Consider the following 54634-nt stretch of genomic DNA (forward strand, 5'->3'; position numbering starts at 1 on the left):
ACACCCTCGTGCTGCCCGCCACCAAGGCCGCCGAGCAGCTCGTCCGGCCGCCGTTCGGCCAGTCCGTCTTCGCCGTCGCCCGGGTGCCCGGCTGACCGTGCCGCCCGCCCGCCGGCCCCGCCCACGCGGGACCGGCGGGGCACCGCTCACTCCTTGATCTGGTACGTCGGCCGGATGACCGCCCGCGCCAGGGTGTGGAACGCCAGGTTGAAGCCGACGTACGCGGGGCTGGCGCCCGGCCCCACGCCGAGCGTGTCGACGTCGACCGCGTGCACGGCGAAGACGTACCGGTGCGGGCGGTCGCCCGGCGGCGGGGCCGCACCCCCGTATCCGGTGTCGCCGTAGTCGTTGCGGACGCTGAACGCCCCACCCAGGTCGGCCTCCTGCACGCCGGTCGGCAGGCTGGTCGTCGAGGCGGGCACGTCGACCAGCACCCAGTGCCAGAAACCGCTGCCGGTCGGGGCGTCCGGGTCGAAGCAGGTCACCACGAAGCTCTTCGTACCGGCGGGGAAGCCCGACCAGGTCAGCTGCGGGGAGACGTTCTCGCCACCGGTGCTGCCGTGCGCGTACCGGGCGTCCATCGGCTCGCCGTTGTGCACGTCGTCACTGGTCAGGTCGAACGACGACACGGTCGGCAGCAGCTCGTACGGGTCCGGGGCGATCGGTCGTTCCAGGGTCATCGGGAAGGTCCTTCCGGTGTGCGCGTTTTCCTCTGCCCCTTCTTACCCCGCCGGGCGGGGACGACGAACCGGAAGCACCGCGCACCGTCGGGCCGCCAGAATGAGGGGACGCGGCCGACGGGCCGGTCGACGACCGGGAGGGCACATGCGGGACACCGAACGTGAGGCGGAACTGTTGGAGGCGGAGCGCCGCCTCCAGGCCGCCCAGCTGACCGGCGACGTGGCCGCGCTCGACGCCCTGCTCGACGACCGCCTGATCGCCGTCGGGCCGGACGGTCGCACCTTCGGCAAGTCCGACGACCTGGCCGCGCACCGCAGTGGCAGTTCGGTGCTCGACGAGCTGGTGGAGGAGGAGTTGGAGCTGCTCGTCGCCGGGACGACCGGGGTGACGTTCTTCCGGGGGCGGGTCAGCGGCACCTTCGCGGGTGAGCCGTTCGCGGCGCGGTTGCGCTACACCCGCACCTGGGCGTACGACGACGGGTACGGCTGGCGCATCCTCGCCGCCCACCTCAGCCCCGTCTCCTGACTGCTGACGTGCGGGCACCCGTCCAGCGCCGTCAGCCGCCACGCGGGACGGACGTGACCCGTCGTGCTGGCGGCCATCGGGGAAGGTCTCCCGGAATGGGAGGTACTGACGTGCGTCAACCAGCGTCGTTGCCTGATTCACCGGCCCGCCGGAGTGCAGGTGCGCACGCCACGCCCGCCTGTGTGTGTCCTGCCACCCCGAGCCCTCATCTGCGGGCTCCTGGTGCTGCACAATCCGGCCAGACAACAAGCTGCACACATCCGGCCGTAGAACAAGCTGTACACATCCGGCCAGCGAAAAAGCGCAGTCGCGCCGGAGCAAGAATGACTCTTCCGCCGCCACACATCGCTGATGCTCGACCGAGCTGGCGCAGTTCGTCATACGAGTCCCCGTTCGACTCGACGGCGTAGCGGCTCGATACGTGCGCTGATCGACTCGGACGCACCGTGCGCAGAACGCGAAAAGGTCCTGCCCGACAGACTCGTCGGGCAGGAATGGCTGGAAGCGGGAAGCGATCCGCAATCCACTCGACCCTGTCGGGACCGATCGCCCCCATCTTGTCGACCACTGGCCGCCAATAGCCGGGCCGACCGTACCCAGGTTGGCGCGAAGGCCGTCGATGGTGGCGGTACGGCGGTGTCAGCGCAGAGCACCGCATCACACCACTGCGGGCATTTTGTCTGATTCACTACTTAAAAGCGATAGAACCGCTAGGTTGCACCTTGATAGCAAGAAGGAGGGTAACTGGCACCCCGCAGCCCCAAGTGTCGGACTTCCGACACTACTACCGGTGCACTTTCGGTAACTTCATGCAACCCCTGCTCGATGAAGTTACCAAAGGCGGACCCTGAGTGCCCCGTGGAAAAGGCAGCGCAGCCGAGGTCCAGTACCTGCGAGACGGCGTCGAACTCACTCAGTACGGAGAGGAAGGAGAGGATTTCCGCAACTTCCTGCGGGTAGACATCGGTGAGACCGAGATGTCATTGATCATCGGCAGGCAGTCCAAGATGGCGGTGGCGCTCCTCGTCACAAAAGCTGCACCACCTTGGGCCAAGGCTCGGTACACCACCGTCGGCGCGCTGCGTCAAGCTGGCTTCGAAGTCGTCCACTCACCCACCCGGGGGAATCCCCTCCATGTCTCGGTCTTCCCACCGTCTGGGCCATATGGGCCTACCGAGTGGGATGACGGTATGGCGATGAGCTTCGACAAGTGCTTCACTGAGTCCACGGGAGGTGATACTCGTGAGTAAGTCGGTTCTCCCAAAGTTGGGCAATCTAGCGTGGGCACCGGTCACCTCGGTGGAGGAGGTCGAGATATTCGATCGCTACAACGGCGTACCCACCCTCGGCATATTCAGAACGGGCGGCCAGGCTCATCTGTTCTGGCGCACACTTGGCTACACCGGGGACATCTCCCTCTGGCTTTATGTTCCGCTGTCAGACGGAGATCAGGAGGCCCTCGGTGACGACGAGGGTCCCGGCCTGCTGGACGGAATTGTCTACCAATCGGCAAGGCAGCGCTGGGTGACTGTCGGCGTCGCCGACTACTACCGGCTCATCTTCGAGCGCGAGTGGAGCATTCCGCCCAACGCGAAGCACGGCCAGATTCTTCGATCGCTGATCGAGGATGTAACGGCGGCCCTTCAGCTTGCGATCGATGGAGGACTTCCGCCCGGCAGGAAAGAGAACTTCAAGAAGGCGCAGGAAGCTGTCCGCCATCTTGTGGCCTGCTGACCCCCCTCATTGCCGCTTCCTGCCGACCGGCAGGAAGCGGCACGCGCTCCGAGAAGCACTCCGGTGACGCTACGCGACCTCTGGTGACACGAAAGGTCAGCCGAGGACGTACCCGCACCGTTCGAGCAGGCTCCATGAGCGGCTGAAGGACGGGCACGCATGGACGGCGCACACTGCGAGACGCCACCTGGCAGGGTCAACACTGGTGAGGGTGCGTTGCTGCCGCTCTGGACGCGGAGGGTGTGGGATTCGAACCCACGAAGACATCGCTGCCTTACCGGTTTTCAAGACCAACCGCTGCAAGCTGGTGAGCTGCGCAAACGTCGAACCACAGCCAGTCCTTGCCGGGCATTTACCGCTGCTCGCGATCAGAACGCGCTGCGGAGCTTGTCACGGACTGCTCGCGCCACTGATCGCCGCCCGCCCGGACAAGCCGCTGAACCATCGTGCGCGCCTCGGCCTCGGTCGCAAACTCCCACCGGAGTACTCTGCCCGTCTCAACATCGCCGGCCCTCGCCACAACGTGCCATCGCACCTCACGAGACAGCCAGACATCGCGGCGCGTTAACCGCCCCCACGATCCGTTCCACCACCGCGATACCTGCTCCCGCACGCCACGGATCGTACAGGCGTACGAACGGACGCGCAGGTCACACCGATTTCGATCTAGCGGATAGCCTCAGCCCATGGTCGCCTCGACCCCCCTCCTGCGCTCCTGGCGTGTCCGGGCGTTCATCGCCGCCGCCATCGCCCTGACAGGCTGCCTAGCTGTGCCGGCAGGGTGGGCCGTAGTGATGACGGCCGAAGCTGGGCAAGGTGAACCCACACCCGTTGCCGCTGCCAACGCCTACCTACTCGCGACGTTCGCGTCGGGCGATGGGCTAGGGATCGATCGATGCGTGTGCAGCGAGAGGCCACGCCGCGCCTTGAAAACGGCGCAGGAATTGCGGCGCGAATTCGAGGCGCATGCCGGTGACGGAGTGAAGGTTGAGTCGTTCGATTGGCGAGAGTCGTCCTCAACTGGCCTGGTCTCGGCAATGGTGGGCTTTCGGTTCACGAGAGTCGACCCAGAAACAGGAAGTGTCACCTTCATTAGCGGCACTAAGCATGAATGGCGCTTTCACACGATGAAGGAGCATGGAATTAGCGGCGGCTGGAAGGTCTGCCGTGTCGAGGCTCCAGCCCTCTGCGGCACTCATATCCGCTGCTGACTGTTCATGCCAGCGCTTCGGACAGCACCGAGAATAGACCGGGCCACTACCGCCGGCTCATTCTCAGCAGTGTTGACGTCTACGTCGGCGCACTCAAGCGATTCCGTCTCGTCCCACGCCGTCAACCGCTCTTCAACATCCCCGGTTTTTCGCGCAACGATTCGCGCCTCTGCAATATCTCGCGGGCACCAAAGGTGGACAACAACCCACCGAATAGAAGGGGTTGCGGCCTTGACTGCATCAATTGCTGCTACTTGCCCCAAGTGCAACACCGGTACCGAGTGATCGGCGAGGCTCAACAAAACCGATCGGTCTATCCCGTATACCGATCCGTAACGCCGGTTCTCCCAAATAAGCTCACCTTGCTTACGCAGCTCGTTGAAGCGCTCATGTGAAACCATCCGGTAGCCGGTGGTTCGCCCAGCTCCGGCCTTCAACCGCTGGAAGAGAGCAACACACCCTCCAAGGTTTACCAACTCGCGGGTAACCGTGTCCTTACCTGCGGCGGGCGGGCCGTAGAGGATGACGCCGACCCTCACGACCGGCCACCCTCACGACCTAGTATCCGGCCCAGCAACTCTCGTGCCTGCGTTTGCAATGGCGCACTGGACGTGCAGTTGGTCACCAACGCATGAGGCACCTCGGGACGGAAGTCCACATCAATGCGGCCCAAGTAGCCCGACCAATCAGCGAGCTTTGCAGCATCACGGGCAGCCCCCCGGTGGCGAATGTAGGCATGCATTGTCATTGGATCGCAGTAGACCCACACGAAGGTCGTTGCCGCCTTTTTCTCCGCGAAAGATGCCTGCACGCGTTCCAGCCACGCCCGATCTTTGAACTCAGCGATAAAAGGGGCAGCAACGATTGCACTATTGCCGCATAAAACATTCTCATTTGTCGCCGCCATAAGCGATTCGTACTCGCGCGGCCTCATGAGTCTTAGGTAGTCTTCGGACTCGCGATCATTGGGAGATAGGCCCATTACCTCAAGAGCGGCTTCAACGACGGGACGCGTCAGTGTGTCTTTGTCGAGAATCGGCCACCCCGTCTCACGAGCAAGAATTCGACCCAACTCGGTTTTTCCGCTGCCCGCATAGCCACCGATCATCAACACCTGAGGGCTCATTGGCCGGATCTCGATCCGCTTGCTTTGATCCGGCGCGTGCACAACTCGCTTTGACCGGGATTTGCTAACCACTCGCCCCTCAGAGATCAAGAGACGCATTGCTTCCGAGATCGTGAAGCCGCTGACACCCCACCGGTCGGCTAGTTCCCGCGTGGTGGGCAGCACCTCACCGTCACGAAGCACCCCGGAATCGATGTCGTTGCGGATGTTCCGGGCGACCTGCTGATGGAGCGCCTCAGACCGAGCTAGCCGGGGCTCAGGGGTTGGCATGGCAGTCCTCTCAGGAGCCGATAGCAGTCCCCGCAGCCTACCAGCGGCCTAACAGATGGTTGGTCCGCGTTTCACGTTTGCCCAGCTCAGACACGACTTGTGCCATAACAGTTGACCTGGAGACATACCAGTTGTTAGGTTGCCTCCATCACACCGAGCCCGGAGCAGACGGGGAAGGTGGCGGCTCGCCGCCACTCGCCTACGTGCTGCCGGTGTCTGGCTGTTCATTGAGAACTTCACAGCAGAAGCGCCGCGTAGATCCGTCTTGCGGCATCCCCGCCTTGAGCCACACGGTGGCCGACCTCGGTAGATCCCGAGCGAGCGGGGCGAGCGGGCCGGGTCTGGCGCGCGGTTGCTTCTGCCTCTGATTCCCGCTGTGGGTGGGGTCGCGCTGTCACGGCGCGGCCCCGGCCCCGGCGCTCTGCTGCTGGTCCGGGTGGCACCCGGACCGCGCTGCCTACCCAACCTGACTTGACCTGTGGGGAGAGGTGATCCCGCTATGTCCGCGATCGCTGCGTGTGTGCGTGTCACGACCAAGAGCCGCGCCATCTGGCGCACCTGCACGGCGTGCGGGGCGCTTGCCCCGCTGGCCCCTAACGAGAGCCGTTGCCGGGCCTGCCCGCTGACGTCTCGCCGTACTGAGAGGAACCGATCGAAGTGATCCCCGCTGAGTTGGAGCCGACCCCGTTTGACCTGGCTGCGATCGACGCCGAGTGGCCGTTGATTGCCGCTGAGCTGGACGTGCTCGACGCTGAGATCAGCCTGTTCTACGCCGACGACCGGGGTGGCCCCTCGCCGCTGGACTGGCGCAGGCTGCGCCGGGCCGAAGCTCGCGTTACTCGCGCCGCCACGACGGCGGTTCGCCCGCCCTGGCAAGCCGACGGGTGCGTGCTTCACCGCCTGGCGGTGGTCGGCCGGACCGGTTGCGGCTACGGCTGCGAGATCGTGCGCTGCCCCGCCTGCGGTGGTGAGCAGGTTCTCCACCAGACCGCCGACGGATGCCGGGCCAGCCTGCCTCGCGCGGTCTGATGTCCCGCATCCGGGCCGCCTACTGGGACCCGGAAGGAACACGGTTCGGTATCCCCACCTACTGGTGGCGAGGTGCCCCGCCCGGCTACGCCACCCGCCGCCAACTGACCGCCGCCGGGCTGCGGCCTGGTGGTCAACCGGTCGCCGCTCAGGTGCTCTGGCGTGGTATCGGCGGCACCCGCGCCGCCTACCTGTACCGGGTCGACCTGGCCCGGCCGAAGCGCACCGCCACCCCCGCCCAGCGGCGGGCCATCGCCGCCGCGTTGCTGGCCCGCCGCACCTGTCCAACCTGCCGGCGGGTGCGCCCCTACTACATCCCGCGATCCCTCGGAGAGTGCACCGACTGCTCTCCCCTGTGTTGAAAGAGGCTCCGAGTGACTGTCCAGAAGTCCCGTCGCGCCGTCATGGCCGAACTGATCCTGCTGGCCGACCCGACCTTCATCCGCGTTCACACCCCCGGCGTGTCGCTGTCGGTCACCTTCGACAGCATCGCTGACCTGAAGTCGTGGCTGCACCTGGCCGGACTTAACGACCCGGACATGCTGACCGGCGAGCACGACGGCACCGCCGACGACGGTCGCCCCTACCGGTCGATGAACGCCTACCCGACGTGGCACGGCTGGGAGTTCTACGCCTCCGCCCGCGAGTACACCGACACCGCCGGGCCGCTCGACCCGTCGACCGCCGATCGGCTCGCCGCGCTGGCGGTGGCCTGATGACCGCGCGCACCTTCACCCACCCGTCCGTCCTGGCCGGCATCACCGCCGGGGCGTCGTGGGCCGATGCGGAGATGGATCCGACCCGCATCGACTGGACGGCCCGACGGGCCGCCGCCGCGATCCCGTTCCCCCTCGTGGACGGCCGGCCGGTCAACCCGTACGCGCCGACCGGTATCCGCTACGGCCGTAACGAACTCGGTCACTGGGGTGAGGCCCTGGCCGCCGACGCCATCGTTACCGCCGCCGACATCGGCGGGCAGCGGTGGCTACTGCTCATCGAACGCGGCGACGGACACGGGTGGGCGGTGCCCGGCGGGCACGTCGACCCCGGAGAGAACCCGACGCACGCAGCGTTCCGCGAGTTGGCCGAGGAAACCGGCCTGGTCGCCGACCCCACCGACCCGTGGGTTAAGACGCTGCCGGCCCGGTACGTACCCGACCCGCGCGCCTCCGATGAGGCGTGGATGGTCACCGTCCCGGTCCGCATCGACCTCGGGCACGGGTGGGACGCCCTGCCGGAGGTGACCGGCCGTGACGACGCCCGCCAGGCCGCCTGGCTGCCCGCCCGCTCCTACCAGCACCTGATCGAGCACCTGCGCCACTACCACGACGGGGACGTGTTCCCCGCTCACCGTGACCTGCTCGCCGCCGTTCTCGACCACTGACCGGAAGGACACCTGCGATGTTTCGTCGTACGCCGGAAGATCCGGCGATCCTGGCCGCCCGCGCGGCGGCCCGCCGTGAGTCCGCACAAGCCGATGTCGAGCGTGCCCGGTTGATGGCGCAGCTCGACCGGGAACAGCGGGAAGCCAACGCCGAACACGCCCGCCGCCAAGCTGTGGCCGATGAGCAGGAGCGCCGCCGCCGCGACGCCGCCCGCCGCGTCGAGCGGACCGAGACCCGGGAGCGTCGCCGCCGGGCGCGAGCGGAGTTCGGCGCGAAACTACGCCCGGTGCTGCCGCTGCTGCTGATCAACGGTGGCGCGGCATACGCGCAGGCCGCCTACGCCTACGACCAGATCGCCCCGGCCGCATGGAACGGGCCGTCTCGGGTGGCGTTCGCGGTGGCGTTCTCCGCCGCCCTGGAGTCCATCGCCGTCTACGTCCAGTGGCACGCCCACGACGCGCTCATGCTCAAAGCCCACGCCACCGCCGCGAGTCTGCGTCGGGCGGCGTGGCTGATCGCCGCCGTGGTCGCCGCCATCAACTACGCCCACTTCGCCAACGGGGCCGCCCCGACAGCGGCGGCGGTGGCGTTCGCGTTGCTGTCCCTGCTGTCCCCGTGGCTGTGGGGTCTGCACACCCGCCGCGCTCAGCATGTGCAACTCCTGGCCGAGGACGCCAACCTGATCGATGACGCGGGGGTGGAGTTCTCCCCGAAGCGCCGCCGGATGTTCCCCATCCGCTCACTGATGGCGGCCCGCTGGTCGATCGAACACAACGAACGCGACCCGCGTAAGGCGTGGGAGGGCTACAACGCCGCACGGGCCGCCCGCGCCGCCGCACGCCAGGCCGACAAGGACCACCGGGCCGAGAAGGTCACCACGCCGCCGGCCGAGACGACGCCGGAGGAACCGGCAGAGGCCCCGGTCGACCCGTGGGACCACGCCGAGCCGGTCACCCCGGCACCGGCCACGCCGGTTCGTGAACCGGTCCGCCCGGCCCGACCCGTGGCCCGGTCGTTGACCGCCGCTGAGCGGGTCATCGCCGCGCACACCACCGACCCGACCGCCACCCACGAGCGGATCGCCCACCTCGCCCAGGTCAGCGTGAGCACCGTCAAGCGCCACCGGCCCCGCCCCGTGACCGGTTCACCATCCGCACCGAGCGCTGCGGCAACGCCGGTCAACGGCACCCCCGTCCCGATCGCCGCCTGACCCCCGGGAGAACCCATGTTCGGCAAGAAGACCACCGTCCCGAACACCATCACCGACCGGCAGGTCGACGACCTGAACCGGCGGGCGCAGCGCACCAACCCGCAGATGTTCACCCCGGAGGCCATCAAGAAGCGGCTGGCGACGCAGGAGCAGCAGCGCGAGGCCGACCAGTCCTGACCCCGCCCGGCGGCACAGCCTCACGGCCTGGAAACCAGTGCTGTGCCGCCGGCCCAACCCCCTCAACCCTTTCGGATCTCGGGAGAGACACCCATGTTCGCACCAGACCCCACCGGCATGCACGCCGCCGTGTTCGCGGCCGTGTTCGCCGCCCTCTACGCCGCTCACCAGGTCGCCGACCACTGGGTCCAAACCCAGCACCAAGCCGACTGCAAGGGTGAGCCCGGTTGGGCGGGTCGGCTCGCGTGCGCCGCACACGTCGCCACCTACACCCTGACCGCCGCCGTCGCCCTGACCACTCTGGCCCTCGCCACCGGGCTACGCCTGGACGGGTGGGGCGTCGCCGTTGGGCTGACGGTGTCGGCGGTGTCGCACTACATCGCCGACCGGCGCACCCCACTGCGCCGACTCGCCGTCGCGCTCGGGAAGGACCCGCACTGGCTGACCCGGGGCGGCGGCATGTACGCCCTCGACCAGTCCTGGCACATCGGGTTCCTGTTCATCGCCGCCCTGTTCTGCGCGGTCTGACCACCCCCGTCGGGCACCCGCCCATTACCGGGTGCCCGCGCGGGGGCCGCCAGACCGCCTGGCAGCCCGCGACCCGGAGGGAGCCCCGACCGTGGGCAAGAAATACCTGTTCAGCGAAGACAGCGACGGCCGCTCGCGTGAGGTCAAGGTCGACCCGAAGCACCTCGACCGGCAGACGCGCGACGAACGGGCCGCCGGCCGCCGGCCGACCGTCCTGGACGAAGACGAGCGCATCCGCTACGGACTGATCGCCCAGCAACTCAAGGGCAACACCAGCAAGTGACCCCGCCCGGCGGCACAGCCCCATTGGCCTGCAAACCAGTGCTGTGCCGCCGGCCCTACCCCTCAACCCGCATGGGATTTCGGGAGGACCACCAGTATGTCCGATCGACAGTTGCGCGAACACCACGACCGCATCGTTGCCCGCAACCGGGAAGCCCGCCTCGCCCAGCTGGCCGAAGCACAGCGCCAGGCCGCCGACCGCAACCGGGCCGCCGCCGAGAAGCGGAACACCCGATGAGCGGCGACCGGTTCGCCGACGCCTACGAGCGGTGGCGCGACCTCGACGCCACCGCCACCACCCTGGGCAGCAAGACCGCCCAGCAAGAGGCCGAGCGGCAGCGCAAGGCCCTGCACGACCGTCCGGAGGTCGACCGGGCGCGGCGGCAGCTCAACGGCCGCGCCGCACCCCGCGACCGCCGCTGACCCTTTCCCCCACCGCGCTCCGCTGGCCGTTTCTGCCGTCACCGGCTCATCACCCGGTGGCGGTAGTGGCTGCCAGACCGCCTGGCCGCCGGAAGGGACACCCCGACATGGGCAGCAAGAAGACCAACACCGCGTCCGGCACCGACCGGGTCGCCGTGCAGGCCGGACAGATCCACGGCCGCACCGACACCACCAAGCCCACCGCCCCTGCCGCCGACACCGCGCCGGGGCGCACGGACAACGTGCGGACCGGCAACGCCCGCGTCGGCCGACAGGCCGACGTCATCAACGGAGGTCTGAACCTCTGATCCCTGCCCGGCGGCGCGGCCTACGGCCTCGACAACCCGGCCGCGCCGCCGGCCCCCACCCGACCCGAACCAACGGATCTGTTGGAGGAACCCCCATCATGACGTCCCCCCACGATGACCCCCGATTCGACTGGCATGCAGCCGAAGCCGACCTGCACAACCCGGGCGGCCCGGATGCCGACGTGGTCGACCTGGACGCCGCCCGGTCCCGCCGGGCCAGCTCCGATGAACTGACCGACCCTGACTCTGATGTTGACCCGGGTGAGGGTGGCCCGGTGCTGGTGGACAGCATCGACGCGCAGCGCCGCCCGCGGTTTACCCTCGCGGGGTTTCGTGACGCGCAGCGTCGGCCGATCCTGCCGGGTTGGCTGCGGTCGCGTTCCGAGTTCGCCGGGAACCTGACGTGGGCTACTGGCCTGGCGGGGCACGGTGTGCTCTACCACGGGCTGCGGGTGCCGAAGTACGTCGGGAAGTTGGCCTTGCGTGCTCCGGCCGGGCTGGGTCGGGTGGCTGGCGGGTACGGGCGGTGGCTGTTCGACCTGGAAGGTGAGCCGGTGCGTCAAGCCGTGGTCCGCGCGGCCGTGACGAAACCGGAGGAAGCCAAGACGTACGAGACGCTGTCACGGCGTCGGGATCGGCGGGTGCGGTGGCGTGGCCTCACCGCCGTCCTGCTGGCGGTGCTGCTGGTCGCTGGTCTCGGTGTGCTGCTGCTCGCTTCGACCGTCGTGCAGGTCGTGGTGGTGGCGGTGGCGGTGGTGGTGTTCGGGGTGCTTGGTGCTCCGGCGGATCGGCCGTTGCTCGACACGGCGGTGGTGCGTGCCCCGGTGATGCCGCTGACCTCGGATGAGGTGGTGCGGGCACTGGCCGCGCTGAACATTCCCGGTATCAACCAGGCTCTGCGGCGGGGTGACACCGGCAAGCGGTGGTTCCCGGCCCCGATCACCCGGGAGAACGGCACCGGGTGGCGGGCGGATGTGGAGCTGCCGCGCGGGGTGACCGCGTCGGCGGTGGTGGAGAAGCGCGAAGAGTTGGCCGCCGCGCTCACCCGCCCTCTCGGGTGTGTGTGGCCCGAGGCCAACGCCGAGATCCACCCGGGCCGGCTGGTGCTGTTCGTCGCGGACAAGGACATGTCCCGGTCCAAGCAGAACCCGTGGCCGCTGCTCAAGTCCGGTGCGGTGGACCTGTTCAAGCCGTTCCCGTTCGGCACCGACCCGCGCGGCCGTGCGGTGACCCTCACCCTGATGTTCGCGTCGATGATCGTCGGGTCGATCCCGCGTATGGGCAAGACGTTCAGCCTGCGGCTGGCGATGCTCGGCGCGACGCTCGACCCCCGCGCGTGGGTCCTCGCGTTCGATCTCAAGGGCACCGGGGACCTGTCGCCGTTGGAGCCGGTCTGCCACCGCTACCGCGCCGGTGACGAAGACGACGACATCGCTTACGGCCTGGCCGCGATGCGTGAGGTCCGCACCGAGTTGCGGCGGCGCACGAAGGTGATCCGGGAACTCCCGCGTGACCTGTGCCCGGAGAACAAGGTCACTCCGGACCTGGCCAGCACGAAGCGTCTCGGGTTGCAGCCCATCGTGATCGGTGTCGATGAGTGTCAGGTGTGGTTCGAGCACGCCAAGTACGGCGACGAGTTCGAGGAAATCTGCACCGACCTGATCAAGCGTGGCCCCGCCGCCGGAATCACGCTGATCCTGGCCACGCAACGGCCGGACGCCAAGAGCCTGCCCACCGGCATCTCCGCGAACGCGGTGCTGCGGTTCTGCCTCAAGGTCATGGGTCACACCGAGAACGACATGGTCCTCGGCACGTCGATGCACAAGTCCGGCATCAAGGCCACCATGTTCAGCCGCCGGGACCGGGGCATCGGCTACCTCGCCGGGGAAGGCGACGACCCGACGATCACCCGCACCTTCTACATCGACGGACCGACCGCCGAGCAGGTCACCCGCCGGGCACGGGCACTGCGGGAGAAAGCCGGCACCCTTACCGGCCACGCCGCCGGGCAGTCCGTGGACACCACGGCGGTCCGCCGGGACACCCTGCTCGACGACATCGCCGCCATCATGTCCGACACCGAAGCGAAGCTGTGGTCCGAGGTGGTCTGCGACCGGCTGACCGGGCTACGCCCGGAGGTCTACACCGGGCTGACGCGGGAGCAGTTGACCGCCGCGCTCAAGCCCCACGGCGTGACCACCGGGCAGGTATGGGGCACCGACCCGGACACCGGCAAGGGAGCCAACCGGCGCGGCATCGACCGCGCCCACATCCTCACCGCGATCACCAAGCGTGACCGTGGGCAGGGTGGTCGGGCCGCCGGCTGACCGTCCGAATCGCCGCTAGGTCTAGCAGCCATGGCTGCTAGACCTAGCGGCACCACTAGCGCCCCATCTGAAACCTGATCAGCGCACTAGTCCCTAGCGGCGTTGGCCCTGCTCACCCTAGAAACGGCCTCAGGAGACGAATCGTGGTCACCCTCACCCTGCTAGCTAGCCTCACCACCGCCGGTTACGCAACGTGGTACCTGATCCTCTGCTACGCCTCCCCGTTCGGCCGCTGCCGACGCTGCAAGGGAGCCGGCCAGCGACCCGGGCTGATCATCCGACGCCTCATCCGCGAGTGCCGCCACTGCGCCGCCACCGGCAAACGCGTCCGCGTCGGCCGCCGCCTCATCGAACACATCCGCACCGAATACCGAGCCGGCAACCAATGACCCGCCGCGCCGGCCGCACCGGTCACACCGACTGGTGCGGCCGAGACCACCGCTGCGGACTCGGCGAACACCGCTCCGAAGAGATCGTGGTCGACCTGCCCGGCCACGGCCGCGCCGTCCTCGTCAGAGTCCGCACCGCCGCCGGCCGGGAACACGCCGAAGTCCGCGTGCGGGTCGCTCTCGCCCCGGCCGAGCTGCGCGCCCGCCGGCAGCTCCACGGACTGCTGACCGATCTACGGCACACCGTCACCCGGGCCGCCGTCGCCGGCCGCCCCCACCCATGGAAGGCCACCCCATGAACCCCACTGCCGCCGATTCCGGCGTGTTCGACGTCGCCGCCCTGGTCGCCACCCGGCTCGACGCCATCAACGGCCGCAGCCGCGAGGAAGCCGGGCTGCGCATCCTGAAAGTGACCGAGGAAGCCGGAGAGGCCGCCGCCGCGTGGATCGGCACCATCGGCCAGAACCCCCGCAAGGGCATCACCCACACCACCGCCGACGTCGCCGACGAACTGGCCGACGTGGTGTTGACCGCCCTGGTCGCTATCGCCAGCATCGACCACGACCCGCAACAGGTCATCGGCGCGTGCGTCGACAAGGTCACCGCACGACTCGACCACACCTACCCCCGGCCCACCCCACCGGCCGACATCGACTCCACGGTGGTCGACCCGGTCATGGTCGCCCACTACGGCGACCTGCTCCACGAAGCGGCCCACGGCGTCGACTGTGACTGCCGGCCGCAGGTACGCCGCCAGTTCACCCGCTACGTCGAAGCCCTGCTCTGCTGGCTCACCCGCGATGGGCGGTTGACCGGGCCGAACCGGGCCGGCTGATGGAGGCGTGGCTCACCGGTACCCCGGCCGAACTCGACACGGCGGTACAGGCGTTGACCGCCGCCGCGTACGTGTCGTTCGTCAGCGAGCGGCACCCGCTGGCCGGCGTGGACGCCGGCCACCACCGCATCTACCTGCGCCTCGCTGTCACCACCACCGCGCCCGTGCCCCGCCGGACCGGGCCGACAGCCAGCGGCGGCGCGTCCCTGATCGATCTCGACACCGCCCGCGCCGGCCGCCGGGGTAGCCACCGCCGGCAGCACACCCGCTGACCCCACCCACCCGGCGGCGGGTCGGGCGTTCATCGTCACGGTGGCCAGCGTCCGCGCGGCGCTGGCCACCCCATCGCCCGGAAGGAGGGTCGATGAGGGTTCTCGTCACCGGTTCCCGTACCTGGACCGACCGCGCCGCCATCGACCGCGTTCTCACCGCCCTGCACGACCGGTACGGACAGGCGTTGACCGTGCTGCACGGAGCTTGCCCGCGCGGGGCGGACGCCATCGCCCACACCTGGTGTACCCGACGTGGGGTGACGGTGGAGCGCTACCCCGCCGACTGGTCGGCCGGGCGGGCCGCCGGCCCCCGCCGTAACGCCGCCATGGTCGCCACCCGCCCCGACCTGGTCGTGGCGTTCATCCGTGACCGCTCACCCGGCGCGACCGGATGCGCAGCCCTCGCCGAACAAGCCGGCATCCCCGTCCTACGCAACCCCACCCCCGACACCATCGCCGCCCTGACCAGACCCACCGGACAGGAGAACCAACCCATGCCCGACCTGCTCACCGCCGCCCTGCGGTACGCCGCCCACGGGTGGCCGGTATTCATGCTCGGCCGCTCCAAACGGCCCGTAGCGAACTGCCCCGACTGCCCGAAGGTCAACGAAGACCCCACCCACGACCAGAACGCCTGCCCGTGCCTGACCTGCCACGGCTTCTACGCCGCCACCACCGACCCGGCACGGGTCACCGCGATTATCGATGCCGTGCCGCGCGGGCAACTCGCCCTGCGGACCGGGGCCGCGTCCGGGACGGTGGTCGTGGATGTAGACCCACGGCACGGTGGCCATCACAGCATGGCCGCGCTCATCGCCGAAGGACTGCTACCCCGCACCCGTTACGCCGTTACCGGGTCCGACGGGCTGCACCTGTACTACCGGCACCCCGGTACCCCGGTGATCTCCCGGCCGATGCCTGGTCGGCACGGCATCGACATCAAGGCCGATGGCGGCTATGTCGTGCTGCCGCCGAGCAGACACCCGCGCACCGGCCGCCCGTACCGGTGGGCTGACGGCGAACACGACCTGATTGAGATGGCCCCCGCCCTGCTCGACGCCTGCCAGGCCGCACCGACCCGCACCGTCAGCGACACGACCAGGCCGACCCGCACGCCCGGGGGCGGGGCCATCTCATCCCCTGACGCGCTGCTCGCCTCCATTCTGGCCACCGTTGCCGCGGCCCCCAAGGGACGCCACCGCGTGACCCTCTACGGCGCCGCCCGAGGGGTCGCCCGGATGGTCACCGCCGGAGCCATCAGCCACGCCGACGCGATTGCCGCTCTCACCGACACCGGTCGCGCCGCCCAGCAGACCGAACGCGAAATCCACAGTGCCATCACCGGCGGTTTCCGCGCCGAAGGAGTCGCCGCATGACCCCGTCTCGACTGCACCTCGTGACCGATCCGGACGACACCAATGCGCCACCGGGCGGTGGGCCGCTGTGGGATATGCCCGTGCCGCTGACCGGCGCGACCGCCCCCACACCGCCGTTCCCGCTCGACGTGTTCCCCGCGTGGCTCGGCGACATGGCGACCGGTGTCGCCCGGTTCACCGCCACCGACCCGGCGATGGCCGGCACCCTCGCTGTCGCTGTTCTGTCGGCGTGTGTGGGTGGCCGGTTGGAGGTGGAACCGGTGCCCGGGTGGCGGGAACCGACGAACATCTTCACCGCCGTCATCGCCGGCCCCGGCGAACGCAAGAGTCCCGTTCATCGGGCGATGACCGGACCCCTGTTCCTCGCACAGGCCACGCTTGCCGACGCGATCCGGCCGAGGATCGCTGAGGCCGCCGCGTTGCGGGACATCGCCGACCGGCAAGCCGAACAGGCCAAAGCCCAGGCCGCGAAAGCCACCGACCCCGGCAAACGCGACGACGCCGCCGCCGAAGCGGTGGCCGCCGCCATCGCCGCCGAAGCGATCACGGTCCCCGGGCTGCCGAAACTCATCACCGACGACGCCACCCCCGAAGCGCTCATCAGCCTGATGGCCGCCAACGGCGGACGCATGGCGATCATCAGCGATGAAGGCGGCATCTTCGACACCCTCGCCGGCCGCTACTCCGGTTCCCCGAACCTCGACCCCTACCTCAAAGGCCATGCCGGACAGCCGATGAGCAATGAACGCACCACCCGCGAGGGTGCCTCCATCGACAAGCCGGCCCTGACCGTGTGCGTGATGGCGCAACCGGTCGTGCTCCGGGCGTTCGGCGGGAACGCTGGCCTGGCCGGCCGTGGCTTGCCCGCCCGGTTCCTGTTCGCGTTGCCGGTGTCGATGGCCGGCTATCGGCCCGTGGACACGCCCCCGGTGCCCGAACCGGTGACCGCCGGCTACCAGCACCGGATACACGACCTGGCCGCCACGTTCGCCGAGTGGGAAGACCCCGCCGTGGTGGTACTCACCGAGGACGCCGGCCAGGTGCGCCGAGCCGCCGCCGAGCAGGTGGAAGCCCAGCTACGGCCCGGCGGAAGCCTGCACGACATGCGGGAGTGGGGCAACAAGCTCTCCGGCGCAACCCTGCGCCTGGCCGGACTGCTGCACGTCGCCCACCACCCCGCCGACGCCTGGCGACGCCCCATCGACGCCCAGCGGATGGCCGACGCCGTCAGACTCGCGGAGTTCTTCGCCGCCCACTACCGCGCCGCCATGGCCACCATCACCGCCGACGCCGCCACCGAAACCGCCCGCCGCACCCTCGCGATCATCACCGCGAAAGGCATGACCACCTTCACCCGCCGCGAACTACACCGCCGCTGCCACCGACAACTACCCCGCGCCGCCGACGTCACCGCCGTCCTCGACGTCCTCACCGCCCACGGCTGGGTCCGCACCACCGACACCGGCAGCTACGAAGTCCACCCCCGCGCCGCCGACCTCACCGCCGAGGGTGCCGACAGCGGTGACACGGTGACAACCCCGCCCGCCAGCCGCGTTTCCGCAGCTCACAACCCCTGAAACCCTGTCACCACCCCCCGGTGACAACCGGTGACAGCGGTGACAACCCCCGACCTGCTGTCACCGCTGTCACCACCTGTCACCACCACCCGGTGACAGCCCCAAACCCCACCCCACCAGCACAAACACCCGACCAATCCCCCAACTGTCACCGTGTCACCACCACCCGCCCCTCCCGGCCACACCCGGACCACCAACCCCGAACAGCACGCAGAACCGGCCCGCTGAGAGCCACACAGCCCATCCGCCCTATGCAGTACATCGGGATGCCCCGGATCTTGGCTCTATGGCGTTCTCAGCGGCCCGCCCAACGCCCTTCTGCCGCACCACACAACCGACCCTCCACACGCCGACCAGCACCGACCGGAAGGCGCTCCCATGTCCACCACACCACCCAATGACGACGCAACTCGCAAGGCTCAGGGCCTCATCGCGAATTACATCCGCGCTGCCAACGACGTCAACGACAAGTACAAAGCCCCGGAGGTCCGGGCCGCAGCAGTCGACTACATGGCCTGGCTCGAAAACGTGATCATGCGCGGAATCACGGCCATGACCGACAGCGATTAACCAGGCCGACCGGAAGGCGCTCACCGCTGCACAGCACACCCACTGAAACAGCCGGGGCACTCGATGACCGCCGCTCTCCGATGTTTCAGCGCATCTACCTCCACGCCACCCCGAGGGGGGATACCCGCCCATGACCACCGCCCGCCGTACACCCTCCGGAAACCTGCTCACCCTCGCCGAAGTCCTGGACGAACTGCGCGTACCCCGCTCGACCTTCTTTCGCTGGAAGGCCACCGGCCGCGCCCCCCGAACCATCAAGTACCCCAACGGCAGCCTCTACGTCCGCCGCCGCGACCTAGACAACTGGCTCAACGACCGCGAAGAGGCAGCATGAGCAGCACCTACGACGTACGAATCTGGACCATCCGCGAATATAAGGGACGCGACCGAAAGACCGGCAAGGATCGGAAGACCTATCGTGTCCGGTGGGAGGTAGCCGGCCGCGAATGTGGCGAGACATTCCAGACGCGGGCAATGGCGGAGAGCTTCCGATCGCGCCTTGTCGTGGCGCAGCGCGAGGGAACCGCGTTCGACAAGCCGAGTGGCCTACCCGAACCGATGGCGCGAGAGCTGAATAGCCGGACGTGGTACGAACTCTCCGTGGCGTTCGTGGACATGAAATGGGCACGGGCCGCAGCGACCCAGCGAAAGAGCATCGCCGACGCACTCACGACCGTCACCCCGGCATTCCTAGGCGACTCTCGCGGAGCGCCTTCCGGGGAAGACATTAGGCGGGCACTGTATGCGTGGGCGTTCAACAAGTCGCAACGCGAGGCCGACCCGCCGGCCGACCTCGCGCCCGTGGTCAAATGGCTCAAGACCAACACGTTGCCGCTGACCGAGGTTGCGAACGCCGCCACAATTCGGAAAGCACTCGATTTGCTGGCGACCCGCCTCGACGGCGGCCCGGCCGCCGCCAACACAGTTGCGCGCAAGCGGGCCATTCTGTACGGCGCACTCAAGTACGCGGTAGAGCTGCGATACCTCGACGCGCATCCGATGGACTTCGTCCAGTGGCGTGCCCCGAAGAACGAAGAGAAGATTGATCGAAAGGTCGTACCGAACCCGCAGCAAGCACGCTCGCTGTTGGCCGCAGTGCGCGACAAAGACCCCGCACTAGAGGGTTTCTTCGCGTGCATGTATTTCGCGGCGCTGCGTCCCTCAGAGGTGATGCATCTGAGGAACGACGAGTGCGAGCTACCCGAAGAGGGCTGGGGATGGCTGCACCTTAGCGGCTCGACCCAGCACGTCGGCGAGGAATGGAGCGACAGCGGGGAAATGCGCGAGGATCGTGAGTTGAAGCACCGCGCGAAGAGGTCGACGCGTGATGTGCCGGCCTGCCCCGAACTCGTCCACATTTTGCGACACCATCGGCAGGAGTACGGCAAGCCTGGCGGCCGAATGTTCAACGCGCCAGGGGCGCGGCCTGGCCCCGTGTCGAAAAGCACCTACCTGAGAGCGTGGCGGCAGGCACGCGGCAAGGCGCTCACCCCCGCGCAGCAGCGGTCCGTGCTGGCTCGGGTGCCGTATCACCTGCGGCATGCCGCAGTGTCGCTCTGGCTCAATGCTGGTGTGCCGGCAACGCAGGTCGCCGAGTGGGCCGGGCACAGCGTGCACGTGCTGCTCAAGGTCTACGCGTCGTGCATCGACGGGCAGGACGAAGCAGCTCGTAAGCGCATCGAGGGAGCACTAGGTACGCCTGAGCCTGACGAAGTCTCCGAGACGGACGGGTGACGAAAGCCGCCAGGCGGGAAGCGTCACCGAGGCTGGCGGCAAACTTTGCCACCCATTTGCCGCGACCAGTGAGTCCCGGTGGCCCGGAGCAGGACGAAGTGAGACCGACTCACCAACGACAGATGCGCCCCCTGACCAGCGTTCTCGCTGGTCAGGGGGCGTTTTTGCTGTCCAGGGAGCGGAGGGTGTGGGATTCGAACCCACGAAGACATCGCTGCCTTACCGGTTTTCAAGACCAGCGCCATCGGCCACTAGGCGAACCCTCCCGAACCGCCACCCGGGGGTGCGCGGCCTGTGCCTAGTCTGCCACGAACCGCGTCCGGACGAGCCGGCCCACCACCGTCGGGCGCGGTCCGGCGTACCGGAAAGGGGTCCTTGATCCATGGCATGACCAGCGTGACCTCACCCGGTCGGTCCACTGTGGCCGAATTTCCGGCCGTCCTGGGCGAGCGGTGGCCCGCCCGGGACGACGGCCGGTGGATATTGCCGGCCGGACCTGCCCACATGGCGCTTGTCGACAGACAAGCGTGGTTCCCGTCCCGGATCGGGTAAGACTGCGGCCCGGATCGGGTAAGACTGGGCCATGCACGCGATCACGATCCCGGAACCCGGTGGACCCGACGCGCTCGTCTGGGCGGAGGTGCCCGACCCGGAGCCCGGTGCGGGTGAGGTGGTCGTCGAGGTGACCGCCAGCGCGGTGAACCGGGCCGATCTGCTCCAGCGGCAGGGGCAGTATCCGCCACCGCCGGGTGCGCCCGCGTACCCCGGATTGGAGTGTTCGGGGGTTGTCGGCGCGCTCGGTGCGGGGGTGACCGGCTGGGCGGTGGGTCAGCCGGTGTGCGCGCTGCTGGCCGGCGGCGGGTACGCCGAGCGGGTGGCCGTGCCGGCCGGGCAGCTGCTGCCGGTGCCGGCCGGCGTCGACCCGGTCGACGCCGCCGCGCTGCCCGAGGTGGCCTGTACGGTCTGGTCGAACCTGGTCCGGGTGGCTCACCTCGGCAAGGGCGAGACGCTGCTGGTGCACGGCGGCGGGAGCGGGATCGGCACGTTCGCGGTGCAGTTCGGCGCGGCGCTGGGCGCGACCGTGGTGGCCACCGCCCGGTCGACCAAGCACGACCGGTTGCGGGAGTTGGGTGCCGCGCACACCGTCGACTACCGGGAGCAGGATTTCGTCGAGGAGGTCCGGCGGGTCACCGACGGACGGGGCGCGGACGTGATCCTCGACATCATGGGTGCCTCCTATCTGGGCCGGAACGTGGCGACGCTGGCCGACGGCGGCCGGCTGGTGGTGATCGGCATGCAGGGCGGGCGCAAGGCGGAGCTGGACCTGGGCGCGCTGCTGGCGAAGCGGGCGTCGGTGGCGGCCACCGCGTTGCGGTCCCGTCCGCTGGCCGACAAGGCGGACATCGTCCGGGGCGTCCGGGAGCAGGTGTGGCCGCTGGTGGAGTCCGGCGCGGTCCGGCCGATCGTGGACCGGCGGCTGCCGATGCGCGACGCCGCGCAGGCGCACCGGCTGGTCGAGTCGAGCGACCACGTGGGCAAGGTGCTGCTCACCACCGGGTGACGGCCCGGCCGGACCACGGCGGCAGGAGCGCCGCACGGCCCCGGACCAGGCGCCGGCGGCACGGCCCACGCCAGGCGGGGGTACGGGGGTTACGGCTGGTCGGTCGGCTCAGGCCGGCAGCGCAGCCCAGAGCCCGGGGAGCGTTCAGGCCGGCGGGGGCGGGCCGTCGCGGCGGGGCAGCACCAGGCGGGCGCCGGGGCCCTCGCCGGCCAGCGTGTCGCCCGGGTTGTAGAGGGTGCAGCGCTGCAGCGACAGGCAACCGCAGCCGATGCAGCCGTCCAGGTCGTCGCGGAGCTTGCCGAGCAGCTTGATCCGCTCGTCCAGCCGCTCCCGCCAGGTGCGGGAGAGGGCGGCCCAGTCGTCCGGGCTGGGGGCGCGGGACGAGGGCAGCGAGTCCAGCGCGGTCCGGATCTCCTCCAGCGAGATGCCGACCTGCTGGGAGATCCGGATGAACGCCACCCGACGCAGCTCGGTGCGGGCGTAGCGACGTTGGTTGCCGCCGGTGCGCTCGGCGTGGATCAGCCCGAGGCGTTCGTAGTAGCGCAGCGCCGACTGGGCCACCCCGCTGCGCGCGGAGAGCTGCCCGATGGTGAGTGACTCGTGCATCACGGCCCTTGAGTTGAAGTCAACTTCAGGTTGCACACTAGCCACATGACCACACCGACCGCAACCCGCCCGTGGGGCCGCACCCTCCCCGCCCCGGTCGTCGCGCCGCTGGAACGCATCCGCGCCGGCAACGCCTACGACGACAACGTTTACTCCACCGTCGACGTGCACTGGGTGCTCTACGACCGGGTCCTGCGGGTCACCCCGGCCACCGTCGACGACCCGGACCGGGACCGCTTCCTGCTCTCCAAGGGGCACGCCGTGGCCGGCTACTACGCCGTACTCGCCGCCAAGGGGTTCATCCCCGTCGACTGGCTCGACGACGCGGGCGGGCCCGACAGCCGCCTCGGCGGCCACCCCGACCGCACCCTCGTCCCCGGCGTCGAGATCGGCTCCGGCTCCCTCGGCCACGGCCTCGGACTGGGCGTCGGCACCGCGCTCGGCCTACGCGCCCAGGGCCGCACCACCCCCCGGGTGTACGTCCTGCTCGGCGACGCCGAACTCGACGAGGGCTCCAACCACGAGGCGATCGCGTACGCCGGGGCCACCGGCCTGGCCGGGCTCACCGCGATCGTGGTCGACAACGCGTCGGCCAGTCACGGCTGGCCGGGCGGGGTGGCCACCCGGTTCACCGTCAACGGCTGGACCGCCGCCACCGTCGACGGGCACGACCACGACGCCCTGCACGCCGCCCTCACCGGCCACGACGGCCACCGCCCGCACGTCGTCGTCGCGGTCGACGGACCGACCCCGGGGAGCCGGTCATGACCATGCGGGACACCTTCGTCGCCAGCGCCACCCGGTTCCTCGACGACCCCGGACCACGATCGTGCTGGCCGACATCTCCGCCGACGCCTTCGCCGAAGCGGGCCGACGGTACCCGGACCGGGTGGTCAACGTGGGCATCCGGGAACAGTTGATGGTCGGGGTGGCCGGTGGGCTCGCCCTCGCCGGGCAGCGCCCGATCGTGCACAGCTACGCCCCGTTCCTCGTCGAGCGGGCGTACGAGCAGATCAAGCTGGACCTCGACCACCAGGGCGTCGGTGCGGTGCTGGTCAGCATCGGCGCGTCGTACGACCGGGCGGAGGCCGGCCGGACGCACCTCGCCCCGGCCGACGTCGCCCTGATCGACACCCTCGACGGCTGGACCGTGCACGTGCCCGGTCACCCCGACGAGGTCCCCGACCTGCTGCGCGACGCGGTCTGCGGGCAGCACTCGACCTACCTGCGGCTGTCGCTGCGCAGCAACAGGCGGGCGTACCCGCAGGCGGGTGGGTTGCAGGTGGTGCGCGACGCCGGGCCGGGCGCGGCGCTGCTGGTGGCGGTCGGTCCGGTGCTCGACGCCGCGCTCGCCGCGGTGGCCGGGCTACCGGTGACGGTCGCCTACACGCACCGGCCCCGGCCGTTCGACGTGACCGGGCTACGGGCCCTGGCCGGCGGCGAGGTGATCGTGGTGGAGCCCTACCTGGCCGGCACCTCGACGCGGGTGGTTGCGGAGGCGTTGGCGGACCGGCCGCACCGGCTGCTCAGCCTCGGCGTGGGCCGGGCGGAGCTGCGGCGCTACGGCACCGCCGAGGATCACGACCGGTGGCACGGCCTCGACCCGGCCGGGCTGCGCCGGGCGATCGGCGACTTCCTGGCGGCGGGCCACCACACCGGCCCTTCCTGACGACCGGGCGGCCTCCGACACCCCGACCGGAGGGGACACCCGACCGGAGGCCACGCCGGCCGACCGGAGGCCACGGCGGGCCCGGCCGTCGCGCTCAGCGGGATACGCGCGACGGCCGGGAACGGGTGCGTTCCCGGCCGAGGATCCAGATCGCCTCGACGCCGTCCTTCCAGGTGATCTTCTTGCCCTCCTCGCGCCCGCGCGCCCGGTAGCTGATCGGGACCTCGTACGGGCGGATGCGACGGCGCAGGAGCTTGCCGGTCACCTCCGCCTCCATCCCGAACCCCCGGGACCGGATGCCCAGCGACCGGTACAGCTCGACCGGCATCAGCTTGAAACAGGTCTCCAGGTCGCCGATGTAGGAGTTGAACAGGACGTTCGCCGCCATCGTGACGCCCTTGTTGCCCATCACGTACCAGAAGCTGTAGGCGCTGTGACTGCCGAAGGTGCGGTTGCCGTAGACCACGGTGGCCCGCCCGTCGAGCACCGGGGCGAGCAGCCGGGGGATGTCCTGCGGGTCGTACTCCAGATCGGCGTCGAGGATGACCATGTACTCACCCTCGGCGCTGTCCACGGCCGTCTTGATCGCCGCGCCCTTGCCCGCGTTACGGGAGTGGGTGATCACCCGCAGCCGCGCGTCGTCCGCCCGGCCGAGGATCTCCCCGGTGCCGTCCCGGCTGCCGTCGTCGACCACGACCAGCTCGATCTCGCACGGATAATCGACCGCCAATGCCTGCTTGAGGGCATCCGCGATGCGTTCTTCCTCGTTGTAGACCGGCATGAGGATCGAGAGCTTCACGGGAATCTCCACGGTGGCGACAGTGAGTCGGGCCTAGCCTAGCCTGGCAGATCGGCCCCGCGAGGGTCGCCACCGCAGCGGCGGGTTTCCGTCATCCGTGGCCACCGTACCGGCCGGCACCCGGTCTTTCAGCGCAATGGTGTTTACTTCCGCCCATGTCGGCAGCCGGCTGGATGCTCGTGGCGGCCCCCGTCGCCTCGCTCGTGGTGCTCTCCGCTCTGCTGCGGCCCCGGGCCGCCGGGGTTGTCGCCCCGCACCGCCTCGGCGTCGTCCGGGCCGCCCTGCTCACCGGCGTCTTCGCCGTGCTGACCGTGGAGGTGCTCGGCGCCCTCGACGCGCTCACCCTGCCCGCCTTCGCCCTGGCCTGGCTGCTCTTCGTCGCCGGGGTGGCGGTCGCTGCGGCGACCCACCGACGGTCCGGGCGGGATGCCGGCCGGCCCGGCACCACCGCCACCCGGACCCGCCGGGCGGTGCTGGTCGGCTCGGCAGTGGGCGGCCCGACGGCACAGGGTCCGGGCGGGGACGGGCCGGGGGCGGACGACCTCACCGGGGACCCGGCCGCCGGCACCCGCGCGGAACTGCCGAGCACCGCCGGGCGCGGCGTCGCGGCGGTGCTGTCCGACTGGGCGGGCCGACTGACCCACCTGCGGCGTACGGCGACCCGGGGCGAGCGGCTGCTCGCCGGCGGGGTGCTCGCGATGGTGTCGATCGAGCTGGTGGTGGCGCTGCTGGCCGAGCCCAACAACTTCGACTCGCAGACCTACCACCTGCCGAAGGTGGAGCACTGGGTGGCCCAGGGCAGCCTGGAGTTCTGGCCCACCGCCATCCACCGGCAGGTGACCATCCCGCCCGGCGCGGAGTATCTGCTGCTGCACCTGCGCCTGTTCACCGGCGGGGACGCCCTGCACAACCTGGTGCAGTGGGCCGCCGGGATCGGCTGCCTGCTGGCGGCCACCCGGATCACCGCCCAGCTCGGCGGCGGTCGGCGGGCCCAACTACTCACCGCGTTCCTGCTCGCCACCACGCCGATGGTGGCCCTCCAGGCGTCCAGCACCCAGACCGACCTGGTGGCCGCCGCCTGGGCCGCCTGCGCCGCCACCCTGGTGCTGGACGGCCTGCGCCGCCGGGCCGACCTGACCGCCGCGCTGGCGCTGGGCGCGGCCACCGGCCTGACCGCGCTGACCAAGACCAGCGGGCTGATCGCCGTCGGTCCCCTGCTGCTGCTCTGGGGGCTGGCCCAGCTCCGCCTCGCCGGAGGCGGCACCGGTCACTCCGCCGGGGCCGGCACCGACCGGACCGGCCGGGCGGTCGACGGTGTCGGGTCGGATCCGGCGACCCGGGCGGCCGACCGGCCGGCACCCACCGGGACCCGGCAGGTGGCCCGGACGGTGGGCGGTTCGCTGCTGGTGCTGCTGGTAGCGGCGACCGTGGTGGGGCCGTTCCTGGCCCGGGAGACCGCCGAGTTCGGCCACCCGTTGGGGCCGCCACGACTGCGCGAGTCCATCCCGATGGAACGGCACGACCCGACGTCCGTGCTGGTCAACGCGCTGCGGATCGGGCACACCGCGTTCGACACCCCGCTCGCCCCGCTGCGCGCCGGCACCGCCGGGGCGATCACGGCCGGCTCCCGCGCCATCGGTGTCGACCCGCAGGACCGGGCCATCACCTTCGGCCGGGAGGTCTTCCCGGTGCCCTCCTGGTATCCCGACGAGGACCGGGTGGCCTTCCCGCTGGCCGGGTCGCTGGCGCTGCTCGGGGCGCTCTTCGCGCTGGCCCGCCCCCGCCGGGTCAGCCCCGGCCGACCGGGGACACTGCGGGCGTACGCGGCCGTGGTGGTGCTCGCGGTGGTTCTGCACACCGCGATGATCAAGTGGCAGCCGTGGGGGAACCGGCTGCTGCTGTACGCGCTGGTGCTGGCCGTACCGCTGGCCGGGCTCTGGGTGGACGCGGTGCTGCGGCGGCGGCCCGGGGCGGGACGACGGTCGGTGGCCGCCGGGCTGGTGGTGACCGTGCTGGCCACCTCCGCGTTGGCCGGCATGCTGGCCCTGTCGTACGGCTTCCCGCGCCGGCTGGTCGGTGCCGGCTCGGTCTTCACCACCTCGGAGTGGGACACCCGGTTCCTGCGCCGGCCACAGTGGGCCGACGAGTTCCGGTGGGCCGCCTCGGCGGTGCGGGCGAGTGACGCCCGACGGATCGGCCTGGTGCAGCAGAACGACAACTGGGAGTACCCCTGGTGGTTGCTGCTGCGCGGCGACGACGGCCGCTCGCCCGAGCTGGTGGCGTTGCAGTCGGTGCTGCCGGACCGGCCGCCGGCCGACCCCCCCTCGGTCGACGCGATCGTCTGCACCGGCCCCCGCACGGAGTGCGCCCGGCTGGTCCCGGCGGGTTGGACGATCGAGTACCGCGACCACGTCGGCTACGCGCTGCCCCCGCCCCGCTGAGCGCGATCCGACCGCCGGCAGCGCCGGCCGGCTGAACCGGTCGGCGGGACGTCGGGCCGGCGTGGTGGCCCACGCCGGCCCGACCGTCCCCCACGGGTCACTTCTGCTTGACCGGCACCACGATCAGCCGGGCCACGCTGGCGTCGCCGTCCCTGGCCCCCGCCACGTTGACCTTCGTACCCACCTTGACGTCGTTGGCCTTGATGGTGGTGCGCCGCTCGACCACCCGGAGCTGCTCGCCCAGCTTCCAGGTGAGGGTGAAGCCGTCGGTGGACTTCACCGTCACCGAGTCGCCGTCGATCGCGGTGACCTCGCCGCGCTGCACGACGACGGTCTTCGTGCCGTCCTTGGTCTGCACCACCGCCTCACCGTGCAGGCCGTTGCGGCCCAGCTGCACCCGGGCCTGCCGGCGCTGCCGCAGCTCCTTCACCCGCTCGCTCCGCTTGCCCTTCGCCCCGGCCTGCGGGGACGGGGTGGTCGACGCGGCGGGCGCGGCGAGCAGGTCCAACTCGACCGGGTCGAGGCCCAGCGCGGCCAACGCCTGCCCCTCGACGCCCAGCGCGGCGGCCACCTCGACGACGGCGGCCTTCGTACCGTCCTGCGCGACCTGGGCCGTACCGCAGCCGGCGACGCCGAGCGTGAGCGCCGCGAGCAGCGACGTGGCGGTGACGGCGATTCCCCGATGTGCCATGACTCTCCCTCTGGTCCGTGGTGCCACCAGCGTCGCGGAGCCCGATGGGCGCGGGGTCAGACCGATGTTCGGGTCGGGTAAGGATGGGCGGGGAGCCGGACGGTGAACGCGGCACCGCCCTCGGCGGCGTGCCCGGCGACGATCTCCCCGCCGAGCCGGCGGACCAGCCCGGCGGCCAATGCCAGACCCAACCCGCTGCCGACCTTGCGGACCCCCCGGTAGCGCTGGTGCAACGCCCCCCGCTCGAAGGCCACCGCCAGGTCGTCGTCGGTGAAGCCGGGCCCGCCGTCACGGACCTCGACCAGCCCACCGGCCGTCGGGCCGGCACCGGCCGCCCGGACCGCGAGCACCACCGGCGACCCCGGCGGTACGACCCGCAGCGCGTTCTCCAACAACCCGTCCACCACCTGCCGGATCCGCCCCGGATCGGTGTACGCGGGCACCGCCGTGCCCGGCGTCTCCAGCCGGAACGGCACCCCGACGGCCGCGCACCGCTCCGCCCAGGTGCGTTCGGCGTCGGCGGCCAGCCGGGTGAGGTCGACCGGCACCGGTTCCAACGGGAAGTCCACCGCCTCCAGCCGGGCCAGCGCCAACAGGTCGGCGACCAGCCGGTCCAGGTGCTGGGCCTCGGTGAGCATGGTCCGGCCGGTGGCGGCGGCCTCGTCCGCGCCGATCACCCCGTCGGCGAGCGCCTCCGCCCACCCCCGGATCGCGGTCAACGGGGTACGCAGCTCGTGCGAGACGGACAGCAGGAACTCCCGCTGCCGGCCCTCGCTGGTGGCCAGCGCGGCGGCCAGCCCGTTCAACGCGTACGCCAGGTCGGCGACCTCGTCGGGGGGTTCGACGGGCACCCGGACGGCCCGGTCACCGGCGCGCAACCGGGCGGCGGCGGTGGCGGCGTGCCGGATCGGGCGGGCCAGCCGGCGGGCGAGCAGCAACCCGGCCGCCGCCCCGGCGGTGAGCCCGGCGAGCAGCGGCAGCCAGAGGGCGCGCAGCACCTGCCGCCACGGCCCCTGCGGGGTGGCCCGGGTCAGCACCACACCCTCACCGCCGGGCAGTGCCCGCCCCTCGACGAGGGTCCGTTGGCCGTTGACGAACCGTCGACCGGAGACGTCCCGACCGCCGGAGACCCGGTTCACCACCTGCCGGGGCAGGCCGGGGCGGTCGGCCAGCCCACCCTGGACGACGTACACCTCGATCTGTTGTTCCCGGAGTTGGCGGATCAGCCGGTCGCCGGCCGCGTCGCGCTGCCGGCTGGGGCGTACCCGCAGGACGTCGGCGGCGAGACGGGCCTGGGCGGCCAGCGCGGCCTGGTCGCGGCGTTCCACCCCGCGTACCGCCAGGGGGACCGCGACCAGCGCGGTGACCAGCACCGACACCAGCGACACCGCGCAGGTGACCAGGACCGCGCGGGCGGTCAGCGTGTGGGTGAACCGGCGGCGCGGCCGACGGCGACGCCGCCCGGCCCCGCCCGGCGGCGCGGCGGCCGACGGCGCGGCGGCCGACGGCGCGGCGGCCGACGGCGCGGCGGCCGACAGCGGGGTGGTCGACAGCGGGGTGGTCGGCTGCGGGGCGGTCGGCGGCCGGGGGGCGGGCTCAGCCATTGGCGGCGTATCCGACGCCCCGGTGGGTGCGGATCACGCTGGCCGGGCCGAGCTTGGCCCGCACCTGGGCGACGTGCACGTCGACGGTGCGGGTGCCGGCGTGCGCCGCGTAACCCCAGACCCCGGCCAGCAGCTCCTCCCGGGTGAAGACCCGGCCGGGGCGGGCCATCAGGTGGGCGAGCAGGTCGAACTCGGTGGAGGTGAGCTGGACGGGGGAGCCGGCCGCGAGCACCGTGCGGCGGGCCGGGTCGAGGGTGACCGGGCCGACGGTGCGGGGGCGGTCCGGCCCGTCCGGGGCGCCGGCGGTGCGCCGCAGCACCGCCCGGACCCGGGCCACCAACTCCCGGGGGCTGAACGGTTTGGTGACGTAGTCGTCCGCGCCCAGCTCCAGGCCGACGATCCGGTCGACCTCGTCGTCGCGGGCGGTGAGGAAGAGGACCGGGGTCCAGTCGCCAGCCTCGCGCAGCCGCCGGCAGACCTCGGTGCCGGCCAGGCCCGGCAGGGTGATGTCGAGGACGCAGGCCACCGGGCGCAGCCGTCGGGCGGCGGCCAACCCGCCCGTGCCGTCCCGTTCCAGGTGTACGCCGAACCCGTCCCGGCTGAGATAGAGCCGGACCAGGTCGGCGATGGCCGGTTCGTCCTCCACCACGAGGACGAGCCCACGTTGGCCGGTGGCGTCAGCGGTCACCGGCCCATGATGACCGACCCGGGACCCACCGAAACGTAGGCCGGTGTTCGGGTCAGGTAAGGATGCGGTCAGCGGGTCGGCAGCGGACGCAACAGCGGGGCCGGTGCGACGGCCGGCGCGTCGCCGATGGTGGCGACGACCCGTTCCTCGGGCTTGCGCAGCCGGGTGCGGAACGCGTGGTGCAGCAGCGTGTCGAGCTGCCACACCTGCTTCGGGTGCTGCGTACGGATGACGAACCGCTCCCGCACCCCGTCGATCGCGGTGGCCGCCAACTCGACGGCCTGCGCCCGGGGATCGGGGCTCCAGGTGACGTTGCTCAGCTCACGCAGCTCGGTGTTCAGGTGCAGGCGCAGCCGGTGCAGCACCCGGGTCTGCTGGGTGACCACCAGCCGGCGGTGGGTGAGCAGGAGGAGGTAGTCACCGTCGACCGGCCGGTCGGGGCGGGCGCACCGGGCGACCAGGATGGTGGCGTCGCCGGAGCCGACGCACTGCCGGAAGACCGGCATGTGCCGACTCACCGTCTGGACCGCCAGCCCGGTCTCGGCGGCGGCCGGGAGGAAGGTGCGCGAGAAGACGTCCATACCTGGCCAACGAGCCGTGACCAGGGGTGATGTGGGTCACTGTCGACCTTTTGGAAGTTCCACTCCCCCGTGTCGCACCACCGGTGTGTCTTCCGGACCTCCCGCCCGCCCGACACCCGGTCAGACGGGCACCCGACACCCGGTCAGACGGGCACCCGACACCCGGTCAGACGGGCACCCGACACCCGGTCAGACGGGCATCGGGGCGAAGAGCTCGCCGAGCCACCCGGGCACCGCGTCGGCGTACTCGGTGCGGCTCGGGTCGGTGGTGTCGAGGGCCCGCCGCCAGGACAACGCCCGACTCACCGTGGTCACCCGCATGGCCAGCCCGGCGACCTCCCGCAGGGTCGCCCGGTCGTGCCGGTCGGTCCACGGCTCCAGATAGGCGTCCCGCAGCCGGACCAGCACCGGGTCCCCCTCCGGCAGCGAGAAGGTGTGTGCCGCCGAGCGCAACGTCACCAGCAGGGTGCCGAACGGGTGCGCGACGGAGGCGTCCCCCCAGTCGAAGAAGCGGTAGCCGTCGGCGGCGGCGAACACGTTCCCGTCGTGCAGGTCGTCGTGCTGGACACTGGCCGGGATGCCGCTGTCGGCGAGCCGCCGGCAGTCCTCGGCGAAGCGCGGCAGGTGCGCCCGCAACCGGTCGTGGGTCGCCGCGTCCAGGCCACCGCCCCCACCTTCACCCTCGGCGTCGAGGAGCAGGGCGGCCCGGTCGTCGAGGAGGTCGGCCAGGAGGCCCGGCATCGCCGCCGGACGCTGGTCGGGTACGCCGAGCGCGACGAGTTCGTCCGCCGCCGGGACCAGCTCCCGCTGGAGTTCGGCGTAGGCCACCAACACGTCGACCCAGCGGGCGGGCCCGGGTTCGGCCAGTTCACGCAGGGTGGGGCCGCCGTCGGGCAGCAGGGACCAACCCCGGGACGGGTCCACCGCGACCGGGTCGAGCACCCGACCGGGGGTACGCCGGGCCAGCTCGGCCAGGAGCACCGCCTCGTACGCCGTGCCGGGACTGTTCGCCTTGAACCAGTACGACCGGGCGTCGGTGGGCACCTGCCAGACCGACGACCAGGGGCGCAGCCGGGCCTGCACCGGGCCGGTGACCCGGCGACCGTGCCGGTCCAGGTGCCCGGTGACCCAGTCGAGGGCGGCGGACCGCCACTGCGGATCGGCCCAACCGGCGGCTACGGGAATGGTCGTCACGCCGCGCAGAGTAGGCCACCACCCCACCCCGGCACCCGCCATTTTCCACCGGGCAGGCCCGCTGGTCGGGCGGTGACCGGATCGACCCGGGATCGCGGGCGGGCGGCGTCAGAGCAGTTCGAGGATGGTGGCGTTGGCCATGCCGCCGCCCTCGCACATGGTCTGTAGGCCGTAGCGGATGTCGTTGTCCCGCATGTGCTGGAGCAACGTCGTCATGATCCGGGCGCCGGACGCCCCGAGCGGGTGACCCAGCGCGATCGCCCCGCCGCGCGGGTTGAGCCGTTCCGGGTCGGCCTCGGTCTCGGCCAGCCAGGCCAGCGGCACCGGGGCGAACGCCTCGTTCACCTCGTACACGCCGATCTCCTCGATGCCCAGGCCGGCGCGGCGCAGCGCCTTCGCGGTGGCCGGGATGGGGGCGGTGAGCATGGTGACCGGGTCGTCGGCGGCGACCACGGCGGTGTGTACCCGGGCCAGCGGACGCAGGCCGTGCCGGCTGGCCCAGTCGCTGGTGGTGACGGCGAGCGCCGCCGCGCCGTCGGAGATCTGCGACGCGGAACCGGCGGTCACCACGCCGTCGGCACGGAACGGGGTCTTCAGCCCGCCGAGCACCGCGAGGGAGGTGTCCCGGCGGATGCCCTCGTCGGCGGTGAAGGTGCCGCCGTCGGCCAGCGGCACCGGGGCGAGCTCCGGGTCGAACACCCCGGCGTCCTGCGCGGCGGCGGCCTTCTCGTGGCTGGCCAGCGCGAACTCGTCGAGCTGGCTGCGGGAGAAGCGCCACCGGGCGGCGATCAGCTCGGCACCGACCCCCTGGTTGAACGGGAGCGGCTGGTCGTCGGCGAAGCCCTCGACCCCCCGGTAGCGGGCCCGGAGCTGGTCGCTGAACGGCATGCCGTCGCCGACGCTGGACCCCATCGGCACCCGGGTCATCGACTCGACACCGCCGGCCACCACCAGGTCGGCCTGCCCGGAGAGCACCGTCGCGGCGGCGAAGTGCAGGGCCTGCTGGCTGGAGCCGCACTGCCGGTCGAGGGTGGTGCCGGGCACCGACTCGGGCCAGCCGGCGGCGAGCACGCCGTTGCGGGCGACGTTCCAGGACTGCTCGCCGACCTGGGACACGCAGCCCCAGATCACGTCGTCGACCTGGCCGGGATCGATGCCGGTGCGGTCGGCGAGGGCGCGCAGCACGTGCGCCGACAGGTCGACCGGGTGCACCTCGGCCAGGCCACCCTTGCGCCGCCCGACGGGGGTACGCACCGCGCCGACGATGACTGCGTCACTCATGACTACTCCCCGGTAACTTCGGCTGCGTCGATACTACGTCCCGATCGGCGCAGCGTCCGCCCGCCGGGCCGGTCGGAGGGCTGCCGGCGGCCGACCCGTCGGCGGCCGGAAGCCGACGACCGGCGGGTGTCGCGTCGCCGCCACGACCCCGGCCGGGGCAGCCGGTGGCACCGGCGGGGCAGCCGGTCACCGTGGGTGGCTGGCATGCTGGGATGGTGCATCCCCCACCGTCTCCGGCCCACCAGTGGCGGGTTCCCCCGGCGGTCCCGGCGGCGAAGCTGGCCGGTGCGATCGGGCTGGCCGCCCTGGGGCTGCTGCTCGCCGACGGCGACCCGGTCCGGCTGACGCTGGCCGTCGCCGCCGCCGTCGGCCTGGTCGGCTGGGCGGTACGCGACCTGCTCGCCCCCGTCCGCCTCGCGGTCGACGCCGGGGGGATCACGGTCATCCGGGGTTACGCCGGGCGGCGGCACCTGCCGTGGGAGGCGGTGGAGGCGGTCACGGTGGACCGGCGGACCCGGTTCGGGCTGACCGGCGAGACGCTGGAGATCGATGCCGGCGAGACCCTGCACCTGTTCGGTCGGGCCGACCTGGGCGCGTCGCCGACCGAGGTGGTCGAGCTGATCCGGATCGCCCGGCCCTAGTGTGCCCGGGCTCCGTCGCCCGGGTTGGTCGACATCGCTCCGGTCGGTGGGATCGGCGGCGGGGGTCGCCTCGCCCACCGGCGCGGGGCCGGTCCGGCGGCCTTCGCTGAGCTCAGCAACCCGACGCCCGCTCGGCTAGCGCCACGTTGACATCGACAAGAGTCGGTGTCTACGGTTCTATCGAACCGATTCGAAGCGGTGGTCGACCCAGCGACCCGCCACGCCGGTCATGGGCCGAGATCGCCGCCGCACGCTGCGCCCCACCGTCCATCTCGCTCCGTCACGGCACCGGACCCGCCCTGACCGCGAGGCCCCCGGGCCGCTCGCACCCACCCCCTACCACCCCTGGAGAGCCCGTGAAACTTCCGTCCCGGCCACACCTTCGTGCCGGCTACCTCCTCACCGGCGCGCTGGTCGTCGCCGGCCTGCTGGTCGCGCCCAACGTGGCCCAGGCCGACAACCAGAGCCTCAGCGTGAACTTCGCCGCCGCCACCACCGCGCCGACCTACCGGGCCTCCGGGTGGATCTACGGCATGACCGAGAACGGCACCGCACCGCCCGACCACTTCTTCACCGACATCAAATACCAGGCCATGCGGGCCGGGGGCGCCCAGTTGCCCGGCAGCGGTTGGGTGGGCGGCGGCTACGACCGCCGGTGGAACGCCACCCGCGCCCAGATGCTGCGGACCAAGGCGCTCGGCGGCAAGTTCGTCCTGCTCCCCCACGACCTGTGGGGCGCTGACGGCGCTCCCATCTCCCGCTTCCCCGGCGACAACGGCAACTGGACCGACTACGACAACTTCCTCACCCGGGTGATCAACGATGTGAAGGCCACCGGCGTCCCGGTCGAATGGGACATCTGGAACGAGCCCAACATCACCCTGTTCTGGAACCGCCCCCAGGCCCAGTACTTCGAACTCTGGCGACGGACCTACCAGCGCCTGCGGGCCGACATGCCGGGCACCCTGATCGTCGGGCCGAGCCTGGCCGGCGTACCCACCACCTCCGGGACCTGGTGGAACCAGTACCTCGACTACATCAAGGCCAACAACGCGGTGCCGGACGTCGTGAGCTGGCACTCCCTGCCCAGCGACCCGGTCGCCAACGTCGCCGCCGCGAACACGACGCTCGGCTCGCGGGGCATTGCGCACCCCCGGCCCTACCAGATCAACGAGTACGGTGCCTCCAACGAGCAGAACCCCGGCGATGGCGCGTGGTACATCACCCGGCTGGAACGGGCCGGAGCCGACGGCCTGCGCGCCAACTGGGCCAGCGGCGGCAACCTGCACAACGACCTGGGCAACCTGCTCACCCACAACTCGGCCGGTCAGTACCAGCCCAAGGGCGAGTGGTGGGTCTACCGTTTCTACGCCCAGCAGACCGGCGTCGCCGTCACCACCACCGCGTCCGCCGGGTACGACGCGTACGCCACCAAGGCCGCCGGCGATGCCAAGATCCTGGTCGGCGGCGGCCGGACCACCGGCAACATCGCCGTCAACCTCCAAGGGCTGAACAGCACCAGCGGAATCGTGAGCGACAACCGGGCGCGCATCCTGGTGCAGCGGATCCCCTACAACAACGGCGGCGCGGTCACCGGGCCCACCACCGTCCAGGACCAGGTGGTGACGCTCAACAACAACGGCACCGTCGTGAACATCGCCAACAACGACGTCAACGACGCGTACACCATCACCGTCCTGCCGCCGTCGCCGACGACCCCGACGCCCACCCCGACGACCCCGACTCCCTCGCCGACCATTCCGACGCCGTCGCCGACCACCCCCGGCCCGGGCGGCTCGGGGTGCGGCGCTTCCTACCGGGTGACCAACAGTTGGCCCGGCGGCTTCCAGGCCGATGTGGCGGTGTCCAACAGCGGTTCGACGGCCACCACCGGCTGGCGGGTGAGCTGGACGATCGGGTCCGGGCAGACCATCAACCAGGTGTGGAACGGCTCGCTGACGACCAGCAGCGGAACGGCCACGGTCAGCAACGTCTCGTACAACGGGAGTCTCGCACCGGGGGCCAGCACCACCTTCGGGATGCTCGTGGCCGGGGAAGCCGGCGGCACCCCGACGCTTACCTGTTCCGTGAACTGAGCCGCACCGTGAACTGAGCCGCACGGCGGGCTGCCGGCTCGGCCGGCAGCCCGCCGTACCGTGGCTAACGAATCGGTTCGACGATTCCTGCTTCAGGTGCCGATGGCGGCAGGTGCGTCGACGTGAGCGGCATCTCCATGGGCGCCCGGCCGCTCAGCCGAGCAGCAGCACGGTGCGGACGATCACCAGGCCGAGCAGCGCCACCAGGATCACCGCCGTACCGGCCGCCTGGAAGACCGAGCGCCGCATCCGGGGGGCGTACGCCAGCACGAGCGCCATCAGTGCCCCGACGATCAGCCCGCCGACGTGGCCCGGGATGGAGATGCCCGGCACGGTGAACGTGAAGATCAGGTTGATCACCAGGATCGGCAGGATCGCCGAGGTGTCCCGACCCAGCCGGCGCATCAGCACGAAGATCGCCGCGAACAGTCCGAAGATCGCCGTCGAGGCACCGGCCGACGCGGTGTTGGGGCTGCTGAACAGGTAGGCCGCCACGTTGCCGCCGAGCCCGGCGACCAGATAGAGGGTGAGGAAGCGCAGTGGCCCGAGCAGGGCCTCCAACTCCCGCCCCAGCACCCAGAGCGCCCACATGTTGAGCAGCAGGTGCACCACGCCGTAGTGCAGGAACATCGCGGTGACGAGGCGGTACCACTCACCGGAGGCGACGCCGTGTGCTTCCCCGAACGGCACGTACGAGGCGTAGCTGAGTACCGAGCCCCACTGGGTCAGCGGGGTGCCGCCGCCGAGCAGGCCGCCGAAGCCGGACCCGCCGATCATCGAGTCGCCGCCCCGGTCGCTGAGCACCGAGACGATCATCACCAGCACGTTCAGGGCGATCAGGACGCGGGTGACCACGCCGCGACGGCCGGCGGCACCGCCACCGAAGGCGGTACGCGCCGGCCGTACGCTGCGGCGTCCCTCGTTCACGCACTCCGGGCACTGGTGGCCGACCGGAGCGTCCCGCATGCAGTCCGGACAGATCGGCCGGTCACAGCGGGAGCACCTGAGGTACGTCTCCCGGTCGGCGTGGCGGTAGCAGACCGGGGTGGTCGGCACCGGCCCACCGGTGGCGTCGCCGGCCGGCCCGGAGCGTTCAGTCATGCGTGCAAAGGTACCTCGCGGTGCGGTCAGGCCTCGGTGCGCTCGATCTCGACCCGCTCGATCACCACGTCCTGCAACGGCCGGTCGCTCGGACCGGTCGGGGTGTTCGCGATCGAGTCGACCACCTTCGCCGACTGCTCGTCGGCCACCTGGCCGAAGATGGTGTGCCGGTTGTTCAGGTGCGGGGTCGCCCCGACGGTGATGAAGAACTGCGACCCGTTGGTGCCCGGCCCGGCGTTCGCCATCGCCAGCAGGTAGGGCCGGTCGAAGCGCAGCTCCGGGTGGAACTCGTCGGCGAACGTGTAGCCCGGGCCGCCCCGGCCGGTGCCGGTCGGGTCGCCCATCTGGACCATGAAACCGCTGATCACCCGGTGCGAGATGGTGCCGTCGTAGTACGGCCCGTTGCCCGGCTGACCGGTGCGGGGATCGGTGTATTCCTTTTTGCCCTCGGCCAGTTCCACGAAGTTACGAACCGTCTTCGGAGCGTGATTACCGAAGAGCTCCAGCCGGATCGGGCCAGCGTTGGTGTGCAAGGTGGCGTAGACAGCCTCGGCCACGGGTACTCCTCACTCGTTGGTCAGTTCCATGCGGATCCTCCCATGTGCCCCATCTGGCAGTGCGGAGGCATCCGTTGGTGGAGGATGACGAAGGAACAACTCCCAGGAGGTGGGACCGTGTTGGGAATCGGGCGACGCAAGACCCAGGGGCAGCTGGCAAAGGTGGAGCTGCACCAGGGCATCGGTCACCTGAGGCAGGCTGCCACGCACGCGGCGAAGGGTGCCGGCGCCACGGTCGGCCCGCGGGTCCAGGCGGCCCGGGGGGCGGTCGCGCCGACCGCTGTCGTGGTGCGGGACCGGGCTTCCAGTGGCCTCGCCACGACGGTCGCGGCCCTCGCCCCGGTGGCCCTGGCCGTGCGCAACGCCCAGGCCGAGGCCGCCGGTAAGGCGGTGGCCGGCAGGAAGGCCGCCGCCGCGAAGCAGGCCGCGGTGAGCAAGAAGATCAAGGCGAAGAGCCCGAAGGCCCGCAAGAGGAAGCGCACGTCGCGCGGCATGCTCGCCGGCCTGCTGGTCGCCGGGACGGTGGCCGGGGTGGCCGGTGCGATGGCGATGCGTCGCCGCCGTGAGCAGCAGGAGTGGGCCGAGTACGACCCGACCCGCAGCATCGGCACCGCCCCCGTCACGCCGCCCGCCGCCGGTGTCTCCGCCGGCTCGGTCACCGCCGGCATCGACGCCCCCCGCGACGAGGTCGACATCCTGGTCGTGGAGACCCCGTCGGCCGACGACCCCGCCACCACCGGTCCGGTGCCCCCGTCCACCGGTGTCGGCAGCTCCACGGTGGCCGGCGCCCCGGCCGGCAAGCCGGTGATCCACCCGAACGACAAGGTCCCCTCGGTCGCCGAGGGTGCCACCGACGTCTCCGGCCGGCCGGCCGACGACCTCGGCAAGGCGCTCGACGCCGGTCGGAATGCGGCGCAGTCCAGCACCCGGCGCTGATCCCCCGCAGCACGTCGGCGGCGCGGTGACGACCTGACCGGTCGTCCCGCGCCGCAGCCGACTTCCGGACCCCGTCGGGTCCCGGGTCGCCCGACACGGGACGCGCCGCTGGCACCCGGAGCCCTCGGCACGGTACGGCCCGGCACCGTCATCCGGCCTGTCCAGGGCGGCGGTCCCCACGAGAACGTAAGGATTTTTCAGGGTTCTCCCCGACCGTTACGGGCCCACCCGGCGGGCTTGCGGCTCCTACAGTGCTCGTATGTCGTCGACCACCGACCCGGAGCGCCCGGCTCCGGAGCCGAACGGCGCCCCCTCGACGGGGCCCTGGGACCAGTCCGCCGAGCGTCCGGAGGAGTCCCCGGCCGGGCGTGACCGGGCGCTGTCCCGGCGGCGGGTGCTCTCCGGCACCGCCGCCGCGCTGGCCGGCGCGGGTGTGGCGCTGACCGGTGAGTTCGGCTACGCCGAGGCCACCGCCGACAGCAAGCTGCCCGTCTACGGCGGGTACGCGGCCAGCGTGCACGCCGACCGGCGTACCCCGCCCCGGTCGTCCCGGGTCGACGTGGTGTGGAGCGTGGACACCACCAGGCGGTTGATCGCGCTCACCTTCGACGACGGTCCGGCCCCGAACTGGACCCCCCGGGTGCTGTCGATCCTCGCCCAGACCGACACCCCGGCCACGTTCTTCATGGTCGGCCGCCGCGCCCGTGAGTACGGTCGGCTGGTGGCGCACCGGCTGGACGGCCACGAGATCGGCAACCACACCTGGGCCCACCAGGACCTGGCGAAGATGACCTACGAGCAGGCGTGCACCGCGATCGGTCGGGCGCACAACGAGCTGACCCGGCTCTGGGGGCGGGAGCCCACCCTGCTGCGCCCGCCCTACGGGCACCTGGCCGGCAGCACCCTGCTGGCCGCCAACGACCTCGGCTACCAGGTGGTCCTGTGGAACCGGCAGATGCTCGAATCCCGGTTCACCCAGAATCCGGACGGCCTGGTCGACTACATCGTCGAGTCCTGTGACCCGGGCACGATCCTGCTCGCCCATGACACCGGGCCGGCGGACCGGCTGGTGGCGATCCGGGGGCTGGCCGCGATGATCATCGGGTTGCGGCGGCGGGGCTTCGAGTTCGTCACCGTCTCCGAGCTGATGGCGGCGGCGACCCCGGCGGCCACCCCGGCGCACTGACCCACCACCGCCCCGGCACACCGGCCGGGCGGCACACCGGCACACCGACCGGGCGGCACACCGGCCACTGACCGGCCGCCACCGCGGCCCACGACCGGGCGGCGGTCAGAGCCAGCCGTTGCGGCGGAACCACCGGTAGAGCGCCAGCGAGATGGCGAGCATCAGCGCGAGCACACCCGGGTAGCCGTACGTCCATTTCAGCTCGGGCATGTTCTCGAAGTTCATGCCGTAGACCCCCGCGAACGCGGTCCAGACCGCCGCGATGGCCGCCCACGCGGCGATCTTGCGCATGTCGTTGTTCTGGTCGACGGTGACCTGCGCCAGCCGGGCCTGGAGGATCGAGTTGAGCAGGTCGTCGTAGGAGTTGACCTGCTCGACGGTGCGGCTGAGGTGGTCCTGCACGTCGCGGAAGTAGCGCCTGACCTCCTGCGGCACCTCCCGGTGCACCTGGGCGGTGAGCGTCATCAGCGGCCGTTGCAGCGGGATCACCGCCCGCTTGAACTCGACCAGTTCCCGCTTCATCTGGTAGATCCGCTGGATCCGCCCGCTGCTCTGCCGGTCGAAGACGTCGGCCTCCAGCACGTCGAGGTCGTCTTCCAGCTGGTCAGCCACCTCCAGGTAGAGGTCCACCACCCGGTCGGTGATCGCGTACGCCACCGCCCACGGGCCGTGCCGCAGCAGGTCCCGCTTGGCCTCCAGGTCGGCCCGGACGGGCGACAGCCGGCAGGCGTCCCCGTGTCGGACGCTGATCAGGAAGTTGGGGCCGATGAAGAGCATCACCTGGCCGGTCTCGACCACCTCGGAGGTCTCGGTCAGCTCGGTGTGCTCGCAGTAGCGGGCGGTCCGCAGCACCAGGAAGCTGACGTCGCCGAAGCGCTCCAGCTTGGGCCGCTGCTGGGCCTTCACGGCGTCCTCGACGGCCAGCTCGTGCAGCCCGTACGTCTCGGCGATGGCGGTCATCTCGGCCAGTTCCGGTTCGTGCAGGCCGAGCCAGACGAACCCGCCGCGCTCGTCGCGGGCGGCGGCCAGCGCTTCGGCGTACCGCCACTGGCCGGGGCGGCGTTCGCCGTCGACGTAGAGGCCGCAGTCGACCACGCCGCTGCGGCCGGGGCCGGTGGGCGCGGGGGTGCGGGGGGAGCCGTCGGCGTTAAGGATGCGCGACATCGCCCGGACCGGGGACACCCAGGCGCGGGGGTTCAGCACCCGACCGCCGTGCAGTGTCGTCGACCGCTCCCGTTCCGCCCGGTCCGTCATGGCGTACCCCCTCCCGGTGTGCGTGCTGCGGCTTGCAGGCTACGCCGCCGCCGGGCCGGCGGCCCTCGGACGATCGGCGGCCCCTGCGGCGGGACGGACTGCGGCAGGTGGGTGGCCGTGATCCTGGTCACCCGGGCGGGGCCGGGAGCCAGGCGGATGCCGGGGAGCAGGTGGGGGGTGGTGCCGGGCGGGTCGGGCCGCGTCCAGGGGGGTGAGGGGCGACCCGACCCACCCGGCACCGTTGGGGGCGGGGGCAAAGCTGCGGCGTCACCCGGCCGGCCGGTGGCAGGGGCCCTGAGCGGGTCACCAGCCAAACGTGAGTGACGCTCGCAGCATTGTGGGGCGTCAGGCCGGCCGAGGGGAGCCCTCGACCGGCCCAGGTCGCGCTTCTGTCAGAAACCCGACAGATTTTCAGCCGCGTACGGCAGCCACCGCGTCCGCCAGCCGACGCACACCCTCGTCGATCCGGTCCGCGGTCACCGCGGAGAACGCCAACCGCAACGCGTGCCGCCCACCGTCGACCATGAAGTCGCTGCCCTTGACCACGGCGACGCCCCGCTCGGCGGCGGCCGGCGCCAACCGGTCCACGTCCACGTCGTCGGGGAACTCCACCCAGAGGAAGTAGCCGCCGTCCGGCTCGACGAAGGTCACCTCGGGCAGGTGCCGGCGCAGCGACTCGGCCAGCACCCCGGCCCGCTCACCCAGCGCCGACGACACCGTGGCGATGGACCGCTGGATGTCACCCGAGACGCAGAACTGGTGCACGATCGACTGCGCCACCATGCCCGGCGAGATATAGAGGCTGGTCGCCGACTTGGCGATGTCGGCGATCAGGCTCGCCGGCCCGACCAGGTAACCGACCCGCACCCCGGGGCAGACGGTCTTGGTGAAGCTCGACGCGTGCACCACCACACCCCGGGTGTCCATCGACAGCATCGACGGCAGCGGCTCACCCCGGAACCGGATGTCGGCGTACGGGTCGTCCTCGAAGATCGTGAAGCCGTACTCGGCGGCCAGGTCGAGCAGCTCCCGACGCTTGTCCAGCGACAGCGTCACGCCGGCCGGGTTCTGGTAGTTCGGGATCACGTGGGCCAGCCGGGGGCGTACCCCGGACTCCAGCAGCTTGCGCAGCTCGGCGGTGTCCAGACCGTCCGGCTCGATGCCGACGCCGTGGATCTCGCCGCCCATCCGCTGGAGGTTGAGCAGCGTCCGGTCGTACGTCGGCCGCTCCACCACCACGGCGTCCCCGCGCCGGACCAGGTGGTCGAAGAGGAACGCGTCGGCCTGGAGCGAGCCGTTGGTGACCAGCACCTGATCCGCCTCGACGCCGTGCTTCTCGGCGATCCACTTCCGCAAGGGTGGGTAACCCACGGAGGTGCCGTAGGCGGTGACCCCGGCGGGGTCGGCGTCGAAGGCACGGACGGCGGCGGCCTTGAGCCCCTCGACATCCACGATGTCCAGCGAGGGCGCGCCACGGGCAAACGAGATCAGCTGCTCGGCGGTCATGCGCACGAGCCTAGGGCCTGCCCGGCCCGCTCCGGCCGGCATACACGCCAAGTTCAACATGCGGGCAGTCCCGCCCGCCCCCGCGTGGTCGCGACGGTCCGGCCCGGCGGCCTCCCGACGGTGGCCGGCGCACCGGGAGTCCGGAGCGAGGGATGCACCGGGCGTCCGGGCCGGGGCCGGGCCGAACCGGTCGACTCCGGTGCAGGTCGGGACGGGACCGGACATCGGCACGGTCGGCCGGCGCTCGCTACTGTCGAAGTGTGCCCACCGAGCCCTCCCGCTGCGCCGGCGCGTTGACCGTGGACGATGGCGTCGAGCTGGCACCGCACCGGTTCACCGGGCTGGTCGCCCCGGCGGTCGAGCGGGCGTTCGTGGCCGGGATGCTCGCCGGCCGCGACGGTGGTGGCGCCGAACTGAGCCAGCGGTACGGCGGCCCGGCCGCCACCGGCTTCCTGGTGGAGTTCCGCACCCGGCTCGCCGCACCCGGGGGTGCCGTCGACCGGGCCGGCTTCGCGGCGGTCAACCGCTACCGGGACCCGGCCACCTGCCAGCGGGCGCTGGACAAGCAGGTCGCGCACGGCATGATCGCCCGCCGGCCGGACGGCGGTTTCACCGCCACCGAGCGGGGCGTCGACTTCCTCACCGAGCTGTACCAGGTGCACGCCGAGGTGACCGAGGAGCTGTGGGCCGGGCACGACGACCGGGTGCACCGGCTCGTCGAGGCGTACGGCCGGGTGCTGGCGTACGCGGTGCTGCTCGCCGGGGAGCCGGACGCCGAACCCGGGCCGGCGTTCGCCGCGATGGCCCCGCCGTACGAGCCGGACGGCATCCCGTCGGGGGTGTTGCTGCTCAACCGCCTCGGCACGCTGCGGTACCACCGGGCGGACGCGCACGCCGCCGCGTGGACCGCCGCCGGGCACACCGCCGCCAGCGTCGGGGAGCTGCCGGACGGGCCGGAGCGGCGGGCCATCGAGCTGGAGACGGACCGTCGGGCGGCCGGCCCGTACGCGACGCTGACCGCCGACGAGCGGCTGGGCGTGCTCGCCGATCTGGCCGCCCTGCCCGGCTGAAACCCCCACCCGGCCAGCCCTGGAACCCCTGCCCGGCCCGGCTGAACTCACGGTTGGCGGCGGCTGCCCGGTCACCCGGGGCTATCCTCCACGGTGACCTGGAGTCGTACGAGGGAGGCCCGCATGATCGGGATGGTGCTCGCGGCCGGTGCGGGACGCCGACTGCGCCCGTACACCGACACCCTGCCCAAGGCGTTGGTGCCGGTGGACGGTGAGACCACCATCCTGGACATCGCGCTGCGCAACCTGGCCGAGGTGGGCCTCACCGAGATCGTGATCGTGGTCGGCTACGCCGCCGACGCGGTCGTGCAGCGGCAGGCGGCCCTGGAGGAGAAGTACGGCGTCACCCTCGACCTGGTGCACAACGACAAGGCCGAGGAGTGGAACAACGCCTACTCGCTGTGGCTGGCCCGGGAGCACTTCACCCGGGGCGTGCTGCTGGTCAACGGGGACACCGTGCACCCGGTGAGCGTGGAGAAGACCCTGCTGGCCGAGCGCGGGCCGGGCATCCTGCTGGCGGTCGACACCCTCAAGGCGCTCGCCGAGGAGGAGATGAAGACCACCTTCGACGCCGCCGGCCAGCTCACCCGGATCACCAAGCTGATGGACCCGGGCGAGGCGTACGGGGAGTACATCGGCGCGACGCTCATCGAGCCGCAGGTGGCCGGGGCGCTCGCCGACGCGCTGGAGGCGACCTGGCGGCGGGACCCGAACCTCTACTACGAGGACGGCTACCAGGAGTTCGCCGACCGCGGTGGCGAGGTGCGGGCCGCGCCGATCGGGGACGTCTCCTGGGTCGAGGTCGACAACCACGACGACCTGACCCGGGCGCGGGAGATCGCGTGCCGCTACTAGCCCGTACCATCCTGACCCCGCTGCACATCGACGTGCGGCGCGGTGCGGTCGCCGACCTGGCCACGATCCTCGCCGACGGGCGGATCTCCGCCGGGGGCGACGTGGCGGTGGTGGTCGGCCCCGGTCAGGGCGGGCAGATCGCCGACCTGCTGCGGCCGTCGCTGCGCTCGGCGGACGTGTTCACCGTGGCCGGCGGCACCCTCGACGCCGCCGACGAGCTGGGCGGCAAGCTCCGCGAACGCTCGTACGACGCGGTGGTCGGCATCGGCGGCGGCAAGACCATCGACGTGGCGAAGTACGCGGCCACCCGGCGCGGCCTGCCGATGGTGACCATGGCGACGAGCCTCGCCAACGACGGCATCGCCTCCCCGGTGGCCAGCCTGATCACCGGCGGCATCAAGGGCTCCTACGGGGTGCACATCCCGATCGCGGTGATCGTCGACCTGGACTTCGTGGCCGCCGGCCACGACCGGCACAACCGGGCCGGCATCGGCGACGTGATCAGCAACATCAGCGCGCTGGCCGACTGGGAACTGGCCCGCCAGGTACGCGGCGAACCCGTCGACGGCCTCGCCGCGTCGCTGGCCCGGATGGGCGCGGAGGCGGTGCTCGCGCACACCGGCGACATGACCGACGACGCGTTCGTCACCGTGCTGGCCGAGGCGCTGATCTCCAGCGGCCTGGCGATGGCGGTCTGCGGCAGCAGCCGCCCGGCCAGCGGCGGCTGCCACGAGATCATGCACGCCGTCGACGCCCTCTTCCCCGGCACCTCGTCACACGGCGAACTGGCCGGCCTCGGCGCGCTGTTCTGCACCTTCCTGCGCGGTGACGAACGGCGCTTCGCCGAGATGGCGGCCTGCCTGGGCCGGCACCGGCTGCCCCGGCACCCCGCCGACGTGGGGCTCACCGACGACCAGTTCGTCGAGGCGGTGCAGTTCGCCCCGGCGACCCGCCCCGACCGGTACACCATCCTGGAGCACCTGGCCATGTCGGTTACCGAGACGCGGGGGCGGCTGGCAGACTACGCCGGTGCACTCCGCGACCACAGTGGCTGAACCCCGCCCCACCGTTGCCGACTTCCACCGGGTCAACCGGGGCGGCGGCCTGTTCAGCGAGTCGGTCAGCCAGTGGCTGGGTGCCGTCTTCGCCCTGGTCGCCCAGCGCCTCGGGCTGCGCCCGACCGCGCTGACCATCACCAACCTGGTGCTCGGCCTGGCCGCCTCGGTGACCGTGGTGGCGCTCGCCGACCGGGTCGCCGCCGGTGCCGTCCCGGCCTGGCTGGTCGGGCTGGTCGCGCTGGTCGGCTGGCAGGTGGCGTACGCCCTGGACTGCGCCGACGGGCAGCTCGCCCGGGTGACCGGTCAGGGCAGCGCGGCCGGTGCCCGGGTCGACGTGCTCTGCGACGTGGCCGCCCAGATCGCCCTGGTCGCCGCCCTGTCCGCCACCGCCGTGGCGCAGCGCCCCTCCACGCCGACCTGGCTGATCGCGACCTTCGCCGGCACCTGGATGGTCAACCTGGTGACCTCGGTGATGCAGGCCGGCCCCAACGCCGCCAGCATGGTCACCTCGACGTCCCTGCCGGTACGCCTGGTCAAGCTGGTCCGGGACTACGGCGCGGTGATCTTCGTGGCGGGGTTGGTGCTGATGCTCGTGCCGGCGCTGGTGTTCTGGGTGATCGTGGCGTTCACGGTGGTCAACGGCGGGTTCCTGCTGGCCAGCATCGCCTTCTCGGCCCGCGCCTCGCTGTAGGGGCCGGCGGCACCGCCGTCACGGTCCCGCAGGGGGTTCGGCACCGCGCTTCTCCGCGCGTTCTCGGCGGAGTTGTTCGAGGAAGGCGGTGTCGGCTTCGAGGTCGGGGTGGTCGACCTGCCGGTCGAGGTCGACGACCTGTTCGAGTTCGCGGATCGCCTGGTCGAGGTCACCGCCCGACCGATGGATCATGGCGATGTTGTACCGGGTGACCGCCTCGCCGGCCCGGTCGCCGACCTCCCGGGTGATGGGCAGGGATTGGTGGTAGTGGTCCAGGGCCCGCTGCCGATCCCCCAGGTTGTCGTACACGAGGCCGATGTTGTTGAGGGTGGCGGCTTCGCCGGCTCGGTCGCCGACCTCCCGCTGGATGGGGAGGGCCTGGTGGTAGTGGTCCAGGGCCCGCTGCCGATCCCCCAGCCTGTGGTACACGCCGCCGATGTTGTTGAGGGTGGTGGCTTCGCCGGCCCGGTCGCCGACTTCCCGTTGGATGGGGAGGGCTTGGTGGTAGTGGTCCGAGGCCCGTTGCCGATCCCCCAGGTTGGCGTACACGAGGCCGATGTTGTTGAGGGTGGCGGCTTCGTTGCCCTGGTGGCCGGACTGCCGGTACATGGTCAGGGCCTGCTGGTAGTCCTCCAGCGCCGGCTGCGGCCGACCGGTCGCACGACGGGCCCAACCCCGGTCGTAGAAGGAGCCGGCGTCCAGGCCGAGGGCCAGGGTCGCGGTGGCCATGGCCTCGACGGCGGCGAACCGCGAGGTACCCAACCACACCCGACACACCCGCCTACCGACGTTCCGGGCGATCTCCGGCTGTCGGCCGGCGACGGCGAGCCGGTGCACCTCGACCCAACGGGCGAGGTCCCTGGGGTCAGTGGCCATCGGCGGGAGTGGGGTCGAGAACCCAGAGTTGGTAGAGGGACCGGGCGGCGGCGGCACATGCCTCGGTGTGTTCGTCGTCGGTGAGCAGGGGGCGGACGAGGGGGTGCAGGATGTTGGAGACGAAGTAGCGGGGCTCGCGGGTGTCCGGGTCGGTGCCCTCTTCGAGCAGGCCGAGTTCGACGGCCCGCTGGAGGTGCCGGGCGGCTTCGGGGTGCTGGTGCAGGGCGTGGACGGTGGCGGCGGGGATCGGTAGTTCGACGACGTTGATCCTCGCGAGCATCCGGCGCAGTTCGAGGGGTTGGGAGTCGAGCAGGTTGTCGGCGAGGACCGTCTCGCGCCGGAACCGGTCGGCTTCGCCCTCGATGGCGGCGAGCAGGCCGTCGACGTCGAGCGCGGCGTCTCCGACGATCCGGTTGAGCCAGTCGAGCAGGCGGGGGTTGCCGGCTGCGGCCTCGATCGCCCGGCTCCGGATGGTGGGGTTGATGGTGGATTCGGGGCGTAGGTTGGTCAGGTTGGTGATCTTCTTGGTCTGCTCGACGGGGGTGAGGGTTTCCAGCGCTTCGACGGCGAGGGTGGTACCGGCCGGGGTGGGGAAGCGGTAGCGGCTGGTGATGACGACGCGGCTCGGGCTGCCGGTGTCGCGGATGGCGGTGAGCAGGGCGGGCAGGATCTCGGCCATCGCCGGGGCGAGCACCCGGCTGCCGTCGTCGCGGGTGTCGAGGTTGCCGGTTTCGAAGTCGTCGAACACGAACAGGCAGGGTGTGTCGCCGAGCGGCCCGTCGGCGTCGAGCAGGTACCGCAGCCGAACCGGAAGCGGGAGCTGTTCGTTGTCGAGGAGTTTGGCGGCCCCGGTCCTCTGGTCGACGTCGTCGAAGCGGATCTTGTCGATCAGTTCGCGGAACTTGATGGCGTCGACCCGGCCGTACCAGACGGCGCGCTGGTGGGTGGGCATGCGTTCCAGGAGCCGGGAGGCGAGGCTGCTCTTGCCGAGCCCACCCATGCCGGCCAGCAGCAGGCCCTGCGCCGCGCCGGGGGTGTCGGCGGGTTGCCGCAGGACGCGCAGGCAACGCTGGATGACCCGCCGCCGGCCGACGAACTCGGCGCGGGACGCGACCCGGGACAGTTGGGTCTGCGGGTCCAGGAACTGCTGGTCGGCGGCGCGTACCTGCAACCGCTTGCGGCCCCTGGTGTGCAGCGGCGTGACCAGGGGTGCCAGCGGGGACCGGTCGGCGTAGACCCGGAGCAGATGCCAGTAGCTGCTCTTCCTGTCGTGGAACAGGTGGCGGCGGGCCTCGACGACGGCCCGGTCCAACGACCCGCCGTCGGCCAAAGCCTGGTAGAGCGCGGCGGCGAAGTCGGTGGCGGCGACGTCCCCGACCGGCAGCGCCCAACCCAGCACCACAGGTGCACCGGCGGCGACCAGGCTCTCACTCATCGACGGGACCACCCCACCGTCGGGGGCGTCGGCGGTCAGGCAGCCGGAGACGAACACCAGCCTCGGCCAGTGGCCCTGCATCGCCTCGGCGAGCTGGTCGGCCGTCGCCCGGGTGGGCGCACCGTACTCGTCCTCCAGGAGGAAGACCGGCTGCCCGCCGGCGGTGGTGGCGTGCCCGCTCAGGTGCAGCACGTCGAAGTGACCGGGCCCGTAGTCGCGGCTGAGGAACCGCAACCCCTCCAGGGTGCCGCTCTCCTCCACCACCAGGTCGGTGCCGGTGCGTCGGGTCGCGGCCAGGATCGCCGCCTCCTCGGCCTCGAAGTTGAGCACCGGCTCGACACCCTCGGGCGAGGCCGCCATGAACAACACCCGCAACGGCCGGTTGCCGGGCGCAACCGGACCGGTCAACGCCGCGTGGTCGCCGACCGCCCGGACCGGCAACAGCGGCGCCCGTCCCGCCACGGTCAGGAAGGCCCCTTCCCGGGCCAGCAACTCCCACGGCAGGTGCCGCAACCGCTCCTCGGCGCTGATCCGCAGCACCGCCCCGGCGGGATGGGCCAACATCGGGGTCAGCCACCGCTCGTCACCGTCGAGGAACTCCACCAGCCGGGTCCCCAACTCGGCCAGCCGGGTCGCGCCGTACACCTTCTGCGCGGTGGCGTCGGTGCTGTAGTCACGGCGTACCAGGGTGATCAGCTCGTCGACCGCGGCCCGGTCCAGGCTGCGGGTCCATGGTGGCTGGTCGTCGGCGGACAGCCGCAGCTCGTAATAGCTTGAGGTCTGCGCGAAGACCCCCAGGTCGAAGGTGCTCATCTGCCCATCCCCGTCGTGGTGGTGGTCAGGTCAGTGCGGCCCGGTGCCGTCCTGCCGCATGGCGATCTCCAGCCGGGCCTGGCTGCCCTCGGCCAGCTCGATCCGGGTGCCGTCGGGCAGCAGCACGGTGACCGCAGCGCCGTCCCGGCGGCGGGCACCCCACCACTCGGTGATCGTCTTGGCCGCCCCGACCCCGGAGAACACCAGCCCGATCACCGCGATCACCATCTCGGGCGACCGCTGCACCTGCACCGGCGACACACTGCCGTCGGGCCCCACGACACCGACCAGCGCGGCCCGCAGCTCCGCCGCCCAGCTCACGGCCTGCGCCCCGGAAACCTCCACCGTGGCGTTACCCATCACCCGCGCCCTCCCCTGATGCGCCTGGTCAAGCCGGCCCAGGACCGCCAACGTCCGGACCAGGCCAGGCGATCCACGGTGGACCTTGGCGGCTACTGTACGTTTCGTTCGCGTCCCGGGGCCGCCCGGCGAACCCGGCTCAGGTGACGGCTTTCCGACTCACTGGCCGCGCCCCGACCCCGGCCACCGGGGGTAAGAACGAGGATGACCGTGTCACCGCCCCACGCGGGTGGTGCCATGGTCCGACCCTCGGCAACCGCCGCGTCGGCCACCGGAGGCAGCAGGAGGAGCACAGTGGGAGCGGGCATCGCGGACCGGGAACCGGCAGGACCACGCTCCGCCACTCCCACGGCGACGACCACGCTCGCCCGACACGTGGAGGTGCATCGGCTCGCGGTCGCCGGTCGTCAGCCGGAGATCGCCCGGAACGCCGGTAGGCGGGTGTGTCGGGTGTGGTTGCGTACCTCGCGGTTCGCCGACGTCGAGGCCATGGCCACCGCGACCCTGACCCTCGGCCCGCACGCCGGTTCCTTCTACGACCGGGGTTGGGCCCGTCGTGCGACCGGTCGGCCGCAGCCGGCGCTGGAGGACTACCAGCAGGCCCTGACCATGTACCGCCAGGCCGGCCACCGGGGCAACGAAGCCGCCACCCTCAACAACATCGGCCACGTGTACGACAGCCTGGGGGATCGGCGGCGGGCCCTGGACCACTTCCACCAGGCCCTGCCCATCCTGCGGGAGGTCGGCGACCGGGCCGGCGAAGCCGCCACCCTCAACAACATCGGCGGCGTGTACCACGGGCTGGGGGATCGGCGGCGGGCCCTGGACCACTACCACCAGGCCCTGCCCATCCTGCGGGAGGTCGGCGACCGGGCCGGCGAAGCCACCACCCTCACCAACATCGGCAGCGTGTACGACAACCTGGGGGATCGGCAGTGGGCCCTGGACCACTTCCACCAGGCCCTGCCCATCCTGCGGGAGGTCGGCGACCGGGCCGGCGAAGCCGCCACCCTCACCAACATCGGCCTCGTGTACGCCAACCTGGGGGACCGGCGGCGGGCCCTGGACCACTACCACCAAGCCCTGCCCATCACCCGGGAGGTCGGCGACCGGGCCGGCGAAGCCACCACCCTCAACAACATCGGCAGCGTGTACGCCAACCTGGGGGATCGGCAGCGGGCCCTGGACCACTACCACCAAGCCCTACCCATCCGGCGGGAGGTCGGCGACCGGGCCGGCGAAGCCGCCACCCTCACCAACATCGGCCTCGTGTACGCCAACCTGGGGGATCGGCAGCGGGCCCTGGACCACTACCACCAAGCCCTACCCATCCGGCGGGAGGTCGGCGACCGGGCCGGCGAAGCCACCACCCTCACCAACATCGGCCTCGTGTACGCCAACCTGGGGGATCGGCGGCGGGCCCTGGACCACTACCACCAGGCCCTGCCCATCCGGCGGGAGGTCGGCGACCGGGCCGGCGAAGCCACCACCCGGTACAACATCGCCATGATCCACCGGGCGGGCGGTGACCTCGACCAGGCGATCCGCGAACTCGAACACGTCGTCGACCTCGACCGGCAGGTCGACCACCCCGACCTCGAAACCGACACCGCTCTCCTCGAACAACTCCGCCGACAACACGCGGAAGAGCGCTGAGGAAGGGACCCTGCCAACGCCCGGTACGGGGAAGCGAGCTGTCCTACATCGGCCGGACAGTGCGGTGCGTTGATTCCTGGCGAGAACACCTCCGGCCGCCGACGGCATCCACTGCGAGGGGAACTGCACGCTCGGATGTCGGTGGGATGCCCGGCTTCAGCCCGGCCATGACGTCGGGGGTGGGCCGAATGCGCGACGGGCGGCCCGGACGGCCAGAGTGGCGAGGGCGGCGTTGGCGCCGCCACCGATCACGGCACCCACGCCGAACGGTGCTACCCGACCGAGAACGATGATGCCCTGCTTGGTGCCGTACTTCGTGATGAAGTGCCTTCCCAGGACCTTGTTGATCTGGCGCAACGTTTCACCGGAGACCTGACCGACGATCTGACGCCCCCAGTGTTGCCCCGTCCGTTCGGCGACCTTGGTGATGGTGGCGGAGCCGGAGCCGCCGAGCATGATTCCCATGACGATCGTCCGGCGGCGCTCGACCTCGTCGATGGGTACGCCGTGCACCTCGGCGATGGATAGCGCGAAGAGGGCGCTCAACTGAAGCGAGGAGAGGAACTCACCGCCCGACAGCGCCAGCGCGACTCCCGTGCCGACGCCGGGTGCGGCTGCGGCTCCCCCGACTGCGGCACCCGTGCCGGCCAGGGCGCTGACGTACATCCGCTCCAGGTTGCGGATGACCTCTGCGGGGGTCGCCTCCGGGTTGCGCTGACGGGCGCGGGCGATGTTCTTGCGCACCAGAGGGCTTTGGAGGGTGATCGCCTTGTCCAGGAGATCGAGGACCCGCTGCCCGCCTCCGGCTACTTCCGGCACCGATCCGTCGGGGGCATCCGTCACCATTCGTCGAACTCCTCGATCCGGCCATCGTCCACTGTGATCGCGATCAGCCAGGTTACGGCGGAACATGTCGCCGTTGCCAGGCCCGGATTCGGTCCACGCCGTACGGATGAGCGGCCGGTAGCTGTATGGCCATTCGCCTCCACCAGCGAAATCCTCTGTGGCGACTACCGGAAGAGGCAATTCTGGCCCTACAACTATCGCCTTCTATACAGAACGCGCCCGCTCCACGGAGACCTCGGCAGATCCGACTACCGGGCCTCACGACCGCCGCGCCCGCGTTGATCGACTCCATTGCGGCGGAGTTGGGGAATCTACCCGCCGGGATACCGCTACTTCGGCCCACGGGTTGTGGGCCGATCCAGATCTCGGGCGGCGGGGGTTCGTCGGTGCCCTCAGCGCCATCGTCGAACCTCGACAAGGTGGGAGAGCAGCGTGCCCCGGCCTCCGAGACGGGGGCCGGGGCAGATCACTGCCGCAGTCGGTACGAGGGGCAGCGTCAGTTGCTTTTGAGGGAGTCGACGAAGGTACGCCAGCCCTGGGCGTCGAAGGCGAGGGTGGGGCCGGACTTGTCCTTGCTGTCTCGGACGGCCACCCCGTTGCGGAGGTCGGCCACCTCGACGCACGCACCGCCGTTGGCGTCGCTGCGGGTGGACTTGCGCCACCCCGCACCGGTGAGATCCGGGTTCGACATGTCAGCCTCTACTTCATCTCGTCGGCGATCCGCAGGATCAGCTTGCGGGACTCCGTTGGCCCCAAGGCCGCAGCCCGGAGTCGGTCCCACAGCCGATTGTAGGCCCGAACCGCCTCGGGACTGTCGAGGTAATCCGCGTCCGTGAACGTCTCCAGGTAGACGACGTCCGAAGCGACTTCCTCCCCGAACCGGAGGATGATGAAGTTGAACGAGGAAACCACGTAGGTCTCGGCACCCAGCGGGAAGACCTGGATGGTGACGTTCGGGCGGTTGGCGAGGGTGGCGAGCTGGGATAACTGGTCCCGCATTGCCTCCCGGTCGCCGAGGTTCCGCCGAAGCGCGGACTCGCTGAGAATGAAGCTCAGCTCCGGCCCGTCTGGGCGATCGATGACCTTTTGTCGCTCCAAGCGCACTGCGATTTGCCGCTCCACATCCTCGCTGTTGATCAACGCCCGGATGTACGGCTCGGTCTGGAGGATGCCGGGGATGACCTCGGACTGGTACCAGCGGATCTCCGCCGCGTCCGCCTCCAGGTCGAGGTACTGCCGGAACCAGTCCGGCACCACGTTGCGGTACCCGCTCCACCGTCCGCGCTGCCTACCGGCGCGGGCGAGTTCCCGTAGCGGTTCGGCCTCCTCCGCCGACACGCCGTAGAAGTCGAGCAGCAGCTTCAGGTCCGTAAGCCGGATGCCGGACTGACCCAGCTCCATCCGGCTGACCTTGCTCGATGCGGAGTCGATGACCTCCGCAGCCTCGTCCTGACTCTTGCCTGCCGCCTCGCGGGCTCGTCGGAGGGCGTTGCCGAGGCGACGTCGCTGGATCGTCGGGGTGACCATCCGGCGAGTATCCCGCCACTGCCGCCCACGGCCCGGCGACACGCCGTGGGTTCCCAAATCAGTTGTCACCTCCTAGCATGCGTTTTTAGGTTCCTAAATTAGGTAACTGGAGAGAATCTCGGGAGGTCCCCATGGCTCGGCATGCGAAGAACCCGGTGCGCTCCCACCTGCTGGCGAGGCTCTGGCAGCCGTTCCGTCGGCGGGTGAACCCGCTCGACCGCCTCCGGCCAGCCACGAACCACGCCGAGCGCGTCGCGGCGTACCGGGTGACAGGGGTGGCGCGGGTGCCCGACCTGCCGGAACGGCCGCTGCTGACCCTGGCCGGGGAATACCGGGCGGGGTGCTGGTCGTGACGGCGCGGCGCGGGCCCGACCACGACGACCGGGGCGAGCGGATCCAGGCGGCGGAACGCGAGGCGGCGCGGCAGCGGATTCTCGCCCAGGCCGAGGCGGAGCGGATACCGGCCGAGGAGACCACCCGGGCGGTGCCGGACCGGCGGTGGCGTCGTGGACGGCAGTGAGCTGCTGCCGGTCGGCCGGCGGGTGGCGTACTGGCGGGGGCGGCGGAAGCTGTCGCAGCAGGTGTTCGCGGATCGGCTCGGCCGGTCGAAATCCTGGGTGGACAAGATCGAGCGGGGTGTCCGGTCACTCGACAAGGTGTCGACGTTGCGGGACATCGCCGCCGTGCTGCGGATCGACACCGCCGTGCTGCTCGGTCGGGACGCGCGACCCGCCACGACGACCGCCCGGATCGAGGGGGTGGAGCGGATCCGGGCGGCCCTGTCGGCGTACGAGATGGCGCTCGGCCGACCGGCGACCCGCCCGGCGGTGCCGGCCGGCCGGGTGGTGCGGGACGTCGGGCACGCCTGGGTGCAGTTCCAGCACGCCAGGTACCCGCAGGTGGTCGACGTGCTGCCGGGTCTGCTGGCCGGCGTGCAGCGGGTCGCCGCCGACGACCACGAGGCGAGCCGACCGCTGCTGGTGGAGGTGTACCGGCTCACCGCGTCGCTGCTGGTCAAGCTCGGTGAGGTCGACCTGGGTTGGCTGGCCGCCGATCGGGCGATGGCCACCGGGGCCGGCGATCCGC

61 protein-coding genes, 1 tRNA gene and 2 pseudogenes (2 of these 64 cut by a window edge) are annotated in these 54634 nt (G+C 71.3%); 42 read left to right on the plus strand and 22 right to left on the minus strand.

What is annotated here, in order from left to right:
* A protein-coding gene (locus tag JQN83_RS00460; RefSeq protein ID WP_208565020.1) for a class I SAM-dependent methyltransferase crosses the window boundary here: on the plus strand, positions 1-95 show its end. The gene continues 616 nt to the left of window position 1, outside the view; the window shows 95 of its 711 coding nt (coding positions 617-711); its start codon lies beyond the left edge, outside the window; it ends in the stop codon at positions 93-95.
* 51 nt (positions 96-146) lie between these two features.
* Here the strand turns inward: JQN83_RS00460 and JQN83_RS00465 are convergent, their stop codons facing one another.
* Complete coding sequence (locus JQN83_RS00465; RefSeq protein WP_208565021.1) at positions 147-680, minus strand: YbhB/YbcL family Raf kinase inhibitor-like protein; 534 nt, start codon at positions 678-680, stop codon at positions 147-149.
* 145 nt (positions 681-825) lie between these two features.
* On the opposite strand from JQN83_RS00465, the gene JQN83_RS00470 reads away from it, so the two are divergent.
* The 3 genes from JQN83_RS00470 (at position 826) to JQN83_RS00480 (ending at position 4151) form a co-directional block, all read left to right on the plus strand.
* Positions 826-1206 (plus strand): nuclear transport factor 2 family protein, encoded by a 381-nt coding sequence (locus JQN83_RS00470; protein ID WP_208565022.1) that lies wholly within the window; start codon positions 826-828, stop codon positions 1204-1206.
* A 1242-nt stretch (positions 1207-2448) separates the two neighbouring features.
* Positions 2449-2940 carry a hypothetical protein gene (locus JQN83_RS00475; protein WP_208565023.1) on the plus strand — a complete coding sequence of 164 codons (492 nt, stop codon included), beginning with the start codon at positions 2449-2451 and terminating at the stop codon, positions 2938-2940.
* 686 nt (positions 2941-3626) lie between these two features.
* Positions 3627-4151 (plus strand): hypothetical protein, encoded by a 525-nt coding sequence (locus JQN83_RS00480; protein ID WP_208565024.1) that lies wholly within the window; start codon positions 3627-3629, stop codon positions 4149-4151.
* Here JQN83_RS00480 and JQN83_RS00485 read toward each other — a convergent pair.
* Positions 4136-4690, minus strand: coding sequence for an AAA family ATPase (locus JQN83_RS00485; protein WP_208565025.1), 555 nt, complete (start codon positions 4688-4690; stop codon positions 4136-4138). The two genes, JQN83_RS00480 and JQN83_RS00485, sit on opposite strands and share 16 nt — an antisense overlap.
* Positions 4687-5547: a GntR family transcriptional regulator gene (locus JQN83_RS00490; protein WP_208565026.1), complete on the minus strand. Its 861-nt coding sequence runs from the start codon at positions 5545-5547 to the stop codon at positions 4687-4689. Before JQN83_RS00490 ends, JQN83_RS00485 begins: the two co-directional genes overlap by 4 nt.
* A gap of 657 nt (positions 5548-6204) precedes the next feature.
* Between JQN83_RS00490 and JQN83_RS00495 the strand changes: the two genes are divergently transcribed.
* The 22 genes and pseudogenes from JQN83_RS00495 (at position 6205) to JQN83_RS00595 (ending at position 19969) form a co-directional block, all read left to right on the plus strand.
* Positions 6205-6576, plus strand: coding sequence for a DUF6284 family protein (locus JQN83_RS00495; protein ID WP_307798938.1), 372 nt, complete (start codon positions 6205-6207; stop codon positions 6574-6576).
* Complete coding sequence (locus JQN83_RS00500; protein WP_208565027.1) at positions 6576-6938, plus strand: RRQRL motif-containing zinc-binding protein; 363 nt, start codon at positions 6576-6578, stop codon at positions 6936-6938. Before JQN83_RS00495 ends, JQN83_RS00500 begins: the two co-directional genes overlap by 1 nt.
* A gap of 42 nt (positions 6939-6980) precedes the next feature.
* Positions 6981-7292, plus strand: coding sequence for a hypothetical protein (locus JQN83_RS00505; RefSeq protein ID WP_208565784.1), 312 nt, complete (start codon positions 6981-6983; stop codon positions 7290-7292).
* On the plus strand, positions 7292-7960 hold the full coding sequence (locus JQN83_RS00510) for an NUDIX domain-containing protein (RefSeq protein ID WP_208565028.1): 669 nt from the start codon (positions 7292-7294) through the stop codon (positions 7958-7960). The genes JQN83_RS00505 and JQN83_RS00510 overlap by 1 nt, the downstream gene beginning before the upstream one ends.
* A 17-nt stretch (positions 7961-7977) precedes the next feature.
* Positions 7978-9171 carry a hypothetical protein gene (locus JQN83_RS00515; RefSeq protein ID WP_208565029.1) on the plus strand — a complete coding sequence of 398 codons (1194 nt, stop codon included), beginning with the start codon at positions 7978-7980 and terminating at the stop codon, positions 9169-9171.
* A 15-nt stretch (positions 9172-9186) separates the two neighbouring features.
* On the plus strand, positions 9187-9348 hold the full coding sequence (locus tag JQN83_RS00520; RefSeq protein ID WP_208565030.1) for a hypothetical protein: 162 nt from the start codon (positions 9187-9189) through the stop codon (positions 9346-9348).
* Positions 9349-9441: 93 nt separating this feature from the next.
* Complete coding sequence (locus JQN83_RS00525; RefSeq protein ID WP_208565031.1) at positions 9442-9876, plus strand: helix-turn-helix domain-containing protein; 435 nt, start codon at positions 9442-9444, stop codon at positions 9874-9876.
* Between the two features lie 91 nt (positions 9877-9967).
* Positions 9968-10159: a hypothetical protein gene (locus JQN83_RS00530; RefSeq protein WP_208565032.1), complete on the plus strand. Its 192-nt coding sequence runs from the start codon at positions 9968-9970 to the stop codon at positions 10157-10159.
* A gap of 96 nt (positions 10160-10255) precedes the next feature.
* The gene (locus tag JQN83_RS00535) at positions 10256-10396 is read left to right on the plus strand and encodes a hypothetical protein (protein WP_208565033.1); all 141 of its coding nucleotides are present in this window, start codon (positions 10256-10258) and stop codon (positions 10394-10396) included.
* Positions 10393-10581, plus strand: coding sequence for a hypothetical protein (locus JQN83_RS00540; protein ID WP_208565034.1), 189 nt, complete (start codon positions 10393-10395; stop codon positions 10579-10581). Before JQN83_RS00535 ends, JQN83_RS00540 begins: the two co-directional genes overlap by 4 nt.
* A 107-nt stretch (positions 10582-10688) precedes the next feature.
* Positions 10689-10889 (plus strand): hypothetical protein, encoded by a 201-nt coding sequence (locus JQN83_RS00545; protein ID WP_208565035.1) that lies wholly within the window; start codon positions 10689-10691, stop codon positions 10887-10889.
* A 98-nt stretch (positions 10890-10987) separates the two neighbouring features.
* Positions 10988-13216 carry a cell division protein FtsK gene (locus JQN83_RS00550; RefSeq protein WP_208565036.1) on the plus strand — a complete coding sequence of 743 codons (2229 nt, stop codon included), beginning with the start codon at positions 10988-10990 and terminating at the stop codon, positions 13214-13216.
* A 143-nt stretch (positions 13217-13359) separates the two neighbouring features.
* Positions 13360-13605, plus strand: coding sequence for a hypothetical protein (locus JQN83_RS00555; protein WP_208565037.1), 246 nt, complete (start codon positions 13360-13362; stop codon positions 13603-13605).
* A complete protein-coding gene (locus tag JQN83_RS00560; protein ID WP_208565038.1) occupies positions 13602-13904 on the plus strand; it encodes a hypothetical protein in 303 nt (100 codons plus the stop codon). The genes JQN83_RS00555 and JQN83_RS00560 overlap by 4 nt, the downstream gene beginning before the upstream one ends.
* Positions 13901-14440: a MazG-like family protein gene (locus JQN83_RS32665; RefSeq protein WP_244251536.1), complete on the plus strand. Its 540-nt coding sequence runs from the start codon at positions 13901-13903 to the stop codon at positions 14438-14440. Before JQN83_RS00560 ends, JQN83_RS32665 begins: the two co-directional genes overlap by 4 nt.
* Positions 14440-14712 carry a hypothetical protein gene (locus tag JQN83_RS00570; protein WP_208565039.1) on the plus strand — a complete coding sequence of 91 codons (273 nt, stop codon included), beginning with the start codon at positions 14440-14442 and terminating at the stop codon, positions 14710-14712. The genes JQN83_RS32665 and JQN83_RS00570 overlap by 1 nt, the downstream gene beginning before the upstream one ends.
* 92 nt (positions 14713-14804) lie before the next feature.
* Positions 14805-14993 (plus strand): annotated as a pseudogene (locus tag JQN83_RS32670) (DUF2493 domain-containing protein); the annotation flags it as partial.
* A gap of 213 nt (positions 14994-15206) precedes the next feature.
* Positions 15207-16088: a bifunctional DNA primase/polymerase gene (locus tag JQN83_RS00575; protein ID WP_244251615.1), complete on the plus strand. Its 882-nt coding sequence runs from the start codon at positions 15207-15209 to the stop codon at positions 16086-16088.
* Positions 16085-17665, plus strand: coding sequence for a YfjI family protein (locus JQN83_RS00580; RefSeq protein ID WP_208565041.1), 1581 nt, complete (start codon positions 16085-16087; stop codon positions 17663-17665). Before JQN83_RS00575 ends, JQN83_RS00580 begins: the two co-directional genes overlap by 4 nt.
* A gap of 378 nt (positions 17666-18043) precedes the next feature.
* Complete coding sequence (locus JQN83_RS00585) at positions 18044-18235, plus strand: hypothetical protein (protein ID WP_208565042.1); 192 nt, start codon at positions 18044-18046, stop codon at positions 18233-18235.
* A 130-nt stretch (positions 18236-18365) separates the two neighbouring features.
* On the plus strand, positions 18366-18569 hold the full coding sequence (locus tag JQN83_RS00590; RefSeq protein ID WP_208565043.1) for a helix-turn-helix transcriptional regulator: 204 nt from the start codon (positions 18366-18368) through the stop codon (positions 18567-18569).
* Positions 18566-19969 carry a tyrosine-type recombinase/integrase gene (locus JQN83_RS00595; protein ID WP_208565044.1) on the plus strand — a complete coding sequence of 468 codons (1404 nt, stop codon included), beginning with the start codon at positions 18566-18568 and terminating at the stop codon, positions 19967-19969. The genes JQN83_RS00590 and JQN83_RS00595 overlap by 4 nt, the downstream gene beginning before the upstream one ends.
* A 179-nt stretch (positions 19970-20148) precedes the next feature.
* On the opposite strand, the gene JQN83_RS00600 is transcribed toward JQN83_RS00595, so the two are convergent.
* A tRNA-Ser gene (locus tag JQN83_RS00600) sits at positions 20149-20235 on the minus strand.
* Between the two features lie 317 nt (positions 20236-20552).
* Between JQN83_RS00600 and JQN83_RS00605 the strand changes: the two genes are divergently transcribed.
* Positions 20553-21530: an NAD(P)H-quinone oxidoreductase gene (locus JQN83_RS00605; protein ID WP_208565045.1), complete on the plus strand. Its 978-nt coding sequence runs from the start codon at positions 20553-20555 to the stop codon at positions 21528-21530.
* A 144-nt stretch (positions 21531-21674) separates the two neighbouring features.
* Here the strand turns inward: JQN83_RS00605 and soxR are convergent, their stop codons facing one another.
* Positions 21675-22136, minus strand: coding sequence for a redox-sensitive transcriptional activator SoxR (gene soxR / locus JQN83_RS00610; RefSeq protein WP_208565046.1), 462 nt, complete (start codon positions 22134-22136; stop codon positions 21675-21677).
* A gap of 45 nt (positions 22137-22181) precedes the next feature.
* Here soxR and JQN83_RS00615 point away from each other — a divergent pair, with 45 nt between their 5' ends.
* Positions 22182-22904: a thiamine pyrophosphate-binding protein gene (locus JQN83_RS00615; RefSeq protein WP_208565047.1), complete on the plus strand. Its 723-nt coding sequence runs from the start codon at positions 22182-22184 to the stop codon at positions 22902-22904.
* Between the two features lie 2 nt (positions 22905-22906).
* A pseudogene (locus JQN83_RS00620) lies at positions 22907-23805 on the plus strand (transketolase family protein).
* Positions 23806-23899: 94 nt separating this feature from the next.
* Here the strand turns inward: JQN83_RS00620 and JQN83_RS00625 are convergent.
* Positions 23900-24604: a glycosyltransferase family 2 protein gene (locus tag JQN83_RS00625; protein WP_208565048.1), complete on the minus strand. Its 705-nt coding sequence runs from the start codon at positions 24602-24604 to the stop codon at positions 23900-23902.
* A gap of 155 nt (positions 24605-24759) precedes the next feature.
* Here JQN83_RS00625 and JQN83_RS00630 point away from each other — a divergent pair, with 155 nt between their 5' ends.
* A complete protein-coding gene (locus JQN83_RS00630; protein WP_208565049.1) occupies positions 24760-27045 on the plus strand; it encodes a phospholipid carrier-dependent glycosyltransferase in 2286 nt (761 codons plus the stop codon).
* A 97-nt stretch (positions 27046-27142) separates the two neighbouring features.
* Here the strand turns inward: JQN83_RS00630 and JQN83_RS00635 are convergent, their stop codons facing one another.
* From JQN83_RS00635 to JQN83_RS00660, 6 genes are all read right to left on the minus strand, one after another.
* Entirely contained in the window at positions 27143-27736 is a 594-nt protein-coding gene (locus JQN83_RS00635) for a hypothetical protein (protein WP_208565050.1), read from the minus strand.
* Positions 27737-27792: 56 nt separating this feature from the next.
* Positions 27793-29340, minus strand: a complete 1548-nt coding sequence (locus JQN83_RS00640; protein ID WP_208565051.1) for a sensor histidine kinase — start codon at positions 29338-29340, stop codon at positions 27793-27795.
* Positions 29333-30028: a response regulator transcription factor gene (locus tag JQN83_RS00645; RefSeq protein WP_208565052.1), complete on the minus strand. Its 696-nt coding sequence runs from the start codon at positions 30026-30028 to the stop codon at positions 29333-29335. The genes JQN83_RS00640 and JQN83_RS00645 overlap by 8 nt, the downstream gene beginning before the upstream one ends.
* A 68-nt stretch (positions 30029-30096) precedes the next feature.
* Positions 30097-30609: a hypothetical protein gene (locus JQN83_RS00650; RefSeq protein ID WP_208565053.1), complete on the minus strand. Its 513-nt coding sequence runs from the start codon at positions 30607-30609 to the stop codon at positions 30097-30099.
* A 189-nt stretch (positions 30610-30798) separates the two neighbouring features.
* Positions 30799-31803 (minus strand): phosphotransferase, encoded by a 1005-nt coding sequence (locus JQN83_RS00655; protein ID WP_307798939.1) that lies wholly within the window; start codon positions 31801-31803, stop codon positions 30799-30801.
* Positions 31804-31911: 108 nt separating this feature from the next.
* Positions 31912-33084: a thiolase family protein gene (locus JQN83_RS00660; RefSeq protein ID WP_208565055.1), complete on the minus strand. Its 1173-nt coding sequence runs from the start codon at positions 33082-33084 to the stop codon at positions 31912-31914.
* 212 nt (positions 33085-33296) lie between these two features.
* Between JQN83_RS00660 and JQN83_RS00665 the strand changes: the two genes are divergently transcribed.
* Together JQN83_RS00665 and JQN83_RS00670 are read left to right on the plus strand one after the other, a co-directional pair.
* The gene (locus JQN83_RS00665; RefSeq protein WP_208565056.1) at positions 33297-33725 is read left to right on the plus strand and encodes a PH domain-containing protein; all 429 of its coding nucleotides are present in this window, start codon (positions 33297-33299) and stop codon (positions 33723-33725) included.
* A 356-nt stretch (positions 33726-34081) separates the two neighbouring features.
* Positions 34082-35821, plus strand: coding sequence for a cellulose binding domain-containing protein (locus JQN83_RS00670; RefSeq protein WP_208565057.1), 1740 nt, complete (start codon positions 34082-34084; stop codon positions 35819-35821).
* 153 nt (positions 35822-35974) lie between these two features.
* On the opposite strand, the gene JQN83_RS00675 is transcribed toward JQN83_RS00670, so the two are convergent.
* Positions 35975-36922: a rhomboid family intramembrane serine protease gene (locus JQN83_RS00675; protein ID WP_208565058.1), complete on the minus strand. Its 948-nt coding sequence runs from the start codon at positions 36920-36922 to the stop codon at positions 35975-35977.
* A gap of 26 nt (positions 36923-36948) precedes the next feature.
* The gene (locus JQN83_RS00680; protein WP_208565059.1) at positions 36949-37479 is read right to left on the minus strand and encodes a peptidylprolyl isomerase; all 531 of its coding nucleotides are present in this window, start codon (positions 37477-37479) and stop codon (positions 36949-36951) included.
* Between the two features lie 84 nt (positions 37480-37563).
* Between JQN83_RS00680 and JQN83_RS00685 the strand changes: the two genes are divergently transcribed.
* Positions 37564-38415 carry a hypothetical protein gene (locus JQN83_RS00685; RefSeq protein WP_208565060.1) on the plus strand — a complete coding sequence of 284 codons (852 nt, stop codon included), beginning with the start codon at positions 37564-37566 and terminating at the stop codon, positions 38413-38415.
* 259 nt (positions 38416-38674) lie between these two features.
* Positions 38675-39601 carry a polysaccharide deacetylase family protein gene (locus JQN83_RS00690; protein ID WP_208565061.1) on the plus strand — a complete coding sequence of 309 codons (927 nt, stop codon included), beginning with the start codon at positions 38675-38677 and terminating at the stop codon, positions 39599-39601.
* 105 nt (positions 39602-39706) lie between these two features.
* Here the strand turns inward: JQN83_RS00690 and corA are convergent, their stop codons facing one another.
* Positions 39707-40855 (minus strand): magnesium/cobalt transporter CorA, encoded by a 1149-nt coding sequence (gene corA, locus JQN83_RS00695; protein WP_208565062.1) that lies wholly within the window; start codon positions 40853-40855, stop codon positions 39707-39709.
* A gap of 411 nt (positions 40856-41266) precedes the next feature.
* On the minus strand, positions 41267-42361 hold the full coding sequence (locus JQN83_RS00700) for an aminotransferase-like domain-containing protein (RefSeq protein WP_208565063.1): 1095 nt from the start codon (positions 42359-42361) through the stop codon (positions 41267-41269).
* A gap of 260 nt (positions 42362-42621) precedes the next feature.
* Here JQN83_RS00700 and JQN83_RS00705 point away from each other — a divergent pair, with 260 nt between their 5' ends.
* The 4 genes from JQN83_RS00705 to JQN83_RS00720 all read left to right on the plus strand — a co-directional run bounded on the left by JQN83_RS00705 (position 42622) and on the right by JQN83_RS00720 (position 46035).
* Positions 42622-43431 (plus strand): hypothetical protein, encoded by an 810-nt coding sequence (locus JQN83_RS00705; protein WP_307798941.1) that lies wholly within the window; start codon positions 42622-42624, stop codon positions 43429-43431.
* Positions 43432-43554: 123 nt separating this feature from the next.
* A complete protein-coding gene (locus JQN83_RS00710) occupies positions 43555-44286 on the plus strand; it encodes a phosphocholine cytidylyltransferase family protein (RefSeq protein WP_208565064.1) in 732 nt (243 codons plus the stop codon).
* On the plus strand, positions 44274-45341 hold the full coding sequence (locus tag JQN83_RS00715; protein ID WP_208565065.1) for an iron-containing alcohol dehydrogenase family protein: 1068 nt from the start codon (positions 44274-44276) through the stop codon (positions 45339-45341). The genes JQN83_RS00710 and JQN83_RS00715 overlap by 13 nt, the downstream gene beginning before the upstream one ends.
* Positions 45316-46035: a CDP-alcohol phosphatidyltransferase family protein gene (locus JQN83_RS00720; RefSeq protein ID WP_208565066.1), complete on the plus strand. Its 720-nt coding sequence runs from the start codon at positions 45316-45318 to the stop codon at positions 46033-46035. The genes JQN83_RS00715 and JQN83_RS00720 overlap by 26 nt, the downstream gene beginning before the upstream one ends.
* Positions 46036-46053: 18 nt before the next feature.
* Here JQN83_RS00720 and JQN83_RS00725 read toward each other — a convergent pair whose 3' ends face one another.
* Genes JQN83_RS00725 through JQN83_RS00735 form a run of 3 tightly spaced genes read right to left on the minus strand, consistent with a single transcriptional unit; the run spans position 46054 to position 49519 of the window.
* Positions 46054-46911, minus strand: coding sequence for a tetratricopeptide repeat protein (locus JQN83_RS00725; RefSeq protein WP_208565067.1), 858 nt, complete (start codon positions 46909-46911; stop codon positions 46054-46056).
* Complete coding sequence (locus JQN83_RS00730; RefSeq protein WP_208565068.1) at positions 46901-49159, minus strand: CHAT domain-containing protein; 2259 nt, start codon at positions 49157-49159, stop codon at positions 46901-46903. The genes JQN83_RS00725 and JQN83_RS00730 overlap by 11 nt, the downstream gene beginning before the upstream one ends.
* Before the next feature lie 30 nt (positions 49160-49189).
* Entirely contained in the window at positions 49190-49519 is a 330-nt protein-coding gene (locus JQN83_RS00735) for a hypothetical protein (protein ID WP_208565069.1), read from the minus strand.
* 375 nt (positions 49520-49894) lie between these two features.
* On the opposite strand from JQN83_RS00735, the gene JQN83_RS00740 reads away from it, so the two are divergent.
* Positions 49895-51175, plus strand: a complete 1281-nt coding sequence (locus JQN83_RS00740; protein ID WP_208565070.1) for a tetratricopeptide repeat protein — start codon at positions 49895-49897, stop codon at positions 51173-51175.
* A 156-nt stretch (positions 51176-51331) separates the two neighbouring features.
* Here JQN83_RS00740 and JQN83_RS00745 read toward each other — a convergent pair whose 3' ends face one another.
* From JQN83_RS00745 to JQN83_RS00755, 3 genes are all read right to left on the minus strand, one after another.
* Positions 51332-52021, minus strand: coding sequence for a hypothetical protein (locus JQN83_RS00745; RefSeq protein ID WP_208565071.1), 690 nt, complete (start codon positions 52019-52021; stop codon positions 51332-51334).
* A 496-nt stretch (positions 52022-52517) separates the two neighbouring features.
* Complete coding sequence (locus JQN83_RS00750; RefSeq protein ID WP_208565072.1) at positions 52518-52712, minus strand: DUF397 domain-containing protein; 195 nt, start codon at positions 52710-52712, stop codon at positions 52518-52520.
* A gap of 8 nt (positions 52713-52720) precedes the next feature.
* On the minus strand, positions 52721-53548 hold the full coding sequence (locus JQN83_RS00755) for a helix-turn-helix domain-containing protein (RefSeq protein WP_208565073.1): 828 nt from the start codon (positions 53546-53548) through the stop codon (positions 52721-52723).
* 131 nt (positions 53549-53679) lie between these two features.
* Here JQN83_RS00755 and JQN83_RS00760 point away from each other — a divergent pair, with 131 nt between their 5' ends.
* The 3 genes in view from JQN83_RS00760 to JQN83_RS00770 are tightly spaced (each overlapping or abutting the next) and all read left to right on the plus strand, a layout consistent with a single transcriptional unit that may run on beyond the window.
* Positions 53680-53901, plus strand: a complete 222-nt coding sequence (locus tag JQN83_RS00760) for a hypothetical protein (protein ID WP_208565074.1) — start codon at positions 53680-53682, stop codon at positions 53899-53901.
* Complete coding sequence (locus JQN83_RS00765; protein WP_208565075.1) at positions 53898-54068, plus strand: hypothetical protein; 171 nt, start codon at positions 53898-53900, stop codon at positions 54066-54068. The genes JQN83_RS00760 and JQN83_RS00765 overlap by 4 nt, the downstream gene beginning before the upstream one ends.
* Positions 54055-54634: the beginning of a helix-turn-helix domain-containing protein gene (locus tag JQN83_RS00770; protein ID WP_307798942.1), read on the plus strand. 620 nt of this gene lie beyond the right edge of the window; the window shows 580 of its 1200 coding nt (coding positions 1-580); the start codon lies at positions 54055-54057; its stop codon lies beyond the right edge, outside the window. The genes JQN83_RS00765 and JQN83_RS00770 overlap by 14 nt, the downstream gene beginning before the upstream one ends.

Source organism: Micromonospora antibiotica, from assembly GCF_017599305.1.
Taxonomy (GTDB): Bacteria; Actinomycetota; Actinomycetes; order Mycobacteriales; family Micromonosporaceae; genus Micromonospora; species Micromonospora antibiotica.

Bases quoted from the DNA above. Each gene is read 5' to 3' on its own strand.
- JQN83_RS00725 (WP_208565067.1), bottom strand. From the start codon at position 46,911: ATGGCCACTGACCCCAGGGACCTCGCCCGTTGGGTCGAGGTGCACCGG.
- JQN83_RS00615 (WP_208565047.1), top strand. From the start codon at position 22,182: ATGACCACACCGACCGCAACCCGCCCGTGGGGCCGCACCCTCCCCGCC.
- JQN83_RS00590 (WP_208565043.1), top strand. From the start codon at position 18,366: ATGACCACCGCCCGCCGTACACCCTCCGGAAACCTGCTCACCCTCGCC.
- JQN83_RS00570 (WP_208565039.1), top strand. From the start codon at position 14,440: ATGGAGGCGTGGCTCACCGGTACCCCGGCCGAACTCGACACGGCGGTA.
- JQN83_RS32665 (WP_244251536.1), top strand. From the start codon at position 13,901: ATGAACCCCACTGCCGCCGATTCCGGCGTGTTCGACGTCGCCGCCCTG.
- JQN83_RS00525 (WP_208565031.1), top strand. From the start codon at position 9,442: ATGTTCGCACCAGACCCCACCGGCATGCACGCCGCCGTGTTCGCGGCC.
- JQN83_RS00605 (WP_208565045.1), top strand. From the start codon at position 20,553: ATGCACGCGATCACGATCCCGGAACCCGGTGGACCCGACGCGCTCGTC.
- JQN83_RS00510 (WP_208565028.1), top strand. From the start codon at position 7,292: ATGACCGCGCGCACCTTCACCCACCCGTCCGTCCTGGCCGGCATCACC.
- JQN83_RS00545 (WP_208565035.1), top strand. From the start codon at position 10,689: ATGGGCAGCAAGAAGACCAACACCGCGTCCGGCACCGACCGGGTCGCC.
- JQN83_RS00465 (WP_208565021.1), bottom strand. From the start codon at position 680: ATGACCCTGGAACGACCGATCGCCCCGGACCCGTACGAGCTGCTGCCG.
- JQN83_RS00640 (WP_208565051.1), bottom strand. From the start codon at position 29,340: ATGGCTGAGCCCGCCCCCCGGCCGCCGACCGCCCCGCAGCCGACCACC.
- JQN83_RS00595 (WP_208565044.1), top strand. From the start codon at position 18,566: ATGAGCAGCACCTACGACGTACGAATCTGGACCATCCGCGAATATAAG.
- JQN83_RS00635 (WP_208565050.1), bottom strand. From the start codon at position 27,736: ATGGCACATCGGGGAATCGCCGTCACCGCCACGTCGCTGCTCGCGGCG.
- JQN83_RS00710 (WP_208565064.1), top strand. From the start codon at position 43,555: ATGATCGGGATGGTGCTCGCGGCCGGTGCGGGACGCCGACTGCGCCCG.
- JQN83_RS00535 (WP_208565033.1), top strand. From the start codon at position 10,256: ATGTCCGATCGACAGTTGCGCGAACACCACGACCGCATCGTTGCCCGC.
- JQN83_RS00650 (WP_208565053.1), bottom strand. From the start codon at position 30,609: ATGGACGTCTTCTCGCGCACCTTCCTCCCGGCCGCCGCCGAGACCGGG.
- soxR (WP_208565046.1), bottom strand. From the start codon at position 22,136: ATGCACGAGTCACTCACCATCGGGCAGCTCTCCGCGCGCAGCGGGGTG.
- JQN83_RS00490 (WP_208565026.1), bottom strand. From the start codon at position 5,547: ATGCCAACCCCTGAGCCCCGGCTAGCTCGGTCTGAGGCGCTCCATCAG.
- JQN83_RS00560 (WP_208565038.1), top strand. From the start codon at position 13,602: ATGACCCGCCGCGCCGGCCGCACCGGTCACACCGACTGGTGCGGCCGA.
- JQN83_RS00500 (WP_208565027.1), top strand. From the start codon at position 6,576: ATGTCCCGCATCCGGGCCGCCTACTGGGACCCGGAAGGAACACGGTTC.
- JQN83_RS00730 (WP_208565068.1), bottom strand. From the start codon at position 49,159: ATGAGCACCTTCGACCTGGGGGTCTTCGCGCAGACCTCAAGCTATTAC.
- JQN83_RS00470 (WP_208565022.1), top strand. From the start codon at position 826: ATGCGGGACACCGAACGTGAGGCGGAACTGTTGGAGGCGGAGCGCCGC.
- JQN83_RS00685 (WP_208565060.1), top strand. From the start codon at position 37,564: ATGACGAAGGAACAACTCCCAGGAGGTGGGACCGTGTTGGGAATCGGG.
- JQN83_RS00515 (WP_208565029.1), top strand. From the start codon at position 7,978: ATGTTTCGTCGTACGCCGGAAGATCCGGCGATCCTGGCCGCCCGCGCG.
- JQN83_RS00690 (WP_208565061.1), top strand. From the start codon at position 38,675: ATGTCGTCGACCACCGACCCGGAGCGCCCGGCTCCGGAGCCGAACGGC.
- corA (WP_208565062.1), bottom strand. From the start codon at position 40,855: ATGACGGACCGGGCGGAACGGGAGCGGTCGACGACACTGCACGGCGGT.
- JQN83_RS00575 (WP_244251615.1), top strand. From the start codon at position 15,207: ATGCCCGACCTGCTCACCGCCGCCCTGCGGTACGCCGCCCACGGGTGG.
- JQN83_RS00660 (WP_208565055.1), bottom strand. From the start codon at position 33,084: ATGAGTGACGCAGTCATCGTCGGCGCGGTGCGTACCCCCGTCGGGCGG.
- JQN83_RS00735 (WP_208565069.1), bottom strand. From the start codon at position 49,519: ATGGGTAACGCCACGGTGGAGGTTTCCGGGGCGCAGGCCGTGAGCTGG.
- JQN83_RS00540 (WP_208565034.1), top strand. From the start codon at position 10,393: ATGAGCGGCGACCGGTTCGCCGACGCCTACGAGCGGTGGCGCGACCTC.
- JQN83_RS00505 (WP_208565784.1), top strand. From the start codon at position 6,981: ATGGCCGAACTGATCCTGCTGGCCGACCCGACCTTCATCCGCGTTCAC.
- JQN83_RS00580 (WP_208565041.1), top strand. From the start codon at position 16,085: ATGACCCCGTCTCGACTGCACCTCGTGACCGATCCGGACGACACCAAT.
- JQN83_RS00630 (WP_208565049.1), top strand. From the start codon at position 24,760: ATGTCGGCAGCCGGCTGGATGCTCGTGGCGGCCCCCGTCGCCTCGCTC.
- JQN83_RS00480 (WP_208565024.1), top strand. From the start codon at position 3,627: ATGGTCGCCTCGACCCCCCTCCTGCGCTCCTGGCGTGTCCGGGCGTTC.
- JQN83_RS00665 (WP_208565056.1), top strand. From the start codon at position 33,297: ATGGTGCATCCCCCACCGTCTCCGGCCCACCAGTGGCGGGTTCCCCCG.
- JQN83_RS00750 (WP_208565072.1), bottom strand. From the start codon at position 52,712: ATGTCGAACCCGGATCTCACCGGTGCGGGGTGGCGCAAGTCCACCCGC.
- JQN83_RS00760 (WP_208565074.1), top strand. From the start codon at position 53,680: ATGGCTCGGCATGCGAAGAACCCGGTGCGCTCCCACCTGCTGGCGAGG.
- JQN83_RS00755 (WP_208565073.1), bottom strand. From the start codon at position 53,548: ATGGTCACCCCGACGATCCAGCGACGTCGCCTCGGCAACGCCCTCCGA.
- JQN83_RS00745 (WP_208565071.1), bottom strand. From the start codon at position 52,021: ATGGTGACGGATGCCCCCGACGGATCGGTGCCGGAAGTAGCCGGAGGC.
- JQN83_RS00675 (WP_208565058.1), bottom strand. From the start codon at position 36,922: ATGACTGAACGCTCCGGGCCGGCCGGCGACGCCACCGGTGGGCCGGTG.
- JQN83_RS00520 (WP_208565030.1), top strand. From the start codon at position 9,187: ATGTTCGGCAAGAAGACCACCGTCCCGAACACCATCACCGACCGGCAG.
- JQN83_RS00585 (WP_208565042.1), top strand. From the start codon at position 18,044: ATGTCCACCACACCACCCAATGACGACGCAACTCGCAAGGCTCAGGGC.
- JQN83_RS00700 (WP_208565063.1), bottom strand. From the start codon at position 42,361: ATGACCGCCGAGCAGCTGATCTCGTTTGCCCGTGGCGCGCCCTCGCTG.
- JQN83_RS00550 (WP_208565036.1), top strand. From the start codon at position 10,988: ATGACGTCCCCCCACGATGACCCCCGATTCGACTGGCATGCAGCCGAA.